Origin of the sequence: Dyadobacter sp. 3J3 (assembly GCF_009801115.1) — a bacterium.
GTDB lineage: Bacteria > Bacteroidota > Bacteroidia > Cytophagales > Spirosomataceae > Dyadobacter.
In genome coordinates, this window is record NZ_VTOL01000005.1 from 1 (window position 1) to 57,671 (window position 57,671).

At 39.3% G+C, this 57,671-nt stretch carries 55 protein-coding genes (1 of these 55 running past the window's edge); 24 read left to right on the plus strand and 31 right to left on the minus strand.

Annotated elements, in window-relative coordinates; genetic code table 11:
• Positions 1-124: 124 nt before the first annotated feature.
• From FZF08_RS11875 to recQ, 6 genes are all read right to left on the minus strand, one after another.
• A complete protein-coding gene (locus tag FZF08_RS11875; protein WP_159469023.1) occupies positions 125-754 on the minus strand; it encodes a DUF6973 domain-containing protein in 630 nt (209 codons plus the stop codon).
• A complete protein-coding gene (locus FZF08_RS32285) occupies positions 751-861 on the minus strand; it encodes a LuxR C-terminal-related transcriptional regulator (protein ID WP_159469025.1) in 111 nt (36 codons plus the stop codon). Before FZF08_RS32285 ends, FZF08_RS11875 begins: the two co-directional genes overlap by 4 nt.
• Positions 862-1,317: 456 nt before the next feature.
• Positions 1,318-2,514, minus strand: coding sequence for an anhydro-N-acetylmuramic acid kinase (locus FZF08_RS11885; RefSeq protein WP_159469027.1), 1,197 nt, complete (start codon positions 2,512-2,514; stop codon positions 1,318-1,320).
• 70 nt (positions 2,515-2,584) lie between these two features.
• Positions 2,585-3,781, minus strand: a complete 1,197-nt coding sequence (locus FZF08_RS11890; RefSeq protein WP_159469029.1) for a regulatory iron-sulfur-containing complex subunit RicT — start codon at positions 3,779-3,781, stop codon at positions 2,585-2,587.
• Positions 3,782-3,796: 15 nt separating this feature from the next.
• Positions 3,797-5,086 (minus strand): phosphoribosylamine--glycine ligase, encoded by a 1,290-nt coding sequence (gene purD, locus FZF08_RS11895; RefSeq protein ID WP_159469031.1) that lies wholly within the window; start codon positions 5,084-5,086, stop codon positions 3,797-3,799.
• A 63-nt stretch (positions 5,087-5,149) separates the two neighbouring features.
• On the minus strand, positions 5,150-7,357 hold the full coding sequence (recQ, locus tag FZF08_RS11900; RefSeq protein WP_159469033.1) for a DNA helicase RecQ: 2,208 nt from the start codon (positions 7,355-7,357) through the stop codon (positions 5,150-5,152).
• A 93-nt stretch (positions 7,358-7,450) separates the two neighbouring features.
• Between recQ and FZF08_RS11905 the strand changes: the two genes are divergently transcribed.
• Entirely contained in the window at positions 7,451-8,425 is a 975-nt protein-coding gene (locus tag FZF08_RS11905; protein WP_159469035.1) for an SIS domain-containing protein, read from the plus strand.
• Between the two features lie 89 nt (positions 8,426-8,514).
• On the opposite strand, the gene FZF08_RS11910 is transcribed toward FZF08_RS11905, so the two are convergent.
• The 7 genes from FZF08_RS11910 to rpmG all read right to left on the minus strand — a co-directional run bounded on the left by FZF08_RS11910 (position 8,515) and on the right by rpmG (position 13,414).
• Positions 8,515-8,991, minus strand: coding sequence for a DUF4293 domain-containing protein (locus FZF08_RS11910; RefSeq protein WP_159469037.1), 477 nt, complete (start codon positions 8,989-8,991; stop codon positions 8,515-8,517).
• 82 nt (positions 8,992-9,073) lie between these two features.
• Positions 9,074-10,384, minus strand: a complete 1,311-nt coding sequence (gene rimO / locus FZF08_RS11915; RefSeq protein ID WP_159469039.1) for a 30S ribosomal protein S12 methylthiotransferase RimO — start codon at positions 10,382-10,384, stop codon at positions 9,074-9,076.
• A 205-nt stretch (positions 10,385-10,589) separates the two neighbouring features.
• Positions 10,590-10,922, minus strand: coding sequence for a type II toxin-antitoxin system RelE/ParE family toxin (locus FZF08_RS11920; protein WP_159469041.1), 333 nt, complete (start codon positions 10,920-10,922; stop codon positions 10,590-10,592).
• 175 nt (positions 10,923-11,097) lie between these two features.
• A complete protein-coding gene (locus tag FZF08_RS11925; protein WP_159469043.1) occupies positions 11,098-11,757 on the minus strand; it encodes a hypothetical protein in 660 nt (219 codons plus the stop codon).
• A gap of 106 nt (positions 11,758-11,863) precedes the next feature.
• The gene (gene ftsY / locus FZF08_RS11930) at positions 11,864-12,823 is read right to left on the minus strand and encodes a signal recognition particle-docking protein FtsY (protein ID WP_159469045.1); all 960 of its coding nucleotides are present in this window, start codon (positions 12,821-12,823) and stop codon (positions 11,864-11,866) included.
• A 162-nt stretch (positions 12,824-12,985) separates the two neighbouring features.
• On the minus strand, positions 12,986-13,138 hold the full coding sequence (locus tag FZF08_RS11935; protein ID WP_159469047.1) for a DUF4295 domain-containing protein: 153 nt from the start codon (positions 13,136-13,138) through the stop codon (positions 12,986-12,988).
• Positions 13,139-13,231: 93 nt separating this feature from the next.
• Complete coding sequence (rpmG, locus tag FZF08_RS11940) at positions 13,232-13,414, minus strand: 50S ribosomal protein L33 (RefSeq protein WP_137341032.1); 183 nt, start codon at positions 13,412-13,414, stop codon at positions 13,232-13,234.
• A 289-nt stretch (positions 13,415-13,703) separates the two neighbouring features.
• On the opposite strand from rpmG, the gene FZF08_RS11945 reads away from it, so the two are divergent.
• From FZF08_RS11945 to FZF08_RS11955, 3 genes are all read left to right on the plus strand, one after another.
• Positions 13,704-14,222: a hypothetical protein gene (locus FZF08_RS11945; RefSeq protein WP_159469049.1), complete on the plus strand. Its 519-nt coding sequence runs from the start codon at positions 13,704-13,706 to the stop codon at positions 14,220-14,222.
• 92 nt (positions 14,223-14,314) lie between these two features.
• The gene (gene gatB / locus FZF08_RS11950; protein WP_159469051.1) at positions 14,315-15,808 is read left to right on the plus strand and encodes an Asp-tRNA(Asn)/Glu-tRNA(Gln) amidotransferase subunit GatB; all 1,494 of its coding nucleotides are present in this window, start codon (positions 14,315-14,317) and stop codon (positions 15,806-15,808) included.
• A gap of 37 nt (positions 15,809-15,845) precedes the next feature.
• Positions 15,846-16,997, plus strand: a complete 1,152-nt coding sequence (locus FZF08_RS11955) for a TlpA disulfide reductase family protein (RefSeq protein WP_159469053.1) — start codon at positions 15,846-15,848, stop codon at positions 16,995-16,997.
• A gap of 80 nt (positions 16,998-17,077) precedes the next feature.
• On the opposite strand, the gene FZF08_RS11960 is transcribed toward FZF08_RS11955, so the two are convergent.
• On the minus strand, positions 17,078-17,944 hold the full coding sequence (locus FZF08_RS11960; RefSeq protein ID WP_159469055.1) for an NAD-dependent dehydratase: 867 nt from the start codon (positions 17,942-17,944) through the stop codon (positions 17,078-17,080).
• On the opposite strand from FZF08_RS11960, the gene FZF08_RS11965 reads away from it, so the two are divergent.
• The gene (locus FZF08_RS11965; RefSeq protein WP_229216507.1) at positions 17,943-18,980 is read left to right on the plus strand and encodes a gliding motility protein; all 1,038 of its coding nucleotides are present in this window, start codon (positions 17,943-17,945) and stop codon (positions 18,978-18,980) included. The two genes, FZF08_RS11960 and FZF08_RS11965, sit on opposite strands and share 2 nt — an antisense overlap.
• Positions 18,981-19,028: 48 nt before the next feature.
• Entirely contained in the window at positions 19,029-20,114 is a 1,086-nt protein-coding gene (locus FZF08_RS11970; RefSeq protein ID WP_159469057.1) for a complex I subunit 1 family protein, read from the plus strand.
• A gap of 9 nt (positions 20,115-20,123) precedes the next feature.
• On the opposite strand, the gene FZF08_RS11975 is transcribed toward FZF08_RS11970, so the two are convergent.
• The 3 genes from FZF08_RS11975 to FZF08_RS11985 form a co-directional block, all read right to left on the minus strand.
• Positions 20,124-20,573: a DUF3299 domain-containing protein gene (locus FZF08_RS11975; RefSeq protein ID WP_159469059.1), complete on the minus strand. Its 450-nt coding sequence runs from the start codon at positions 20,571-20,573 to the stop codon at positions 20,124-20,126.
• A gap of 59 nt (positions 20,574-20,632) precedes the next feature.
• Positions 20,633-21,871 (minus strand): FtsX-like permease family protein, encoded by a 1,239-nt coding sequence (locus tag FZF08_RS11980; protein ID WP_159469061.1) that lies wholly within the window; start codon positions 21,869-21,871, stop codon positions 20,633-20,635.
• Positions 21,872-21,947: 76 nt separating this feature from the next.
• The gene (locus FZF08_RS11985; protein ID WP_159469063.1) at positions 21,948-22,574 is read right to left on the minus strand and encodes an ABC transporter ATP-binding protein; all 627 of its coding nucleotides are present in this window, start codon (positions 22,572-22,574) and stop codon (positions 21,948-21,950) included.
• Positions 22,575-22,839: 265 nt separating this feature from the next.
• On the opposite strand from FZF08_RS11985, the gene FZF08_RS11990 reads away from it, so the two are divergent.
• Genes FZF08_RS11990 through FZF08_RS12005 form a run of 4 tightly spaced genes read left to right on the plus strand, consistent with a single transcriptional unit; the run spans position 22,840 to position 26,005 of the window.
• A complete protein-coding gene (locus FZF08_RS11990; RefSeq protein WP_159469065.1) occupies positions 22,840-23,829 on the plus strand; it encodes a DUF6089 family protein in 990 nt (329 codons plus the stop codon).
• Between the two features lie 21 nt (positions 23,830-23,850).
• On the plus strand, positions 23,851-24,534 hold the full coding sequence (locus tag FZF08_RS11995) for a DUF6089 family protein (protein WP_200837070.1): 684 nt from the start codon (positions 23,851-23,853) through the stop codon (positions 24,532-24,534).
• A 5-nt stretch (positions 24,535-24,539) separates the two neighbouring features.
• Positions 24,540-25,082, plus strand: a complete 543-nt coding sequence (locus tag FZF08_RS12000) for a DUF2911 domain-containing protein (protein WP_159469067.1) — start codon at positions 24,540-24,542, stop codon at positions 25,080-25,082.
• Between the two features lie 26 nt (positions 25,083-25,108).
• The gene (locus tag FZF08_RS12005; RefSeq protein ID WP_159469069.1) at positions 25,109-26,005 is read left to right on the plus strand and encodes a serine protease; all 897 of its coding nucleotides are present in this window, start codon (positions 25,109-25,111) and stop codon (positions 26,003-26,005) included.
• A gap of 43 nt (positions 26,006-26,048) precedes the next feature.
• Here the strand turns inward: FZF08_RS12005 and FZF08_RS12010 are convergent, their stop codons facing one another.
• A complete protein-coding gene (locus tag FZF08_RS12010; protein ID WP_159469071.1) occupies positions 26,049-26,744 on the minus strand; it encodes a YjjG family noncanonical pyrimidine nucleotidase in 696 nt (231 codons plus the stop codon).
• 378 nt (positions 26,745-27,122) lie between these two features.
• On the opposite strand from FZF08_RS12010, the gene FZF08_RS12015 reads away from it, so the two are divergent.
• The 4 genes from FZF08_RS12015 to FZF08_RS12030 all read left to right on the plus strand — a co-directional run bounded on the left by FZF08_RS12015 (position 27,123) and on the right by FZF08_RS12030 (position 29,852).
• Positions 27,123-27,722, plus strand: coding sequence for an RNA polymerase sigma factor (locus FZF08_RS12015; protein WP_137341017.1), 600 nt, complete (start codon positions 27,123-27,125; stop codon positions 27,720-27,722).
• Positions 27,697-27,945, plus strand: coding sequence for a hypothetical protein (locus FZF08_RS12020; protein ID WP_159469073.1), 249 nt, complete (start codon positions 27,697-27,699; stop codon positions 27,943-27,945). Before FZF08_RS12015 ends, FZF08_RS12020 begins: the two co-directional genes overlap by 26 nt.
• A gap of 277 nt (positions 27,946-28,222) precedes the next feature.
• Positions 28,223-28,867: an endonuclease III gene (gene nth, locus FZF08_RS12025; protein ID WP_159469075.1), complete on the plus strand. Its 645-nt coding sequence runs from the start codon at positions 28,223-28,225 to the stop codon at positions 28,865-28,867.
• Positions 28,868-28,976: 109 nt separating this feature from the next.
• On the plus strand, positions 28,977-29,852 hold the full coding sequence (locus tag FZF08_RS12030) for an FKBP-type peptidyl-prolyl cis-trans isomerase (protein WP_159469077.1): 876 nt from the start codon (positions 28,977-28,979) through the stop codon (positions 29,850-29,852).
• A 56-nt stretch (positions 29,853-29,908) separates the two neighbouring features.
• Here the strand turns inward: FZF08_RS12030 and FZF08_RS12035 are convergent, their stop codons facing one another.
• Genes FZF08_RS12035 through FZF08_RS12050 form a run of 4 tightly spaced genes read right to left on the minus strand, consistent with a single transcriptional unit; the run spans position 29,909 to position 34,750 of the window.
• Positions 29,909-31,042, minus strand: coding sequence for a DegT/DnrJ/EryC1/StrS aminotransferase family protein (locus FZF08_RS12035; protein ID WP_159469079.1), 1,134 nt, complete (start codon positions 31,040-31,042; stop codon positions 29,909-29,911).
• Positions 31,039-31,638 (minus strand): acetyltransferase, encoded by a 600-nt coding sequence (locus FZF08_RS12040; protein ID WP_159469080.1) that lies wholly within the window; start codon positions 31,636-31,638, stop codon positions 31,039-31,041. The genes FZF08_RS12035 and FZF08_RS12040 overlap by 4 nt, the downstream gene beginning before the upstream one ends.
• Positions 31,639-31,665: 27 nt before the next feature.
• Positions 31,666-32,283, minus strand: coding sequence for a sugar transferase (locus tag FZF08_RS12045; protein ID WP_159469082.1), 618 nt, complete (start codon positions 32,281-32,283; stop codon positions 31,666-31,668).
• Between the two features lie 58 nt (positions 32,284-32,341).
• Complete coding sequence (locus FZF08_RS12050) at positions 32,342-34,750, minus strand: thiamine pyrophosphate-dependent enzyme (RefSeq protein ID WP_159469084.1); 2,409 nt, start codon at positions 34,748-34,750, stop codon at positions 32,342-32,344.
• A 207-nt stretch (positions 34,751-34,957) separates the two neighbouring features.
• Between FZF08_RS12050 and FZF08_RS12055 the strand changes: the two genes are divergently transcribed.
• Positions 34,958-35,356, plus strand: coding sequence for a DUF1573 domain-containing protein (locus FZF08_RS12055; protein ID WP_137341009.1), 399 nt, complete (start codon positions 34,958-34,960; stop codon positions 35,354-35,356).
• A gap of 156 nt (positions 35,357-35,512) precedes the next feature.
• Here the strand turns inward: FZF08_RS12055 and FZF08_RS12060 are convergent, their stop codons facing one another.
• Positions 35,513-38,416: a putative LPS assembly protein LptD gene (locus FZF08_RS12060; protein WP_159469086.1), complete on the minus strand. Its 2,904-nt coding sequence runs from the start codon at positions 38,414-38,416 to the stop codon at positions 35,513-35,515.
• A gap of 75 nt (positions 38,417-38,491) precedes the next feature.
• Between FZF08_RS12060 and FZF08_RS12065 the strand changes: the two genes are divergently transcribed.
• The 3 genes from FZF08_RS12065 (at position 38,492) to FZF08_RS12075 (ending at position 42,124) form a co-directional block, all read left to right on the plus strand.
• Positions 38,492-39,289: an N-acetylmuramoyl-L-alanine amidase gene (locus tag FZF08_RS12065; protein ID WP_159469088.1), complete on the plus strand. Its 798-nt coding sequence runs from the start codon at positions 38,492-38,494 to the stop codon at positions 39,287-39,289.
• A 112-nt stretch (positions 39,290-39,401) separates the two neighbouring features.
• A complete protein-coding gene (locus FZF08_RS12070; RefSeq protein ID WP_159469090.1) occupies positions 39,402-40,370 on the plus strand; it encodes an MlaD family protein in 969 nt (322 codons plus the stop codon).
• A 140-nt stretch (positions 40,371-40,510) separates the two neighbouring features.
• Complete coding sequence (locus tag FZF08_RS12075; protein ID WP_159469092.1) at positions 40,511-42,124, plus strand: acyl-CoA carboxylase subunit beta; 1,614 nt, start codon at positions 40,511-40,513, stop codon at positions 42,122-42,124.
• 96 nt (positions 42,125-42,220) lie between these two features.
• Here the strand turns inward: FZF08_RS12075 and FZF08_RS12080 are convergent, their stop codons facing one another.
• Together FZF08_RS12080 and FZF08_RS12085 are read right to left on the minus strand one after the other, a co-directional pair.
• Positions 42,221-42,508 (minus strand): hypothetical protein, encoded by a 288-nt coding sequence (locus FZF08_RS12080; RefSeq protein ID WP_159469094.1) that lies wholly within the window; start codon positions 42,506-42,508, stop codon positions 42,221-42,223.
• A 67-nt stretch (positions 42,509-42,575) separates the two neighbouring features.
• Positions 42,576-43,934, minus strand: coding sequence for a M24 family metallopeptidase (locus FZF08_RS12085; protein WP_159469096.1), 1,359 nt, complete (start codon positions 43,932-43,934; stop codon positions 42,576-42,578).
• 115 nt (positions 43,935-44,049) lie between these two features.
• Here FZF08_RS12085 and FZF08_RS12090 point away from each other — a divergent pair, with 115 nt between their 5' ends.
• Positions 44,050-45,999 (plus strand): SGNH/GDSL hydrolase family protein, encoded by a 1,950-nt coding sequence (locus FZF08_RS12090; RefSeq protein WP_159469098.1) that lies wholly within the window; start codon positions 44,050-44,052, stop codon positions 45,997-45,999.
• A gap of 55 nt (positions 46,000-46,054) precedes the next feature.
• Here the strand turns inward: FZF08_RS12090 and FZF08_RS12095 are convergent, their stop codons facing one another.
• From FZF08_RS12095 to FZF08_RS12105, 4 genes are all read right to left on the minus strand, one after another.
• Positions 46,055-46,291, minus strand: a complete 237-nt coding sequence (locus FZF08_RS12095) for a DUF4926 domain-containing protein (RefSeq protein WP_159469099.1) — start codon at positions 46,289-46,291, stop codon at positions 46,055-46,057.
• A gap of 53 nt (positions 46,292-46,344) precedes the next feature.
• Positions 46,345-46,716: a type II toxin-antitoxin system VapC family toxin gene (locus FZF08_RS12100; protein WP_159469101.1), complete on the minus strand. Its 372-nt coding sequence runs from the start codon at positions 46,714-46,716 to the stop codon at positions 46,345-46,347.
• On the minus strand, positions 46,706-46,879 hold the full coding sequence (locus FZF08_RS31560; RefSeq protein WP_200837071.1) for a hypothetical protein: 174 nt from the start codon (positions 46,877-46,879) through the stop codon (positions 46,706-46,708). Before FZF08_RS31560 ends, FZF08_RS12100 begins: the two co-directional genes overlap by 11 nt.
• Before the next feature lie 113 nt (positions 46,880-46,992).
• Entirely contained in the window at positions 46,993-47,904 is a 912-nt protein-coding gene (locus FZF08_RS12105; RefSeq protein WP_159469103.1) for a DUF1338 domain-containing protein, read from the minus strand.
• 284 nt (positions 47,905-48,188) lie between these two features.
• Between FZF08_RS12105 and FZF08_RS12110 the strand changes: the two genes are divergently transcribed.
• From FZF08_RS12110 to FZF08_RS12120, 3 genes are all read left to right on the plus strand, one after another.
• Positions 48,189-50,513: a PSD1 and planctomycete cytochrome C domain-containing protein gene (locus FZF08_RS12110; RefSeq protein ID WP_159469105.1), complete on the plus strand. Its 2,325-nt coding sequence runs from the start codon at positions 48,189-48,191 to the stop codon at positions 50,511-50,513.
• Between the two features lie 89 nt (positions 50,514-50,602).
• Positions 50,603-52,060 carry a DUF1501 domain-containing protein gene (locus FZF08_RS12115; RefSeq protein WP_159469108.1) on the plus strand — a complete coding sequence of 486 codons (1,458 nt, stop codon included), beginning with the start codon at positions 50,603-50,605 and terminating at the stop codon, positions 52,058-52,060.
• Positions 52,061-54,244, plus strand: coding sequence for a chitobiase/beta-hexosaminidase C-terminal domain-containing protein (locus tag FZF08_RS12120; RefSeq protein ID WP_159469110.1), 2,184 nt, complete (start codon positions 52,061-52,063; stop codon positions 54,242-54,244).
• A 165-nt stretch (positions 54,245-54,409) separates the two neighbouring features.
• Here the strand turns inward: FZF08_RS12120 and FZF08_RS12125 are convergent, their stop codons facing one another.
• Positions 54,410-55,150, minus strand: a complete 741-nt coding sequence (locus FZF08_RS12125; protein ID WP_159469112.1) for an MIP/aquaporin family protein — start codon at positions 55,148-55,150, stop codon at positions 54,410-54,412.
• A 160-nt stretch (positions 55,151-55,310) separates the two neighbouring features.
• Here FZF08_RS12125 and purB point away from each other — a divergent pair, with 160 nt between their 5' ends.
• Together purB and FZF08_RS12135 are read left to right on the plus strand one after the other, a co-directional pair.
• Positions 55,311-56,666, plus strand: coding sequence for an adenylosuccinate lyase (purB, locus tag FZF08_RS12130; RefSeq protein ID WP_159469114.1), 1,356 nt, complete (start codon positions 55,311-55,313; stop codon positions 56,664-56,666).
• A 160-nt stretch (positions 56,667-56,826) separates the two neighbouring features.
• The gene (locus FZF08_RS12135) at positions 56,827-57,405 is read left to right on the plus strand and encodes a Uma2 family endonuclease (RefSeq protein WP_159469116.1); all 579 of its coding nucleotides are present in this window, start codon (positions 56,827-56,829) and stop codon (positions 57,403-57,405) included.
• An 85-nt stretch (positions 57,406-57,490) separates the two neighbouring features.
• On the opposite strand, the gene FZF08_RS12140 is transcribed toward FZF08_RS12135, so the two are convergent.
• Positions 57,491-57,671, minus strand: partial view of an adenosylcobalamin-dependent ribonucleoside-diphosphate reductase gene (locus FZF08_RS12140; protein WP_159469118.1) — the 3' end only. The gene runs 2,372 nt beyond the window's last position; 181 of the gene's 2,553 nt are visible here — the last part of the coding sequence; its start codon lies off the right edge, out of view; it ends in the stop codon at positions 57,491-57,493.

Sequence of the window (57,671 nt, forward strand, 5' to 3'; positions counted from 1 at the left end):
GGCAACTTTATAACCAACCTGATATCAGGGTTGATTGCTTATTGTTTCTTTCCCAAAAAGCCTGCCATCAAATTTGAAACAAGTAATACAAATCAAATTACTCTATTTTAAAATCGAACTCAGGTTAATAGTTTTCGTCATTCGTGGCTTTGTTTGTTCTTTGTAAAGTGGGAGTATTTATATTGTTTATAACTGCCCTGTAAGCTCCTCCTTTGTCAACGAGCTTTTTTACAGCAGTTGCTATTTCAGATTCACTACAACTACATTCATTTCCAATATTAATCCCAATACCATTATTCGCTATATCCATCTGCTTGAAAAGATTTTCTGGTGTACCTAGCTCATGATTAGAAACTATTGTCCACGCGGTGGGGGAACCAAGATATTTTGTGTGTAGGGCTGCTGCCAAAACGTGTTTGAAAGCATTTTGATTAGTCCCATCTTTATCAGGAAGAAGTAATGGATTAATGATTTCTGATTTACTCGGATTAGCTTTACTATAATATAGTCTTGAAGTTGTCTCTGCATTTAAATAATTTACGAAAGCTTTCCCAGCTGCAGTCCAATTATTTTGAACCCATGTTTTCTCTGTTGGGGTTAAGTTATTAAACCATTGCGTAAAACCTGGCATATTAGTAATATCGCTAGGACCTCCGGACCAAGTGGTAGTAGGCATTGCTACATTAGAAACAGATATTGAGCAATTTTCATAATCAATATTGTCTACATTAAAGGTTATACTACTTAGATTCAACTAATTATTAATATCTCAGATATAGCAACAGAAGTGAATCCCTTAGCAATAAATTCTAAAATCTGCTTTTCCCTTTCCGTAAACAAATGAGTACAATTAATGCTCATATGAGACTTAAAAAAGAAAATTTGTCACAAATTATCTTCTATAACCTTTATAATGCAATCCATCTAGGAATCTAAAAGCTCCGAAGACCAGTACAAAACCCGGATGTGGATACTAGATTTTATAACCATTTTATGTTAACCAACGAAACACATAAAAAGGGGATGAATGCGTTTCAAGAAAGATTTCTGAAATAGTACAAGGAGAATGCAATCTTCTCACTTGTTTGCATTATTATTTAACGTTTTTTAGGATAACAAAAAATATTTGCCAAAATTAATATTTTAGAAAAAGTGCTATCCAAGCTTTCTGCAAGGGGGGCGGTACTTTAGATAGCATTTTTTGCTTTGGCCAAATTTTAGGTAGATATCATTCATATTAATGAAGGTGAGCAATAACCAAACCTATAAGTTTATTGATAGATACCAAAGTTGCTCTCTTTTCCAAGTAATAATTTTTCACCCCGGAAATGAAATCTTCCCCATCGTCACGCTAGGGACACCTTCACGCTCTCCAAAGGCAACTTCTCCACCCGCAACAGTTTCGTTAGCTAAAACGGCAAATAACACCGCTTCCTTCGCATCTCTGGATACGCCAAGGTCGTCGATAAGAGACAAATGACAGTTTGGTAATTGTTCATGAATCGCCGCCATCAGTACCGGATTATGCGCGCCGCCGCCACTTGCATAAATCTTATAGGTTTCATCAGGTTTGATCATGCGCAGAATAGCACTTGAAATAGTATCCGCACTAAATCGTGTCAACGTGGCAAGAATATCTTCCTGAGAAATTTCAGACAGATGATTTTTATAGATCAGATTATTGACAAAATCTCTATTGAAAACTTCCGGGCCTGTTGTTTTTGGAAACGGCGCCTCGAAAAATGAAAGAGATTTCATCGCATTCAATAAAATTTCATTCACAGAACCGCTGGCTGCAATAGCTCCGTTATCATCATAAGGAATGTTGAAAAACTGTCGGGCAAAAGCATCAATCAAAGTATTTCCCGGACCGGTATCGGTTGTAAAAATATCAGACGGATCTAAGGAACCGGGCAAATAAGTAAAATTGGCAATACCGCCCATATTCAGTAAAATTCTGTTTTCGCCTTTTTGGGAAAACAGAAAATAATCACCGTAAACGGCTAGTGGCGCACCTTCTCCGCCTGCCGCAATATGTTTTTGCCGAAAATCGCTAAGGGTAATAATATTGGTTGTTACAGAAATATGGTCTCCATCTCCAATTTGTAAAGTTGAATTTGGGAAACCGGGAAGATTATGCTGTTTTTTTGGCGCGTGAAAAACCGTTTGTCCATGACTTGCAATAAGATCGATTTCTTCCGCCGGAATATTCCATTTTTTCAAACATTCCAGAATCATACGACCATGTTCCAATCCGATTAATGGATTTAATACACACAAATGTTGAAAATCGATTTCCCGTTTTGCAAAAATCTCACGAATGTTGTCACGAAATTCTTCTGTGAAGGGAACGGTGGCAAATTGCTCAACTGCTAAAATTGTATCCGTTCCACTTCCCTGAATTTTGCAAAGTGCAACGTCAAGTCCGTCCAAAGATGTGCCGGACATAAGTCCTATGATGCGTCGCGAAGGCTGGTTGGCAATCTCCGCCAGACGAATGACATGATTTTTCAAGAATGTGTTGGGTTTGGTTTAAAAGAAAATGAGCTGCAAAATATCAATTTTACAGCTCATTTTTTTTATTTTATTGAGGACTTGTAGGTGTCGCCGCCTGCGGTGGCTTGGCTCCACGGTTTTTATTACCGCTCCTGTTTTTCTTCTTTTTCTTCTTTTTCTGTTCTTCGCTGTACTTGCGATCAAGATTAGCCAGATCACTGTTGAGTGACTGAGCACCTCTGTCAAGTTTTTTCTCAGGTTCCGGAGTCAGAATTTCAAGTGATTCTGGAATCACATTGTTCTTGTTCAGCTCCATGATCTCCAAAACTTTGTCGATCGCTACCGGGTACCAGTTTGTATCCTTTTCAAAACCGAACCACATGATCTTTTTGAAAATGTCGGTTTTTTGAAGCGTCGCTGTACCTTTTTTGGTTTTTAAAGGAACATCTACCGTTGGAATATCACGCAATGCATCGATATAAGTTTCCAACTCATAATTCAAACAGCATTTTAACCGTCCGCATTGTCCTGAAAGTTTTGCAGGATTCAGCGAAAGATTTTGATATCGTGCAGCCGATGTTGAGATATTCTTAAAATCCGTAAGCCAGGTTGAACAGCAAAGTTCACGTCCGCAAGAACCTAATCCGCCTAAACGGCTCGCTTCCTGACGAAGGCTGATCTGCCTCATTTCAATCCGAACCTTAAATTCAGAAGCCAGAGATTTGATCAATTCCCGAAAATCAACACGTTCCTCAGAAGAATAGTAAAAAGTAGTTTTGGTATTATCTGACTGAAATTCAACGTCAGATAATTTCATATTCAGTTTCATCTCACGGATAATTTCCCGTGTACGATAAAGCGTAGGCATTTCTCGTGCCATTGCCTGCGTGTGTTTGTCCAAATCTTTTTCGTTGGCAATCCGGTAAATAACATGAATGTCATCACTGATCGCAACGTTTTTACGCTTCATCTGAAGGCGTACAAGCTCGCCTTGTAAGGATATTGTTCCTACATGCTGGCCAGAGGCCATTTCACAAACAACATAGTCGCCAGTGAAAAAATCCAGTTGATTTATATTACGGAAATATTCTTTTCTTCCGCCTTTGAATTTAACTTCAACAACGTCAAACTTCTGGCTTGCAGGCACATCCATGTGGCTGAGCCAGTCGAAAACGTTCATTTTATTACATCCACCTGTACCACAGGTTCCATTACTTCCACATCCTGAGACGGCCGATCCTTCTTTAGTACCGCACCCGCCGGATGCACATGATCCACATCCCATAGTTCATCGTCTTCATCAAGAGTTATAACGAATTAAATCCATACCGATGTCGTGTCTGAAATATTTACCCTCAAACTGAATCGCTTGCGCGGCGCGCTGCGATTTACGGACTGCATTTTCAAGCGAATTTGCCATTCCGGTCAAAACCATCACGCGGCCTCCATTCGTCACGACTTCGGTATTTGCATTGAATGTAGTTCCTGCATGAAACAGAAATACATCCTCAAGCTTATCACTGCCGGAAATTACTTTCCCCTTTTCGTAATCTCCCGGGTATCCATCCGAAACAAGAACCGTTGTAACAGCCACTTGTGGAGAAATTGTCATTTCAATATCTTGTAAAGTACCTTTTGCTGTTGCAGCTAAAAGTATCAGGAAATCAGATTGAATACGAGGTAAAACCACTTCCGTTTCCGGATCGCCCATACGTGTATTGTACTCAATGACGAAAGGTTCACCTTTTATATTCATCAATCCGATAAATATAAATCCTACATATTTGATCCCTTCACTTTTCAAACCGTGCAGTGTAGGTTTCACAACTTTTTCTTCAACTTTTCTTAAAAAATTCGCATCAGCAAATGCTACGGGTGAAACGGCGCCCATTCCTCCGGTATTTAGCCCGGTATCATTTTCGCCGATTCTTTTGTAATCCTTCGCTTCTGGCAGAATTTTGTAATTTTCTCCGTCACAAAGTACAAATACTGAAAGTTCAATTCCTTTCAAGAATTGCTCAATTACGACTTTATTTCCTGCTGTTCCAAATTTGCCGTCAATCAGCATTTCTTTGAAAGCAATCTCAGCGTCCGCTTTCTTCTCAGCGATTATAACGCCTTTTCCTGCCGCAAGTCCATCCGCTTTGAGCACAATTGGCAAGGCGTGGTTCTCAATATATTCAAGACCACTTTCCAAAGTCTCCGCTGTAAATGTGCGGGAAGCTGCTGTTGGAATGTTATATTTTTGCATAAATGCCTTGGAGAAATCTTTACTTCCTTCCAATTGAGCACCTGCTGCATTAGGTCCGATAATCTTGATTTTGGCAAGATCAGCGCGTCCTTCAAAATAATCAACAATCCCATTCACCAGCGGTTCTTCGGGACCAACGATAACCAATTCTATGCTGTTTTCAAGAACAGCCGTTGCAACGGAATCAAAATCATTATAAGAAATTGGAATATTTGTCGCCACAGTGGCGGTACCGGCATTCCCCGGCGCTACAAACAAACTGTCACAAAGAGGGCTTTGGGCAATTTTCCAGGCAAAAGCGTGTTCACGTCCGCCTGATCCCAATATAAGTACATTCATAACCTGATAATAATAATTTTAACGAACAAATCTTCACAGGCAAAATCCTTGCCTACATATGGATTAATTCGCCAATTCTGATAAAAACTTAATTCGCACTAGTCTCAATTCTTCTTCGCTGACATCGTCACCTGAAAATTCGTCTAATGCTGCTGCGATATTATCTGTTTCAGCACTCATGAAATAATCATAAATATCCTGCTGACGTTCTTTATCAATCACCTGATTGATGTAGTAGTCAAGATTCAATTTTGTTCCTGAGTAACAGATATGTTCGACTTCTTCAATAATATCGCCCAGTGGCATATTTTTAACATCGGCAATTTCATCCAGACTTATTTTTCTATCAACCTGCTGAATGATAAAAATCTTGATCTTGGATTTGTTAACCGTTGATTTTATGACAACATCTTTCGCCGTTTCAATATCATTTTCTTCTACATATCTTGTAATAAGATCAATAAACTGACGTCCGAATTTCTGCACCTTACCCATTCCGACGCCATTAATCTGCGCCATTTCCTGTTGTGTGGTAGGATAAGTTGTTGCCATTTCTTCCAGAGACGGATCCTGGAAAATAACGTATGGAGGCAGATCTTTTTCTTTGGCAACTTTTTTACGAAGTGCCTTCAACATGCCTAAAAGCGCTTCATCATACGCATGTGCGCTTCCTCCTGATGCTGCATCGGCATCATCCTCCACTTTTACCTCTTCTTCTTCGAAGTTATGGTCTTTGTAAAGTGTTACCGGATAGGGGTCATTGATGTAATTAAGACCTTTTTCTCCAATTTTAAGTATGCCGTAGTTCTCAATATCTTTTTCAAGATAATTTAAAATAACCAGCTGGCGAATCGTTGAAATCCAGTATTCACGGGATTCATTGAGTTCAGTACCTTTCCCAAAAACGTCCAGTTTGTCATGTTCGTAACTACGGACGTATTGATTATCAGTTGCAGTAATCAGATCGGTAATATGTTCGCCATCAAAGCGTTGTTCGGTTAAATGAACCGCGCGAAGTACAAGTACCACTTCATCCTGAACTTTTCGTTTTTCAGTTGGTTTGACACAATTGTCGCAGAATCCACAATCCTTATCAAGATATTCACCAAAGTAGCTTAAAAGTTGTCTTCTCCGGCAAACGCCCAAAGTAGAATACGCAACCATTTCATTCAGCAAATGGCGTGCATTATCGCGTTCGGTAACGGTTTTGTCCTTATTGAATTTTTCCAGTTTCTGAATGTCATCATAGCTGTAAAACATCAAACAATTTCCTTCGAGACCATCACGTCCGGCCCTGCCCGTTTCCTGATAATAGCCTTCAAGCGATTTTGGCACATCGTAGTGAATCACAAAACGAACATCAGGCTTGTCAATGCCCATTCCAAAAGCAATCGTGGCAACAATTACGTCAACATCTTCATTCAGAAATGCATCCTGGTTTGCCATACGCGTATTACTATCCAGACCGGCGTGGTATGGCAGTGCTTTTACGTCGTTTACAGAAAGCAATTCAGCAATTTCTTCAACCGTTTTTCGGCTCAAACAATATACAATTCCCGATTTGCCCTTGTTGTTGCGGACATAGCGGATCAGTTGTTTTTTAGTATCTTTTTTAGCGCGGATCTCGTAATAAAGATTTTTCCGGTTGAAGGAAGACTTGAAAGTCTCGGCTTCTTCCATTTGTAAATTTTTACGGATATCCTGTTGAACTTTCGGCGTGGCAGTAGCAGTAAGCGCAATGATCGGAAGGTTACCGATATTTTCGATAATCCCGTAAATGCGGCGATATTCCGGACGGAAATCATGTCCCCATTCAGAAATACAATGTGCTTCGTCAATAGCGACAAAAGAAATTTTAACTCTTTTCAGAAATTCAAGATTTTCTTCTTTTGTCAAAGATTCCGGTGCGATGTAAAGAAGTTTTAAACTTCCGTCCAGGGCATCGTTTTTTACTCTCGTCATCTCCGCCTTCGTCAGCGTAGAATTAAGAAATTGTGCGTTTATCCCAAATGCTGTCAGCTGGTCAACCTGATTTTTCATAAGGGCAATAAGCGGAGATATAACGATTGTCATACCTTCCGTCACCAGTGCCGGCAACTGATAGCAAAGTGATTTTCCTGCTCCCGTTGGCATAATAACGAAAGTATTTTTGCCCAGCAGAATATTTTGAATTATAACTTCTTGCTCTCCCCGAAACTGACTGTAACCAAATATTTCTTTGAGTCTTTCTTTTAATGTGCCTAAAACGACATTATCAACCTGCTTTACCATACTTTGTCAACAAAATGGATATCCCAAAAGTCTCTATCTTTGTCTTTGATCTTAAAAATTAGAATTAGTTCTCAATAAAACTGTAATTCAGATTTGAAATTAATAAAAAATATTCAGTCCATCGCAAAGAATGTGATACTGCATGAAGCTATTGCTTTACAGAATCTTGTTGAAAGGATTGATGACGAATTTGAAAAATGCGTATATGCCATTTTAAATTCCGGTGGGCGGGTCGTTGTTTCGGGAATTGGTAAAAGTGCAATCATTGCACAGAAAATTGTGGCAACCCTGAATTCTACTGGTACTCCGGCATTATTTATGCACGCTGCGGACGCAATTCACGGAGATTTGGGTATGATCCAGGATAATGATGTGGTTTTGGTCATATCAAAAAGCGGTGATACGCCTGAAATAAAAGTTTTAGTTCCGCTTTTGAAACGTACCGGCGTTCCGATTATCGCGATGGTCAGTAATACCGATTCTTACCTTGCACAACATGCTCAATTTATTTTAAATGCCTATGCACCTAACGAAGCAGATTCGCACAATTTAGCACCAACAACCAGTACAACGGTCGCGATGGCGTTGGGTGACGCGCTGGCTATATCTTTGTTGGAAACGAGAGGGTTTACACGTCAGGATTTTGCCAAATATCATCCGGGCGGTGCACTTGGGAAAAGATTGTACCTGAAAGTGTGTGATATTTATCCAAACAATACACTTCCGATTGTTGATGAAAATGCCACGTTAAAACAGGTTATAATGGAAATTACCTCTAAAAGACTTGGTGTAACGGCGGTAAATAATGCCAAAGGAGAAATGGCAGGAATTATTACCGATGGCGATTTAAGACGTATGTTAAATCAGCATTCGGGTGAAGAACTATTACACTTGAAGGCTTGTGATATTATGACGGCATCACCGATTTGCGTCGATCCGGAAGATTTTGCCGTGAAGGCTTTGGAAATTATGCAATCAAAAAGCATAACACATGTGGTGGTGGTTGATGGAAATATCGTAAAAGGATTTGTTCATCTGCACGATTTGTTACGGGAAGGTTTGGTATAAAAAATAAAAATTAAGCATAAAAAGGGCTTGGAAATTGAAAGTTTTACTTTCGTTTTTCAAGCCCTTTTTACTAAAATATTTTCTGAAAATTATCTCAAACGGTTTGATTGCTGAACGGTTTTTTCATCCTTACGGATATAACGGTTGGCCATCACATTGGCAAGCATCGCCCCTACAAGGCCGTAAAATCCTATGGTATAATCACCTGGAATCTGCGGATCAAATAATTTGGCTGCTTTGTAAAAAGTTAAATAAATAACCAGACCAAGAAGCGTACTCATTAAAATTGAATTCACTGCGCATAAGGCAGACTGCAAAATCCGGTTACGGAATTTAATTAATGAAAAGGCAGCAACTCCTGCAATTACAATGGCAAGAACCAACAAATACGGAACTGAATCAATATTGGACTGAACCGGATTAATCTGATGTGTAAGTTTCAGTGCTGTTAAAGAAATCTGCTGATCTCCTGCGGCGGCTATTTTAGTCCAGAGCGGAAACGAAACAAAAATGCCCATTCCAATAATTGTAATGGCCAAAAAGATGGATTGAATGCGTTGCAACATGTTTTGTAATAATTATTATTTTGCGGATAAGTTGCAAAATTAGTAAAGACCCAGATTATGAAAAATTTATTTTAACGATTCGTTACACAACAACATCCCCATACAAATCAAACTCCTCAGCATTATTGATTTTTACATTAGCAAAATCACCAAGACGAACATACTGACTTGCCGGAACAAGAACTTCATTATCAACTTCCGGGGAATCAAATTCAGTACGGCCGATAAAGTATCCACCTTCCTTGCGATCGAAAAGAACTTTGTAGGTATTGCCGATTTTCTGCTGATTTAATTCATGAGAAATTCCCTGTTGCAATTCCATGATTGCATCGGCACGTTCCTGTTTGATTTCCGCAGGAATGTCATCAGGCATTGAGTAGGAATGCGTATTATCTTCATGAGAATATTGGAATGCTCCTAAACGGTCGAAACGCATTTTTTCAACAAACTCGTAGGTTTCATCAAAAAGTGCTTCGGTTTCTCCAGGGTGGCCAACGATCAGTGTCGTACGCAATGTAATTTCAGGAAGTTTTTCACGAATTGAATAAATCAAAGATTCCGTTTTCTCACGTGAAATTCCTCTGCGCATGGATTTCAAAATTTCTGAAGAACCTGACTGCAATGGCATATCCAGGTATTTACAAATATTGCTGCGTTCCTTCATCACATCCAGAACGTCCATTGGGAAACCTGCCGGATATGCATATTGTAATCTGATCCACTCAATACCTTCAACATCAGAAAGTTGAGCCATTAAATCAGAAAGATTTCTCTTTTTATAAATATCCAGACCGTAGTAAGTAAGATCCTGAGCGATCAGGATTAATTCTTTGGTACCGCGTTTAGCCAATGACTTTGCTTCTTTTACCAATTCATCAATCGGACGGGAAACGTGGCTTCCGCGCATAATGGGAATAGCACAAAAACTGCAAGGTCTGTCGCAGCCTTCGGCAATTTTCATGTAAGCGTAATGTGTTGGTGTAGTCAGAAGACGTTCACCTACAAGTTCATGTTTATAATCTGCTTTTAGTGTTTTAAGCAAACGTGGAAGCTCATTGGTGCCAAACCAGGCATCTACGGTAGGTATTTCAATGGAAAGTTCATCTTTGTAGCGGTGCGACAAACAGCCTGTTACATACACTTTATCCACAATTCCGGCTGCTTTTGCATCTGCATAACGAAGAATTGTGTTGATCGATTCTTCCTTTGCATTGTCAATAAAACCGCAGGTATTGATCACTACAATCTGGGAATTATCCTTTTTTGATTCATGCGTTACATCGAATCCGTTTCCCTTTAACTGGGTATATAAAACTTCGGAGTCAACCAGGTTTTTTGAGCAACCAAGCGTGACAATATTTACTTTGTTTGTACGTATTCCTTTGGTTTTCATAGGATGTAGCTAATGGCGTCAAGCTTTTAGCTATTAATTTTTATTGAATAGTAATTCATCACACAACCGGAAGTCAGAAAGTTTCCTTTGAAGTAGTTGATAATGAACGGTCAAACGGGGTGCAAAGTTCGTGAAAATTTGAATAGCAATTTCTATCGGGCGATAGAATAGTTTAATTCTCTAAATTTTATTGATTCTGAAGATGTTATAATTTAATTTTTCGGGTGGCTTTTATTTTGGAAATACTTCTGCTGGCATGAATAATATTCAAAACTTCGATTCTAATTAAGGTAATTTTATAAATCACCAAATAGCTACCAAAACGAATATTTCTATACTTTTTTGACTTTGTTGCTAAGTACCGGCATTCTGGATGTTGTAAGTATTCTTTGCACAAAGATTGAATTTGCAGATTTAATTCATCAAGAAAAGTGCTTGCAGAAGCAAATGAAAAGGTCTCAATTCCATAAATAAATATTTCTTCAAGGCTGAGCAGAGACTGCTCGCTAATTACTACTTCGAGTATTTCGTCTTCCAATTGTGTATACGTTCTGATGCCTGCTTCACAGTATAAAACGGGCCTTTTTCAGCCGCTTTAATCATACTCTTAAATTCATCTTCGTTCATGGCTGGACCTTGAACTACAAGACTATTTTTTGAAGTTTTTAATTTACCCATGATCAAAGATAAAAATTAAGTCTGTTTGAAACAAATTACTTTTCGATAAGGTTTGATTCAACCAATGACTCATGTTTTATTACTGGAAATCGTTTTTCGGTCCATAGAAAAGGGATTTTCTTAAAGTATTCCTGTATAGCCCAGGTTCCCGGTGTACGATCAGTGAGAATAAAAGAATCTCCATTTATAAGTGAATAGATAGAATACCCAAATCGTACCCTACCACCACTACTTATTGTTTCAATATTTTTAATATCGCCTTCTTTTATTAAATAAGTTTTTTCCGGGAAATCAATTTCTACGGTTTTTTCATCCGGATGATATGTGATTCGAATGTTTTTGGTGTATTTCCAGTAATTCAAATCAAGATATGAATAGCCAATAAATGGGGAAATTAGAATAAAAGAAATAAATATAAGAGCAACTGAAATCCGCCAGTCATATAAATAAACTGAGCTTGAAAAAGTACTGGGAACTTTACTAAGGCAATATAAACCGGAAAGGCCAAAATAGTAAAACAAAAGATTTTCGAATCTGGTAAAATATTGAAATACAGTGATCTGGTATGAACGGGAGATTTTTAACGCAGAATGCTTTCCAATAGTATCATCTGTATATCTTAATAGGCTCCAGATTGCCCATCCGAAGATTCCAAAAATGAAGGCAAATAGTAAAAATGAATCGTTCTTATCCATAGTCAAAAGCGATACTTAATGAACAATAGTTCAAAATACCACTTTCCGGGTTATGGAAAAATCAAAAAGTTAATGATATGTCACCAGTAATGATGAACGGCAGAAATCAAATCTTTTTAAACAAAGAATCAACAAATTCACTCCGATCAAATACCTGTAAATCTTCCATTTTTTCTCCTACACCAATGTATTTGATCGGGATTTTGAATTCATCAGAAATACCAATAACTACGCCGCCTTTTGCAGTTCCATCAAGTTTTGTTATTGCCAATGCAGAGATTTCAGCAACTTTTGTGAATTCACGCGCCTGAATGACGGCATTTTGCCCGGTGCTTCCGTCGAGTACAAGAAGTACTTCGTGTGGTGCATCGGGAATAATTTTCTGCATAACGCGCTTGATTTTCGAAAGCTCGTTCATCAGATTAACCTTTGTGTGTAATCTTCCAGCAGTGTCGATAATGATCACATCGGCATTGATTTCTATACCACGTTTCAAAGCGTCATAAGCAACCGCTGACGGATCTGTGTTCATGCCGTGGTCAATCACAGGAACATCAACACGTTTTCCCCAAAGTTTTAATTGTTCAACAGCCGCAGCACGGAAAGTATCCGCAGCACCTAAAACAACTTTATGTCCACGGGAGTGGAACTGGTGCGCAAGTTTTCCAATCGTTGTCGTTTTTCCAACTCCATTTACACCAACAACCATAATCACGTAGGGTTTTGGCAAATGTTCGGTTTCAAAACTATCGGTAACATCAACAGATTTATTTTCTGTAAGAAGGGATGCGATTTCTTCCCGTAAAATAATATCAAGTTCAGCCGTAGTTGCATACTTATCTCTTGCAACACGTTCCTCGATACGCTTGATGATTTTTACAGTTGTTTCAACACCTACATCAGAGCTGACAAGAATATCTTCAAGTTCGTCAAGTACTTCTTCGTCGATTGTCGTTTTACCAACGATGGCACGCGAGAGTTTGCCAAAAAAACTATCTTTGGTTTTTTCGAGACCTTTGTCTAATGTCTCTTTTTTTTCTTTTGAAAAAAACCCAAATAAAGCCATAGTCTGATGTATAGGTTAAAATCTAATTTTGTTAGTATGCCAAAAGTATCATATTACTTCTGCATGAATGTTTTTACAACCCAAAAGTAAAACAAAAAAGTCCCTCTAGGGACTTTTCGGGCAATCTAATTAAAACCTTGCAAACATAAGGGAAAAATCACCTTAGTTTTTAAGGGCACCTTGTACGCCATCGATAGGCACCATTTCTTCTTTGAAGGTCCAGGCTCCTGTTTTTGGAGACTTAACGGCTTTAATCACTTTGGCAAATGATTTACCGCCTTCTTTTTTCAGGGTAGCAACTACTTTCTTTGCCATGTCTGTATATAGTTAATATGTTATTGTATATATTAAATGCTATTGTAATTACGACATATCGCTCACTTTTCAGTCAGCAAACATTGAAAGTAATTACTTAATCTCTTTGTGAAGAGTATAACGTCTTAGGAAAGAATTGAATTTTTTCAATTCCATACGGCCTGGCGTATTTTTCCGATTTTTTGTCGTTATGTAACGTGACATTCCTGGTACACCCGTAGTCTTCTGCTCGGTGCATTCCAATATAACCTGTACTCTATTACCTTTCTTAGCCATTACTTTACATCGTTTTACAAATAGGACTGCAAAAGTAAGAAGATTTCATATTATTTAAAAAACATATTTCAAATAAAATTTAGATAAATAATAAATTTCAAGAATTTATATAGGCTATTTTTGTGTTAAATATCTGATAATAAGTTTTTTATGTGCAATATTAAATTTACTGTATGAGAGGATTTATAATATACAATAGGGAAATCTAAGACAAACTTGCTTTCTTCGTGTAGTGATTAATCGTGAAATTCGATAATCTGGCGGAATTACTTTAAATATGTTTAAAAAAATGGCACTTAAAAAATTTACTTCTCTGGCAACAGTTGCCATAGCTGCCTCAATCTGGATAGGCTGTTCTTCCGCGGAAGACAAAGCCAAATACGATACGTTTTATGGTACGGGCAGCAAAGCTCGTGAAGCAACTGCAATTACAGTTCTTCAGGCGGAAAAAAGAGATACACCTGAACCTGCAAAAACGGCAGCGGCTCCTGCGACACCTGCTGTAAAATCTGACACGGCCATGGCTGCGCCTGCTGCTGAAGAAAAACCAAAACGCAAGCCAGTACCTGCTGATGTATCAGCATTGCTGAACAAACATGCATGTTTGGCATGTCACAATCCTTACGACAAAATCATTGGCCCTCCGTATGCGGAAGTAGCCAAAAAGAAATATACAGTGGATCAGATTATAGAACTGGTTCATGCTCCAAAACCTGAACATTGGCCTGGTTTCCCTCCAATGGCTCCAATGGCGCATGTTCCAAAAGCAGATATTGCTGTGATTGCAGGTTGGATAAACTCGTTATAAGTTGATTTGACGCAGTTTATTATAGAAAAAACGGGTCGTTCATATGGTGGACGACCCGTTTTTGTATCTTTGCCAAAGAATTTTTAACCAATATGACTGAAAGCATACTCAATCCAACGGAGCTGACCGAAGACCTTATTGCCACCTACGAAACGGTAATTGGTCTTGAAGTGCATTGCCAGCTATTAACAGAATCGAAATTATTCGCTCAGGACCTGAACCGTTTTGGTGCTGAACCGAATACCAATATAGGGCCATTAACACTGGCGTTGCCGGGAACTTTGCCCAAACTGAATAAAAAAGCAGTGGAATATGCCGTTCGTATGGGACTTGCTTTAGGCTGTTCCATTAGCAGACGTACTATTTTTGATAGAAAAAATTATTTCTATCCGGATCTTCCAAAAGGATATCAGATTTCCCAGGATAAAAAACCAATCTGTGAAAACGGAGGGATTACGATTTCTGTAAAAGGAAATGATGGAAAGTTATATGAAAAATATATTCGTTTTCATCATATTCATTTGGAAGAAGATGCCGGGAAATCTGTTCATGATGGAAGCGATACAGATACCTTGCTGGATTATAACCGCGCAGGAACTCCGTTGGTAGAAATGGTTTCGGAACCGGATTTGAGATCGGCGGAAGAAACAGGCGCTTTTGTTACTGAAATTCGCCGTCTGGTACGTTATCTGGATATCAGCGACGGAAATATGGAAGAAGGATCGCTTCGTTGTGATGTTAATGTTTCGCTTCGTAAAAAAGGTGAAACGAAACTGGGAACGAAGGTTGAGGTTAAAAACATGAACTCAATCCGGAATATGATGCGTGCTATCAATTTTGAAACACGCAGACAAATTTCAATGCTTGAAAATGGTGAAACCATTCAGCAGGAAACACGGATGTTTGACGTTGATAGCGGAAAAACATATGGTATGCGTGTGAAGGAAACGATGAATGATTATCGTTATTTCCCGGATCCGGATCTAAGTCCTGTTGTTATTTCTGAGCAATGGTTAAGCGATATTACGGACGCAATGCCAGCTTTACCGCAAGCATTGCGTGAGAAATTTACAAAGGTTTACGGTGTTCCTGTCTACGATGCGCTGGTGCTGACGGATACAAAGGAAATGGCTGAATATTTTGAAGCTGTTTGTGCAAAGACATCTGCTTACAAAGCGGCATCAAACTGGCTGATGGGTTCTGTGAAATCTTATGTCAACGAGCATGACGGTAATATTGAATCTTTCCCGATTTCAGCACAGATTTTGGCTGAATTGATCGAGCTGACGGAAACCAATGTGATCAGTAATTCTATTGCGACACAAAAAATATTTCCGATTCTTTTAAATGAACCTAAACGTTCACCAAAAGAGATCGCTACAACAAATAACTGGCTGCAAAACAGCAATACAAATGAGCTGGAATCGTTGGTAGATGAGGTCATTGCATCGATGCCAGATAAGGTTGCGGCTTACCGGAAAGGTAAAAAAGGTCTGTTGGGATTGTTCGTGGGTGAAATCATGAAAAAATCAAACGGAGCCGCGGATCCTAAAATGGTTAATCAGTTGCTGGCCGAAAAATTGTAATCAATACTTTACATTGGAGAATATTGCAAAGGAAATTATGAAGAAACGCATTAAAACAGGCTTTTTTATTTTAGGATTGGCCTTAACGGGTGTCTCCGTAATGGCCCAGATAACTCCTAAAACTTTTACAATTAACGGTAAAGTTAAAAATGGTTCAGCAGGTGAAAAGGTCTTGTTAAGTCAGTCGCTGGTAACCGGAACGGCTATAAAACTGGATTCGGCCAAAATGTCTGCTGATGGATCTTTTACAATTAAAGGATTGGAAAAAGATGGTGGCAGTTTTTACTTGCTGAATATCGCTGATCGCCAGAAAATAGTTTTGCTTTCGGAAGGTGGTGAAACGTTCAATATAGTAGCAGACGGATTTGACAAAGACAGCAAAGGAAATCCTGGCAAAGTAGAAATTACAGGTTCAAAAAACATGGATTATTACGCCAAACTGGTGGATATAAACCGCAGTATGGGTGCAAAAGTTGCTGTCTGGAATGACGAATATGCCAAGGCAGAAGCAAAAAAGGACACTAAGAAAATTCAGGAAATCCAGAAAGCATATCAAGGTGCGGAGCAGGAACAGGTAACTAAAATCAAGGCATTGATTCCGGAAATGGGAACATCGCTGGTGGCTATTTTTGCAGCAAATAACTTTTTAAATCCTGAAACCGATCTTCCTATTTTGCAGGAAGTGGCCAAAAAATTTGAAAGTGTGAAACCTACGCCAAAACTGGCAGAAGCATTTATTGGCCAGATTAAGCGGATCAAAGGTATTTCTGTTGGCGATGAAGCACCGGATTTTACACTGAATGATCCGGAAGGAAAACCGGTTGCACTTTCTTCCCTGCGCGGAAAATTTGTTTTAATTGATTTCTGGGCTTCCTGGTGTGGCCCATGTCGTATGGAAAACCCGAATGTGGTTCGTATGTATGACAAATTTAAAAGCAAAGGTTTTGACATTTACGGTGTTTCACTAGACAAAGAAGCTAATGCCTGGAAAGCTGCAATTAAAAAAGATAACTTAACCTGGATACACGGATCAGATCTTAAATTCTGGAATTCGGTAGTAGCGCAGACCTATGGTGTAAGTGCAATTCCACAGACTTATTTATTGGATAAAGAAGGAAAAGTTATTGCAAAAAATCTTCGCGGACCAGCTTTGGAAGCTAAGTTAACGGAGCTTTTGGGTATGCAATAATTGATTTAAAACTTTGGTTATAAAAAATCCGTGGGACTTCTCTCACGGATTTTTTATTAAAAAAGAGTTTAATCGCTTACTTATTCTTCATAATAAAACAACAAAGGATCGGGGAATTTGAAATCGTATTCATAAAATGAATTCAATTTTTCTGCTGATATCATTTTAAAATCGGTTTGAATATTTTGTTCCGCGAACGTTGGAGCCTCCCAACCAAATTGAGCGCAGGATTTGATATAAATTTCTTTTCTGGTTGGATGCAATGGAGCAACAATATTGAAAGTTTCGTTGGCTATGCCCTTTTCTAAGATGGAAATAATGATTCCGACAGAATCATCCCGGTGGATGTAATTGACAGGTATAGAGCCTGTTGTTAATTCTTTTTGGCCTTTAATATATTTTCCAGGAATACGATTATAGCCTAGTAATCCACCATGACGCAAAATCGAAACTTGTCTGTCTCCACGGAGATTTATCAATAGATTTTCAGCTTCCACCATAGCCGGAGAAGGAGATTGTTCCGGTGAAACGACATCACTTTCTATAACAATTCGGTTCAAATCAGGATATATACTGGTCGAACTGACGTATAAAATCTCTATAATCGGAGCGTTTTTTATGTGATCAATTACGGACTGAATTTGTCTTGGATGAAAATCAGCTTCGTTTTTTGATAATTTTGGAGGAATTGAAATAATTAAAGTATCACAATCAAAAAAGGATTTAATCTCAACCTCATTTCCGGAAATTTCCGGATCTAATTTTAACAAAAAGCCCTCAATTCCTGATTGCTTAAATTTTTCAATTTTATCCGCAGAAGTTGTGCTCCCTTTTACTTGTGATGAAATATCATCCGTTAGCAAACGTTGAGCTAAGGGAAAGCCCAGCCAGCCGCAACCTAAGATGCTTATCCGTTTTTTTTCTATTTTTGTATTTTGATCAATCATGATAATTCGTTTCTTCCGAATGTTTTATATACGCACTTTAATCGTTGTCAGCTGCCTTGCATTAGGGTTTTCCTCTTGTAAAACAGATACTAAAAAAGAATCAGTGTCCGATTCCGGTGCGTTGCAAGTTACGGTACACACTGAAAATTTGGATGAACAATTATTCGCTTGTAAATCAGTAAACGACGTCCAAAGTTTTCTGGACAAGCATCCGTATTTATCCGACTGGTATTTCACCGATGCACCCGTAGCCAAAGCCGAATTGCCGGCTCATCTTTTTCAGATTTTGCAAAATAAAGATTTTAGGGCATTCAAAGTACAGCTGGATTCAATCATTGGCGATAGAAATGTTTCTGTTATCAATCCATTGAAAGAAGCTTTTGGACAAATCGCTAAATTTTATCCCAATTTTAAAGCGCCGGAAGTAAAATTCATGGTAACCGGTTTTGCAGGAAATGATCTGTATATTTCTGATTCGCTGATTGTTATCGGACTGGATTATTTCGGCGGGCCAAAAGCGATGTATCGACCGGATGTGTATGATTATCAATTAAAGCGTTATCAAAAGGAATACATCGTTCCTTCAATTATTTTTTTCATGTCAAATAAATATAACCATATCAACGCCTCCGACCGGACGCTTTTGGCTGATATGATCGGTTATGGAAAAGGATATGAATTTGTGAAACAGGTTATACCCAATGCTCCGGATAGCCTGATTTTGGGATATTCGGAAGAAAGTTTGACAAGAACTTATAACAGTCAGGAGGCGATATGGTCGTTTTTTGTGTCGAATAAATTATTGTACGAAAATACAGATCTTAAAAAACAGAAATTCATTGGAGAACGTCCCTTCACCACTGAAATCGGTAATGAAGTCCCGGGTGGAATCGGGCGCTGGATTGGCTGGCGGATCGTAAGCCGGTACATGGCTGAAAATCCAAATGTAACATTACCCGAACTCATGAAAAACGACAATGCAGCCAATCTGCTGCAAGCTTCAGGTTATAAAGGTCAAAAGGATGAGGAAGAGTAACAATTTTGTTTATTTTTGCCGATACATCTTACAACTTTCAACTATTTAATGCCCATTACTCTTTTTATTTTCCTGGCAATTGTTCCCGGCTTCGTTGTTGTCGGGGTATATCTTGAACGTAAAGTTTCCGCTTTTATTCAGGATAGGATGGGGCCTATGGAAGTTGGGAAATGGGGTTTATTACAGCTTTTTGCAGATCTTTTAAAGTTACTTCAAAAAGAAGATATTGTACCGAAAGCAGCGGATCGCAGACTTTTTCTAATTGCGCCAATTGTAATTTTTGCCTCTGTTTTCACAGGTTTTGCAGTAGTTCCATTAGCTCCTGGTCTTGCGGGGTCAGGTGCAGCTGTTGGTGTTTTTTTCTTACTGACTATTGTTTCTGTGGATGTCATTGGCCTATTAATGGCTGGTTGGGGATCCAATAATAAATTCGCTTTGTATGGCGCCATGCGCGCAGTGGCACAAATTATTTCCTACGAAGTTCCATTAGGATTGTCTGTTCTTTGTGTTGTAATGTTGTCTCAAACACTCGATTTGCAGATAATCAGTTTTCAGCAAGGGATTTATTCCGGAGAAACCGTTTATCTTTTTGGTATGAGAAGATTTGGTATTGATGTGACATCGGTTGGTGGATTCTTGTCCTGGAATATTATCCGGAATCCATTTCTTCTTCTTGCCTATGTAGTATATTTTATTGCTTCCTTGGCAGAATGTAACCGTGCTCCTTTTGATTTACCAGAAGGCGAATCAGAATTGGTAGCCGGTTTTCATACAGAATATTCAGGTATGCGCTGGGCTTTATTCATGTTATCTGAATATGGTATGATGCTGCTTGTTTCGCTTCTGGGTGCGATTCTTTTTCTGGGCAGCTGGAACACGCCATTTCCAAATATTGGTCCAATAAAACTGGCCGACTGGACCAGCGGTGAACCAGGAACTTGGTTTGGTTATTTAACCGGAGCTTTCTGGTTATTAGGAAAAGCGCTTATGGGAATTCTCGTACAAATGTGGGCGCGCTGGACACTTCCACGTCTACGAGTGGATCAATTGATGTACTTAGGCTGGAAAGTTTTAACTCCGGTGGGATTGGTTCTTTTCTTTATTTCCGGAGTCTGGAGGTTGTTGGGGATTTAAATTTTCCTGTTAATCAACTATTTCAGCACCGTCCAGAATGTAATTCATCTGATAAATATCGTCGGCATTTAATTTCAAGGTTCCCTGAAAAGTCAAACGCTCATCGGTCTTGAATTTTCTTGTCCCTTTTTTAAAGTTTAAAGTCATAACCGTTTCTGGTCCGGCTCCTCCGCAGAAGAAACAGGCGCTAAAAGGGAATGCGGAAAGAACATACAAATTAGCATCAAGATCAACGGGAAGAATGTATCCCGTTATCGTCACAGGCTGATTTTTTAATTTCTGAACACTCGGGCCAAAAGTCGGATGCAGCATGTAAATTGATTCTTCGGCATACCATTTTTTCTTGAAGGTTACATCACGCAAAGTTTCCCAGGTCAGTTTTGCCGGAGCAGAAGCGGGTGTAAATGCAAATAAAGAGCTAAGTAGCAGTGCCAGCGCTATGAAACGTACAGATTTCATATTATATAATTTTTTAGTACAAAAAAGGATTCAGGTAGTAAACAAAAATACAATTAATATCATTCCTCTGCCAATGTTCGGGATATATTCAGTCGGTAAATACCAAGGGAAGGTAATGCTGCGGCAAATAATCCAAGAATTAGCGCACCAGCCAATAAATAGAGCTCTTCGGGTAATAAATTAAATTCCCGAATAGAATAATGAAAATCCTGCTCCGCTGCTCTGCTAAAAAGCCATAAGCCAACCCGGCTTAAAATTACTCCGGAAAGATAGCCCGTAACTGCTAAAATCAAACCTTCCAGCAAAAGCATAAAAAACAATTTCGTCCTGGTTGCTCCCATTGAAAGCATGAGAGCCATCTCATATTTCCGTTCTTTAAGAGAATTATATAGTGAAATAAAAACACTCACACCCGCTATCACAATAATAACCAGTGCAAGAGCTCTCAACGTATCAATCCCAACGCCCAGAAGTGAAAATAACCTGTTGATCTCAATGCTCGGCAAAGCTGCCTGCATAGAAGTATTTTGATTGATCTGTCGCGGAATTGTAATTAATCCCATTGGATTACGAAACTGAATTAATGCGCTGGTAACCTGTTTTTCTGCTTCGTGATGAGATTCATCCATTTCTTCTTCGTGAGCAGGATGATTTTCCTTATTATCCGCAGCCGGAGTTTCAGCATGTTCATGAATTTCCCAGACACTTTCCAGATTTGTCAAAACCAGTTGATCAACCACAGAACCGGTTGGCTCAAAAATGCCGGTAACTTTGTATTTTTTATCATTATGCGCATCACCATCTGAATCCAAACCATGTGAACTGGCAAAAGTATCACCGATTTTGAGCTCTGAGTTTTTGGCAACTTTGCTTCCCAGCGTCACGTCCATTGGTTTGCTGAACAACGCACCCTCTTTTATTTTAGCCTGAAAATGTTCGACGTATTTGGATGTTGTACCTACGATCCGGAAACCACGATAATTATCCCCCATTGATAACGGTATAATGGTTTTGATAAATGGATTTCTTTTTAGCGCGTTAACCTCGCTCAGCGGAATATTGCCGGTTGGAGAATCAATCTGATAAATACTTGAAAGTATAAGCTGCAAAGGACTTCCTTTGGCCCCTACCACCATGTCAATGCCTCTGATATTTCTTCTGAATTGTTCGTCGAGCTGTTTGTTTAAAAGCAGCAACAATGAAATCATTCCAATTCCCAGCGTCAGCAGTAAGGCGCTCAAAAAACTGTTTAATTTTTTTTCTTTAAGATTGGCAATACTTATTTTAAAGAGATTCATTCTGATCGTATTTCTATAAGTTAAAGTTTACATTTGACGTAAACTCATAAAGTCATTTCGGAATTGGATATGCCAATTATAAAAAAACCTGATTTGGGAATTCATCTTTAAGCCGCTGGTCATGCGTTACCACCACAAGGCTTGCACCGATCAGCGAAGATTGTTTTTTGAGAAGTTCTATTACTTTCTGACAATTATTATCATCAAGGCTGGATGTTGGTTCATCCGCCAGGATCACATTTGGATTGTTCATCAGTGCTCTCGCAATACTTACGCGCTGCTGTTCTCCCTGACTTAGCTGGGTTGTTTTTTTATTGAGGTGATCAGCAAAACCCAGTTGCTCAGCCAGGTAAGTCGCTTTTTCTTTATCCTGTTTATTTCCTGCAAGATAGTTTGACAATAAAATATTGTCCAGCACAGATAAAGCACTCACAAAATGAGCGCGCTGATAAATTATTCCCAGATTTTTTGCCCTGATATTCGTTCTTTCGCTTGAAGATAAGCCAGACAATGTGTGACCGGATATCTGTATATTGCCGGCATCAGGTTGCAATAAAAGTGCAAGCAAATGTAGGAAAGTCGTTTTACCCCTGCCCGATTGTCCAAGAATAAGCAATGCTTCTTTATCGTTACAAGCTATATCTGGAAAACTAAATTGCTTTTGTGGTGAGTAGGAGAACGTGAGGTTTTTACTGGTAATCATCGCGCAGATCTTATTTCAATTATACAATAATAGTAAATTTACGATTTCTGGTTGAGAAAGGGCATAATATAAATGGTATTCAGAGTTACTTTTGTGACTTTTAGCTGTACTCTATTCAGGTTAAGATCTTCGGTTTAATTTAATTTCTATATGCCTTACAAATAAAATTTAGAGAAATACGTTCAAAAGGAGATATATCCTTAGGAAAACCGACAACTGTTCTATTTTTGCAAAAAATTGATCTAAAATGGTTAAAAATTTTAAAATGAGACCGATAAGCAAAAAGCTGTTATTTTTTTTAGTGCTTGGATTATTGGTTGTTACTTACAACGCTAAGGCACAGGTAAGACGCGGTACTTTTATTCCTTACTCGACCGTGGGATTTGGGGTTGGAACCTCAAATTATTATGGAGATATGGCTTCTTACACAACACCATTGAGATCAACCTTTGGTATGATGCGATGGAGTGTAACAGGAAATTATACAAGACATTTTACACCAAGATTGGCTGCAAGGGCTTCTTTTACTTATGCAAGAATTGTTGGGGATGATTATAAAATGAACAAGAAGGATCCGACAAATTTACGGTTTCCCCGAAATCTAAGTTTCCGGAATGATCTGAAAGAATTTGCAGTTGAAGGTATCTACAAGTTAACTCCGGATAACAGAAGTTACGATCGCAGACCTCAGTTTAGCGCTTATTTGTTTGGAGGAGTTGCTGTTGTCGCTCATAATCCAAAGGCATTAGATGCTCCCAATGGTAATTGGGTGAAACTTCAATCCTTGGGTACAGAAGGTCAGGGACGTCCGGGTTATGCCAAGCCTTATTCTCTTATCCAGTTTGCTATACCAGTTGGAATTGGTGTCAGATATAAAATTAATGACAGGTTTGACGTTGGGGCTGAGCTGGGTTTTAGAAAAACGTTTACTGATTATCTGGATGACGTTGCAGGAAATTATGCTGATCCTGCTGTTTTTGCGGATAATCCATTGGCTTTGCAAATGGCTAATCGATCAGGGGAAGTCCTTACAGCCAGAAAAGGAATTGACAGAACAGCAGGATTAAAGAAATACACGCAGGCTATTTATAACTCAGGGGAAGCAGACCCATTCCAGGTTTTAAAAGATAATAATTATGGTTCAGCGGGATCGCCTCGTGGTAATAGCCCGACACTTAAAGATAATTATCTGATAGGAACAATTCATATCAATTATGTGCTTCCTACACAGATCAAATGCCCTCCATTGAAATAAACAGATCAATAATTAAATACATTGAAACAGTTGCGTGTAAGATTTTTGCTGATACTTCTCTTATTCACCAGTTCAGTTTTTACGGGATTTGAAACGATAGCCCAAAAAATTGAAATTGGTGGGGGTTTAGGCGTTTTTAATTATAAAGGTGATATTTCACCATCATTTAAATTGCGGTTTGTGAAACCGGCGGGAAGTTTATTTTTCAGGTATAATCCTAATCATGCATTATCGCTTAGGGCGGAGGTGGCCGCAGGTCTGGTTGGTGCTTCTGATCAAAACAGCAAGGATCCGTTTCAAAAGGCAAGAAACATGTCTTTTCGATCAAGGATAACCGAGGTGAGTACGGTGGCAGAATACAACTTTCTTGATTATCAGGAAAAACGGTATGCTGTAAATTGGACGCCTTATGTTTTTGGAGGTATTGGATATTCGAAATTTAAACCTGACGTTGTTACCGACAATTATAAAACCAACACGTTTGTCATCCCTTATGGTGTCGGAATTAAATATCAGATCAAGCGCCCATGGAATATTGGCCTCGAATATGGAACCCGAAAAACGTATAGCGATTACATCGACAATCTTGGTGGAGATCCAAAAAATAATGACAAGCTTCAGCAGGGCGACCCGTCCAGAAAGGATACCTACTATTACATCCGGCTGTCTGTGAGCTATACCTTTTACCGAATTATTTGCCCCTAACTCCTATGAAAAAAACTCTCCTGATCCTCTCTTTAATTTTTGTTCTTTTAATTATCGGCTATTTTGGTTTTAAAAAATATACCAAATCGTCCAGTCCCGCCGCTATCGCCGAATTTCATAAAAATGGAATTGATATTGACTTAAATTACAGCCAGCCTTCAAAGAAAAAAAGATTTATTTTTGGCAGGGAACAGGATAAAGCACTGGTTCCTTACGGAAAAGTATGGAGAACCGGAGCAAATGAAGCTACTGTAATTAACATTGGTAAGGGAATTTTGTTTGCCGGGAAGCCTGTAAAACCAGGTAAATATTCGATCTGGACAATCCCCGGTCAATCTGAGTGGACCGTAATTCTGAACAGCGAAACGGGTCAGTGGGGTACTAATTATAACGATGGTCAGGATTTCCTGAAGGCAAATGTTCCAATCAGAATTAACAGGAAAGTCGAAGAATTATTTAAAATTTACTTTGAAGAACAGCCTTCTGGCGTGAACATGATTTTAAGCTGGGATCAAACGGAAGCGATTATTCCAATCCAACTTCAGTAAATTCCTAACCTCTCCTTATAATTATTATGTTTGTTGAAGCCATTGAAAGGGTCGACCAGTTCACCCGTCCTATCCATTTTATCGCGCGTTATTACGGAGGAAGTGATATTATCCCGGGAACAGGAACTTTGTTTTTTATCAATGAAGATGGTTTTGCGATCACATGCCGTCACATTGCCAGACAAATCCTTTATGCCAATCAGATTTACGAAAATTACCTTAAATTCAAAGGTGAGTTAAGGCGATTCGAACGCGATCCCGGATTTGATACCCAAAAGCAATTTCTGGAAGGCAAGTATAAAATTAATTCTGAAACGCCGATCAGAATTCTTTCCAATTTTATAAATTGTGTGAATGCTTATAGAAGTCTGACAATCAATCTGCACCCGACACAAGATCTTGCCGTAATTCAGTTCAGGGACTATGACACCAAATTTTATCAGGGGCATGCCGCATTTTTGAAAGATACCAAAGGCGTAAAACAAGGAAAATATCTTTGCAGGTTGGGTTATCCTTTTCCTGAATTCACAAATTATCAGTTGAATAAAAGTACGAATGATATTGAGTGGATCCGGGAAGGTCGCGTGAATACACCAAGCTTTCCTATAGACGGTATTATAACCAGACACATAGGAGAAGGCAATAACATAGTCGGAATAGAAATGAGTACTCCAGGACTTCGTGGACAGAGCGGCGGTCCTCTTTTTGATCGGAATGGAACTATTTATGGTATGCAGAGCGCGACGCGACACCTTCATCTGGGATTTGATCAGGTCAACCGCGAAGTGATCACTGACGGGCAAAGAAAACGAGTCTCAAATTTCCCGTTTCTTAATGTTGGCCAATGCGTTCACGTGGATGTAATCAAAAATTATCTTCGCGAATTAAAAATATCTTTTTATGAAGAAGACGACGTAAAATAGTTTCTCTGATTACATCAGTAATTACTACTGTTTTTATCGAAATTTAAAAAATCAGCTTTAACTCTTCCAGGCGGCGGATGTCATAGGTTGGTGAGTCGTTAAAGGAAAGGCCGGCGGGATTAAGATAAACCGTATCCAGGCCAAATTGTTTTGCGCCCATCACATCGGCAATCCAGTTGTCCCCTATCATGATACTTTCTTCTGGTGTGGCATTCGCCATTTCCAGTGCATAGGCAAAGATCTTCGGATCAGGCTTTTTTGCACTGGCATTTTCAAAAGTTATCACGTTTTTGAAAAAGTGGGAAATACCTGAACTGGAAATTTTCTTCGCCTGAATGTCATTAAATCCATTTGTGACGATATGAACGGCATAACCTTTGTCCGTAACGTAATTGAGAATATCCAGCGCACCTTCCAGTAGATGTTTCTTTTGAGGAAGTGTATTAAGATAAATTTCTCCAATTTCCACATGATTTGCCGGACACACTACTCCAAGTTCGTCAAAAACCATTTTGAAACGATTTTCGCGTATATAGGCATGGTGCAAAGTCCCGCGGTCAAAAGCATCCCAAAGCTCCGTGTTTATTCTTAAAAAGGATTCGATAAAAAGCTCCATGGATGAAACTCCATGTTGTTTCAGGTCAGAATTATAATAAATTTCTTCAAGGGATTCGGAAGAATTCTTTTCAAAATCCCATAAAGTATGGTCAAGGTCAAAAAAAAGATGCTGATATTTCATGCTTCAAAATTATTGTTTGTTTTCAAATAAGACATTAAAATTTCGTCCGGAAATTTTAATAAAATTATTCCCGTTTCGATCCAAAGTCCTATAATTTATCGTATATTATTTGATAAGTTCTATTATTTGAACTAATAGGTATAGACGTAAGCGAATTGTGGTAAAAGCGGGCACTTATGTTATTTACTTGTTAATATGTGTTAATTAGAATTAAATTAGAAAAAAAAGGAGTGCAAACATTTGCAAATCAATTGCCAAATCTATTTCTTTGATTAATATAATTCGAAAAGTACCAGAATCACATCATTTTCACACTTACTAAAGAAAGGAGAAACAATATAGACGAACTGCTCTACGTTAACTAAATCGAATAGTAAAATGGAGAAAGTCCAAGTTAGCGACAGTGAGTTGGTAACATTGTATATTCGTGGTAATGAGAAAGCATTTGAAAAGCTTGTTCAGCGCCATAAGTCAAGAATTTACACGACTATTTACCTGATTGTCAAGGACCAATATGTAGCCGAGGATTTATTACAGGACACATTTATAAAGGCAGTTGACACTATTAAGTCAGGCAGATATAATGACGAAGGTAAATTTTTGCCATGGATTATACGGATCGCACACAACCTAGCCATTGATTATTTCAGACGCGATAAACGCTACCCCAATGTAGTGTTCGAAGATGGAAGCAGCGTATTTAATACACTGGATTTCGCGGAGGATTCCGTTGAATCAATCCAGATTCGGCAAGAGACGCACGAGCAGTTGAGGGAGATGATCCAACGACTGCCGGATGTACAAAAGCAGGTTCTGATCATGCGCCATTACGAGGACATGAGTTTTCAGGAAATTGCTGATGCCACAGGTGTGAGTATTAATACGGCATTGGGAAGGATGCGTTACGCGTTGATAAATTTGCGCAAGCAATTCAGCCAACGTACCCCGCAATATGACAAAAACTTTTACCTACGATGATGTTATCAGGTATTTATATGCCGAAACAACTCTAAATGAAAATGACCAGATCGTTGAGGCGCTTGCGCTCGACGACGATTTAATGAATTTTTATCTGGATTCTTTGGAGATCAAGGAGCAGATGAACAAAATTGTCCGGACACCTTCGGATCGTTCTGTCCAGAAAATCATTCATTATTCACGGCAACAAACAGCAAAACAATCTAGGGCACTTTCTTGCTAGAAAGTTCAATAGGTTGTTTTTTGTTTTCAGGACAGTTTGGTATCAATATCAGACTGTCCTGGAATTTCGCTTTCCTTTTTCGAAAAGGAAACGATATGATGTTGTGCACTGTTTTTAAATACCTGCCTGATTATCCAAATTTCATTCGTAATTCCGATTGAAGTTTAACATTTCCTATTTTAAATAAATAAGGCATTCAGTCCATAATTATTAATTTTGTCAACGGCCGGATTATTTCTGTCGTAATAGATAATTATCATCATGTTTGGTCAGTTTTATGAATAGGAAAGAGCGCTTTCAATCATTTTTAGCATATTTTACAACAAATTTTCCCGAACCTGAAACTGAGCTCCATTACGGTAATCCTTATGAATTGCTGGTTGCTGTTATTTTGTCTGCGCAATGCACAGATAAACGTATCAATCAGGTAACTCCTGCTTTATTTGATCGTTTCCCCGATCCTGAATCACTGGCTGCTTCTAATTCGGATGAGGTATTTACATACATCCGATCAGTTTCCTATCCGAATAATAAAAGCAAACATCTGGTTGGAATGGCAAGAATGCTGGTCGATAAATTCGGATCAGAAATTCCAGCCTCCATTCCTGAACTTCAGGAACTTCCCGGCGTAGGCAGAAAGACTGCCAATGTGATTGCTTCTGTCATTTTTAATCAGCCGGCAATGGCGGTTGATACACATGTTTTTCGGGTTTCGCGGCGGTTGGGATTGGTTCCTTCCACGGCTAACACACCGCTTGCTGTTGAAAAAGGATTGATGCGGCATATTCCGACCGCACTCGTTCCAAAAGCACATCACTGGCTTATTTTACATGGACGTTATATTTGTCTGGCCCGAACGCCTAAATGTAATATTTGCCCGCTGACTTCATTTTGCCTGTATTATGAGAAGTTGAAAATTTAAAATATTTTAATAAGTCTTCCAACCTTTTGGGTTTCGATAATGTCTGAACAGAAGAGGATTGAAAAGTATAAATGAATAACCTATTTTGAAAAACATTAAAAGGAACGAAATGAAGCGTAAAATTTTAACACTAGGCGTGATGTTGGCCGGGGTTGTGGGGATGATTTCTTGTAACAAAGGGATTGAATATGACGATGAAGCAAAGGCAGTCGAAAATCAGCAATCAATAGAAAAATATCTGGCCGACAGTTCTATCACAGCTACGAAGGATTCATCCGGCATGTATTACGTTTTGAGAAGAGCAAATCCTGCGGGTGCTAAGCCAGTTGCGCAGGATGGTATCAGACTTAATTTCAACGCTTATACTTTGGATGGAAAGAAGGTTGCTTCTTCCGAAAATACAGATAAAGTTCCTTTTGTGCGTCCGTACAATCTTGGATTTTTATTGGGAGGAATGGAGCGTGCCCTTAACATCCTTCGTGTTGGGGAATCCGCAACGTTGTTTATGCCGTTTTATCTGGCATTTGGATCATACGCATCCGACGATGTTCCAGCTTATTCAGTAATTAAAATGAATATTGAAGTCGTTAGCAGCCGTTCGGAAGTGAAGCAAATTGATGATTTTGTAGTTGCAAACAAACTGACAATTTCGGAGAAGACCACGGACAATCTTGTAATTGTGAGAACAAATACTGCAATAGGAGATACTTTGGGTATTGGGAAAACAGTTACTGTATCATATAAAGCGAAGCTGTTGACGGGTGCTATATTTGATAATGGCGCTACGCCTCTCTCAGTCACAACGGGTAGTGGAAAATATATTCCTGGTTTTGATCGAGCTATTCGCAAATTGCGTAGAGGAGAAAAAGCTACTATTTTAATTCCATCTGCATTAGGTTACGGTAAAACTGGTGTTCAGTCTTCATCAGGTATTTATCTTGTTTATCCTTATTCACCACTTTGGTTTGATGTCGAGGTTTTGTAAATAAGTATTGAAATTAATAAAAAGCCTTCTGCCAATAATTTGGCGGAAGGCTTTTTTTATGATTTATGAAATACTGCTTTTATATTGTTACAAATAACGGAAAGATCATTTTCTGTTAAGTTCGATCCAGATGGCAGACAAAGCCCTTGTTCAAAAAGCTTTTCAGCAACATTTCCGCCAAAATATGGAACATCTTTAAAAACAGGCTGCAAATGTAATGGTTTCCACAAAGGCCGCGATTCGATATTTTTTGCTTCCAAATGCAGACGGATTCTATCAGGATTTATTCCTTCTGCCAATTTCGGATCGATTATAATACACGTCAGCCAGCGATTAGAAACAAAACCGGGAGGTTCATTTTGGAATGAAATACGCGGTAATTTCCTCAATTCTTTTGTATAAAAATCAAAATTAGCCTGTCTGCTTTTCACGCGCTCATCAAGTACTTCAAGCTGAGCTCTTCCGATTCCTGCACAAATATTACTGAGACGATAATTATACCCGATTTCAGAATGTTGATAATGCGGAGCTTCATCTTTTGCTTGTGACGCCAGAAACTTTGCTTTTTTTATTAAAGAGAGATCATCAGAAAGTAAGGCACCACCACCCGAAGTAGTAATGATTTTATTTCCGTTAAAAGATATAATGCTGATTTTTCCAAACGAGCCTAACTTTTTCCCTTGATAAGAAGATCCCAAAGCTTCCGCGGCATCTTCAATAAACGGAATTTCATATTTTTCACAGAGAGAAAAAATCTCGTTCAATTGCATTGGCATTCCGTAAATGTGAACGCCAATGATCGCTTTCGGTTTTTTGCCTATTTTGATATAATAGATTATAGCTTCTTCTAATACATCAGGACAGAGATTCCAGGTCGAATTTTCACTGTCAATAAAAACCGGCGTTGCTTTGAGATAAACGATCGGATTAGCACTCGCAGCAAATGTAAAAGTTGGGCAAATAACGATATCACCTTGACCTACACCTGCCATAATTAATGCAAGATGTATAGCCGCCGTACCCGAAGAAAGTGCTACTGAATGATCAATGCCAACATAATTTGCAAGTTTCTGTTCAAAAGCATCGACATTTGGCCCAAGTGGTGCAATCCAGTTTGACTCAAATGCTTCGCGTATATATTTCAATTCATTTCCGCTCATATGTGGCGGAGAAAGCCAGATTTTTTTCATATTTGGTGAGAAATTATCCTGGCTGGATTTCCTCTTACAATTGCTCCGTCCGGAATATTACTGGTAACAACGCTTCCAGCGGCGACAAAACAATTTTTTCCAATTTTTAAACCAGGCGCAATAATACTTCCAACGCCAACCAATGTGTTTTCTCCAACACAAACATTTCCGGACAGAATAACGCCGGGTGCGAGATGTACGAAATCCCCAATTACACAGTCATGATCTACGGAAACGCCGGTATTAATAATTACATGTTCTCCAATTGTAGCATCGGCCTGGATAACTGCATGATGCAAAACAACGGTTCCTTCACCGATCTTTACACTTTTGTCAACAGAGCATGAAGGGTGAATGGTTATTCCAAAAGCATGTTTAACCTGATCTGCAAGCATTCTTCTGACTGAATTATCACCAATTGCGATAATCAGTTTTTGATCGGGCAAAGTTTTAGAATTGTAAAATCCTGCAACTGAAACTCCATGAATTTCTTTCCTAACGGGATTGTCATCGAAGATCGAATCAATGGTATTTTGATTCGCCAGAATACAGGAAATTATGACTTTGGCATGTCCACCGGCACCGTAAATAAGCATTTTGAAAAGTGTGTGTTATTTGAAAAATTAATTAATCAAAGAAGAAGATCCTGTAAATTCCTCCATTATTTTATTGGAATAAAAATCATGTTTTTTACGAAAAATCAGGTTTTGAATTGTTGTTATAATTATTTGTAAGTCTAACAAAAGTGATGGATTATCAACATAATATAAGTCATATTTAAATTTCTCTTGCCAACTGATTTCATTCCGTCCATTAACTTGCGCCCAGCCGGTAATTCCGGGTTTTACATCATGACGGCGAAGTTGATTTTGATCGTATCTTGATAAATATTCTATCAGTAACGGTCTCGGTCCTACTAAACTCATATCGCCTTTCAATACATTCCAAAGTTGCGGGATTTCGTCCAGGGAGGTGCGACGGAGCAATTTTCCAATGCTTGTTATTCTATCCTGATCAGGTAATTCATCGATACTTGAATCGTTTAGATCAAGCATCGTTTTGAATTTTATAATCACAAAAATCTTGCAAAATAAACCTGGCCGCGATTGGAAAAAGAAAGGTTTGCCTTTATTGACCAAACATAAAATCAATATAAGAAAAACAAAAAGCGGCGACAGGATTATTAATCCCGCCGCCGCTGATATGATATCAAAAAATCTTTTGCCAAATCTTTCGTACATGTCTTCATTTATTAAAATCAACTAATAAATTTCAGACAGGCAACTTAAAATCAATCTGCTAATACAAAGCAGGAAAATGAGTCGGATCGGTTTCCTGCATAATTTTGTAAGCTACTTCGATTACATCATCCATGTTAGGTTTGGTGAAATAATCTCCATCAGAACCATAAGGAGGACGATGCGGTTTCGCTGATATTGTAACAGGTGAAGAATCAAGCCAGCGATACGCATTTTGCGTTTCCAAAACTTGCTGCATCATGAAAGCCGAAGCACTTCCCGGCACATCTTCATCTGCAAAAATCACCCTGTTCGTTTTCTTGATTGATTCCAAAATCCGGTGATCCACATCAAAGGGTAATAATGTCTGCACATCAATCACCTCGACTTCAATACCCAGATTATGTAATTGCGTTGCTGCCTCCATAACTATACGGCACATGGAGCCATAAGTAACGATGGTGACATCTTTCCCTTCTTTCAGGATTTCCGGCTGGCCAAGCGGAATGCAGATTTCTCCGATATTATCGGGCAGTAACTCCTTTTGGCGATAAGCGTTAAGTGGTTCAACAACAAGAGCCGGATCGTCACCTTTTATCAAAGTATTGTATATACCTGCAGCCTGCGTGAAATTTCTTGGAACGGCAATATGCATACCACGGACACTGCTGAGCATAGTACCCATAGGAGAACCTGAATGCCAGATTCCTTCAAGGCGATGCCCACGCGTACGAATAATTAATGGTGCTTTTTGTCCTCCGGCTGTTCTGTAACGAAGACTTGCAAGGTCATCCGTAAGTGTTGCCAAAGCATAATATATATAATCAAAGTACTGGATCTCAACGATTGGGCGTAAGCCTCTCATGGCCATTCCAATTCCCTGGCCAATAATCGTCGTTTCACGGATTCCGGTATCGGTAATTCTTATTTCTCCATACTTTTCCTGTAATCCGGCCAAACCCTGATTTACGTCACCGATCATACCCACATCTTCACCAATAGCCACTACACGTGGATCCTGGGCAAATAACGCATTGAAGTAGGACCGAATAACTTCACGGCCATCAACCGTTATACTTTCATCAGAAAATACCGGATTCACCGGCTCGACTAACAAAGGAGATTCATTAGATTCGCTGTATAGCTGGGAATTGTAGCGGACTGCATTTTCTTTCAGTGTATTTTGAAGCCATTCCTGCAAAAGTACGCGGGAAGGCGTGTTTTCATTCCGAATAAGCCGCAGCGCTTTGCGAACACTAACCGCATTATCACGTCGTACGGGATAATATGTTTTGCTTAGTTCCGTGGCAATAGCCGACAACTCTTCTGAGAAAATACTTTCTTTTGCCGTTTTCTGAAGCAATTCTATAGTTTCAAGATGCTCCGTGTCGAGATCTTTGCGATATGCTTTCCAGGCGCGGTTTCGGGCATCTCTCGCTGTTTCTTTTGCGTCGGCCTCAATGCGTTCGAGCTCTTCATCGGTTGCATAACCATTATTTAAAATCCAGCCACGAAATCTCAGGTTACAATCGCGGTCATTTTCCCATTGGAGTCGCTGTTTGGATTTATATCTTTCATGCGATCCTGATGATGAATGTCCTTGTGGCTGTGTGAGTTCAGTAACGTGGACCAGAACGGGTATCTGTTCATTCCTGCAAAGATCAGCAGCTCTTTTGTACGTTTCAATAAGCGCCGGATAATCCCAGCCGTTCACTGTTATGATTTCCAGGCCTGCTTCTTCATCATTACGTTGTAATCCGCCAAGTGCTTTTGAAATACTTGATTTGGTAGTCTGATATTCAACCGGAACGGAAATTCCGTATCCATCATCCCAAACAGACATTAGCAGTGGAATTTGTAAAACACCGGCTGCATTCATCGCCTCCCAAAACATGCCTTGTGAGGTGGACGCGTCACCGATTGTTGCAAAAACAATCTCGTTTCCTTTTTTTGAAAAAGTGTCTAAATATTGGATTTCCTTATTTTTCCTGTAAAGTTTAGAAGCATAGGCTAAACCAACCGCACGGGGAATCTGGCCGGCTGTCGGGGAAATATCGCATACTGAATTGTATAATTTTGTTTGGTCCAGCCATTTTCCGTTTTCATCCAGCCATCGGGTTGAAAAGTGTCCGTTCATAGAACGGCCGCCCGTATGTGGCTCATTTTCCAGATCTGCATGGGCATACATTTGTGCAAAAAATTGCTGCCATGTTAAATTCCCGAGCGATGCTTCGATGGTTTGATCCCTGTAATAGCCTGAGCGAAAATCACCTAGCTTGAATGCCCGCGCCAGAGCAATCTGCGCTACTTCTTTCCCATCCCCAAAAATTCCGAATTTGGACCGGCCTCCCATGGTATCTTTTCTCCCCAATAAGCTGACTTGCCGACTTTCACAAGCCAGGCGATAATCGTCTGTTATATTTTCTTTATTCAAAACACTGGAACCGGTCAAACTATCATTTAAAAGCATAAGCAAACGTTACGGGTTGAAACCGTAGTTAAGTTACATTTTTTTATAATGCAGGCCAAAATTATACAGGAAAATAATAATCATAACAACGAATCATAATAAGTTTAAAAGCATTGTTAACATAAGTTAATGTTTACTAAATTTCGTTTTTAAACTTTAATCTTGTTATTTAAATCAGTTTTACACAAAAACGTTACCACTACAACTATGAAAGTATTCTTTTCCGCGTTGGTTTTACTAGTTGGTTTAACCACGGTTAGTTTTGCACAAAAAGGTGTTTTGAAATTCAAAGAAGAAACACACAAGTTTGGTAAAGTTCCTCAGGGAACACCTGTTACAAATGAATTTGTTTTCACAAACACAGGTACTGATCCTGTTGTGATTTCAAACGTAACTGTTTCATGCGGATGTACAACTCCTGTATGGTCAAAAGCACCTGTATTGCCAGGAAAAACGGGTATCATCAAAGCAACATTTAACGCTGCTGCTGCTGGTTCTTTCAACAAGCCTGTAACTGTTTTCAGTAACACAGAAGGCGGATCTATTACTTTATATCTTAACGGAGAAGTTGTTGCAAAAGAAGCAGCAAAAGCTTCCTCGAAGTAATTTTTCTCAAAAAACATTATGTGAAAGCCGGCCCAAAAGGTCGGCTTTTCTGTTTATAGTTAAAGCAAAAAATGATCAATTATTTGTTTTAGCCATGTGAATGAAAATGCTCACCAACCCAAGCTATAAGCTAATAGCCACAAGCTAAAAGCTCGATCAGTATGCCGCCCTATCCTGGAAGGACCGTCTTCTGGTCAGTTTCAAATCCTGGAGAATACTTGATTTAACTTTCAATATAAAGTTATAATTACTTACACGTGAAGCACTTCCCGCGAAAGGTGTCCAGCTGAAACTCATGTCCCAACAATGCAGATCACGATAAAGTGTCAAGGTGGTAATGGTAGGTTTGAAAGCAGTAAAGTCAAAACCGGTTGTTACGCTAATTTTGAAATTGGTTGATAAGCTCAAATCACCCGTTGCATTAATTGCCTGAATTAACATAGCATTCGATAAACCAGGTTTGGTTAATCCAAAGTTATAATTCAGTGTTAAATTCCAGGGCACATTAAAATCGACATACATATCTGCATTTCGTCGGATGAATTCCCGCTGCTCTTCGGTGACGTTAGCGTCAGGTAAGCCAGTTGTTGTTGCGGCCGGTTTGGTTTTATCAGATTTTTTTGGAGAAAAACTGGTTCCCAGGGTAAATCCAAGATTTTGTAAATTTGCTAATCCTTGTCCCTTGCTAAGTGCATATTCGTTTACCCGTATTCCCGTTTTATTAGTCTTGTAAACCGGATCTGCGATATAAGCATAAGGGTCCAGGTTGGCGTTAAAGTTCAGGTTTAAATTCTTCCCAACACGCGCGTTGGCATTAACCGTAATATTGGACAAATTCAAGGAATCAGCCATTAAATTATAACTACCTCCAAAACTTAAATTGTCCAGTAAGGATACTTTGGTAAACTGTGCCGCCGCGGTATCACTTTTGGATTTAAGCTTCATCTCAAAAGAGTTATTCAAACTGAACGAGATAACACTGGTTGCTTTTCCATTGCTTACGCCGGTACCAATACCATTATATCGGGATAATTTCTTTGTTTCACCCAGTTCATTGATCTGCACGGTTTGATAAAAACCGTAATTGTCGCCTGTAAAATCAGGTGTATAAGTATAGGATAAAGTAGGGATAACGGTATGCCGGATTGCTTCAAGCCGTTTTCCGCGGACAAAAAATGTCCCATAAAAGCGTGTGTTTATTCCGGCTCCGAAGTTATAGGAATACTGATTTCCTATTTTATTCAGGGTATCAATATGAACCGTGTTTCCTCCCTTAAAAGTGTATTGATATTGTTTGGTATAAATCTGGCCAGACAAAGACATGCTAGGCGTTAAATTGATAAACCGGAAAATTTTAAAGTTTGGAAGCGAAATCGGAATGCTGTAAGTACCGGTAAACTGAGCATCTTTGGCGAATTCCGGTAAATTTGAAATATTGAAAGGTAACGTCAGCGGGATTATTGCTCCTGTTGAATCAACTGTTCTTCTGATTTTATTATCAACTTTGAAACCAAGACGGGTATAGGAAGTATCAATTAAAGTGATTGAATTGGTGAGTGTATAATTTCCGCTAAAATCCATTCCCAAACGGAAACTGTCGTACCATCTAGAACGTCCGCCATTTAATGCAAATGGAGCGATCTGGTTTACTCCAAAACTGAAATCAGAAGAAATATTGGTTTTCCCACCTACTTTCTTGTTGGTATTAAGTACTCTCTGTCCGAAATTTTGATTTACACGTAAACTGGCAGCAGCCCTTAGATACTGTCCCATTGTCCTGTTATACTGAACGGATGAACTTGCGACGTTGGCTGTATATTTGGATACATTTGTTTCCTGCAGCGAGTTATAATTATTACTGGCAATATTGACGTTGGCAGAAAAGGTCGAGTTGCCCCGCGGTTTTGGCGCATGTGACCAAACCAGATTAAAATCGGATGTTCCGCCAAGGCCCAGTTGATTTTGGACCTCGTCACTGGATCTGTTTTTATTGTATCGTAAAGAGAAATTACCAGAATATTGGTAACGCTTTGAATAGGTTGTGGCAAGGCCTAAACCCCAGCTTCCTGTCGAATAAATCTGCCCGGTAACCGAGGCATTGATATATTCACTGATGGCAAAATAATATCCACCATCACGCAGATAAAATCCCCGTCCGTTTGGCTCCTGACCGTAAGTTGGGAAAATAATACCTGAAGTCCCGGCTTCTTTCTTTTTTGGAAATGGGAAAAACCCGAATGGAATAACAATAGGCAAGGGAACATCGGCAATGACCAGGTTGAAAGGCCCGGAAATAACCTGTTTCTTATTCACCATTTTGATTTTCGGTGCGTTGATGTAATAGTGCGGATGCGTCAGATTACAGGTTGTATAAATCGATTTCTGAATGTAGAAATTCCCTTCTGTATCTTTTTTTACCCTGTCGCCACGCACGTTCCCATCCCCTTGCTGGGTTACAATTCCCCTGATAATGGCTTTTTTGGATTTAAAATTATAACGGATTTCTTTCGTGTTATAAGTCTCTGGCCCGTCCTGGAAAATGGGTTCACCTATCGTTTTTTGGGAAGTTGAATCGTAAGTTCCATGCGCAAGTACTTCGTTAGTTACCCAGTTCAGACGGATATAATTTGCTTTTAGATTAATAGTGCCATAATTTACCTCCGCGTTCCCGTACAGGTGAACCTGTTTTAAAACCACATCCATAATGGTTGAATCTTCCGCAGTATATTTAACAACATTTTGCAGATCATCAGGATTTGATAAAGAATCAGCAGCAAGAGAATCGGCAATGGCCATTTTGGCCTTGATGATGGCTGAATCCGCAAGCGTGGAATCTCTTAAAGGAAGTGTATCTGTTTTGACAATTTTTCCATCCTGAGTTTTGGAAATAGCAGATTTGTCTGTCACCGAAGGCACAGAATTTTTGATTTTGGCTTTCGACGTAAGAATATCTTTCCCAGATTTCTTTGTGCTTTGCTTCACACATGCCATCGTGCCTAACAGAAGAAACGCAACAAGTCCCAGCGATATAATAATCGCCTTTTTTTTCAGTTCTAACAAAAGGAGTATTTTTGCATAACGAATGTCAAAATTAGCAGAGAAACTCCTAAAGAATAACGCCGTAACTAAAAAATAATGTTAAAAGTTCTTAAAATCGTAATCGCAGCGAGTTGTTTGTCTCTTAGTTTGGCCTTCGCTTTTCGGACAGCCCCCGCTTCATATAGTTTGCAAAGTAAGGTAAATGTTGTGGTAATTGATGCCGGTCATGGCGGTCATGATATCGGAACAAGAGGAAAAAAGGCCAGAGAATCCAATGTTGCACTAAAAATTGCACTAGCACTTGGACATAAAATCAAGGAAGATTCTCCGGATGTAAGAGTACTTTACACCCGTGATACGGACGAGTTTATTGAACTTGGCGAGCGTTCTGCTTTCGCTAACAGGAATAATGCAGATCTTTTTATATCCATACACTGCAACTCTACGCCCAATTCTCACAGCGTTAGAGGAACTGAGACGTACGTGATGGGGTTACACAAGACGAATGGTAACCTTGAAGTTGCAAAGCGTGAGAACTCGGTAATTCTTAAAGAAACGAATTACAAGCAAAAATATAAGGGTTTTGATCCGGATTCTCCTTTGGCGGCTATTATGCTGGCTAACTACCAAAGCGCATTTATTTCGAGTAGCCTGCGTTTTGCGGGACATGTTGAAAAAAAATTCCGTTCAGTTTCTGACCGTGACAGCCGGGGTGTTAAGCAGGCAGGGTTTCTGGTATTGTGGAGAACAACAATGCCCAGTGTGCTGATTGAAACCGGATTTTTATCCACACCAGAAGAAGAAGAATATTTAAATTCCGAAGATGGCCAGGACGAAGTTGCAGAATCGATTCTTCAGGCATTCAAGGTTTATAAAAAACAAATGGATAATTAAATTTGTCAAAAGGGTTTTTTGTTGATCAGTTGTCATTCATCAATACGAAATGATTTGTAAACATTTATTATTTTAAGCTTTTGACGAAAGTTGAAAGCCAATTACTAACTTCATGAAGCTAACAAAAGAGGTAAAGGTCGGGTTAATGGCGGTTATGGCGATGGTCTTATTATATTTTGGCTTCAATATCCTCAAAGGCTCAGACGTATTTTCCAGGACCTATAAGTACTATGTTATTTACGATAATATTGATGGGTTAACTGCTTCCAATCCGGTACTACTGAATGGTTTAAGTGTTGGGCGGGTGCAGGAAATCAAATTGTTGCAAAATCAGCAAAACCGTCTTCTGGTGTCACTGGATATTCAGAAAGGAATTATTTTACCAAAGGGAACGGCTGCATTATTAGCTGATGGCGGATTGCTGGGCGGAAAAGTGATCCACTTGTCTATGGGAACTTCTTCAGTAAATTTGCATGATAATGACACTTTGCTTGGGAAAAAGGAATCGGGTATTTCTGCGGTTTTACAGGAAAAGGCACTGCCGCTGATTACACATGCGGATTCTTTAATCCAAAATCTTGCAGCTGTTGCGGATGGATTTAAGGAGACCGGGAAAATTTTGAACCAAATGTTGAAAAACTATGATCAGACTGGAAATGCGGTGCAGGGATTAGTTACCGAAAATCGGAAAAATCTCTTGGTTATGACTTCCAATCTTAACAAATTGTCAGAGTCATTGGTGGAAACGGAAAAAGGATTGAAACCAATTTTAGCCAAAACGGGATCTTTTGCAGATTCTCTTCAGGCGCTGAGATTAGGTGCAACCGTTCAAAGTGCAAATCAGACAATATCAGAATTAAGACATATATTAGCTGAGGTTGAATCAGGAAAAGGAACAGCCGGAAAACTGATAAAAGATGAAACGCTTTATAACAACCTGAACAGCACCATTGTCAGTCTTAATAAACTGATGACGAATTTCAGGGAATATCCGAAACGGTATGTGCATTTATCGGTTTTTGGTAAAAAAGATAAAGGGCCGTCAGAATCACCGTTGGATACGACGACGAAAATCAAATAGCAGTTTCAAGTTAAGGTTCAAATATAGAGAAAGTCGTTTGCTGTAAGCAGACGACTTTTTTGCTTTTGATAGTAAAGGTTCCAATAAATTTCTACCTTGAATTTGAAATAATTATTGTTTCAAACACATTTCATCAGGCTATGGCAAATCAGGAAAACACACGGCAGCTCATTGAAAATCTTAATGAGCGATATGAAAAGGTAAAATTAGGCGGGGGACTGAAGAAGATTGAAAGTCATCATAAAAAAGGGAAATTAACTGCAAGAGAGCGAATAGATTATTTGATCGACACAGATTCTTACTTTTTAGAAATTGGTGCTTTTGCAGGGGATGGCATGTACTCAGAGGATGGCGGCTGCCCATCAGGAGGCGTTGTGGCCGGTATCGGAAACATTGCCGGAAAGCAATGTGTGATTGTTGCAAATGACGCAACGGTTAAGGCCGGTGCCTGGTTTCCGATAACCGCCAAGAAAAATTTACGGGCACAGGAAATCTCCATGGAAAACCTGTTGCCGATTATTTATCTGGTCGATAGCGCAGGAGTTTATCTCCCTATGCAAGCAGAAGTTTTTGCGGACAAAGAACATTTCGGAAGGATTTTTCGGAATAATGCTAAAATGTCCGCGATGGGTATTGTTCAGATTTCCGCGATCATGGGAAGTTGTGTGGCGGGTGGAGCTTATTTGCCCATTATGTCCGATGAAGCGATGATCGTGGAAGGAACAGGATCGGTTTTTCTGGCCGGGCCCTATCTTGTAAAATCTTCTGTGGGAGAAGATGTCGATGCCGAAACTTTGGGGGGAGCTGCGATGCATTGCGAAATTTCCGGTGTCACGGACAACAAATACCCGGATGATAAAACTTGCCTGGATGCTATCAAAAGGCATATTGATAAAATCGGACAATCAGCTATCGCGGGTTTTGATCGGAAAATAGCCATAACGCCTGCTCGTTTCCCTGAGGAAATTTATGATATTCTTCCGGTAGACAGGTTGAAGCCTTATGACATGAAACAGATTCTGGAATGCATTGTTGATGCTTCTGAACTTGATGAATATAAACCTGATTATGGGAAAACCATTGTTTGTACTTATGCAAGAATTGATGGCTGGGCAGTTGGAATTGTTGCCAATCAGCGAAAAATGGTAAAATCCGGAAAAGGAGAAATGCAGATGGGCGGTGTTATTTATGGCGAATCGGCGGACAAAGCCGCAAGGTTTATCATGAATTGTAACCAAAAGAAAATTCCACTGGTTTTTTTTCAGGATGTTACCGGTTTTATGGTGGGAAGTCGTGCGGAGCAGGGTGGGATTATTAAGGATGGGGCAAAAATGGTGAATGCAGTTGCCAATTCCGTGGTGCCAAAATTTACTTTTATTGTGGGTAATTCATACGGTGCCGGAAATTATGCCATGTGTGGAAAAGCGTATGATCCCAGATTAATTTATTCATGGCCAACAGCACAAATGGCGGTAATGAGTGGTACAACAGCTGCAAAAACATTAGTTCAGATTCAAACTGCAACGTTAAAATCGCAAGGAAAAGAAATTACTCCGGAAGCTGAACAGGAATTGTTAAATGAGATAACGGATCGATATAATGAAGAATTATCACCCTATTATGCCGCAGCCAGACTTTGGGTTGATGGAATAATTGATCCGGTGGAAACTAGAAAAATTATTTCTGTCGGTATTGAAGCGGCAAATCATGCACCGATTAAAGAGGTATTTAATGTAGGTGTTATACAGGTATAAGTAGAGAGTTTGAATTTTTTGGACAAAAAGAGAAGCCAACATTTAAAGTTGGCTTCTCTTTTTTAATTTCACTAAGGATATCTTTTAACTATTATTTTATGATTCTCTGATTTCAAGAAGCATATCATCAGTAATTTTATTTTTTTCTTTAAAGTCTGAAACCTTCTCTGTAAATGAAAGGTGCAAAGCTTCGATATTTTCAAGGTTTTTATATGCGCCGTCATAAATTTCATTCAGCGATGCTTCAAGACCTTCAGCATTGACATTCATATTTTCAGTCTCAACCTGACCTATTTTCTTAATAACGGCAGTTTCGCTGTTTTTCAAATCTTCGATTTCACGAAGAATCTTTTCCATCGCTTTATACTTTTCAATATTCTCCATAAGTTTCAAGTTGTTGTTTAATTATGATATTGTTAAAATATCGTACCAACCTGAAAAGTGAGAATTTTTATTTTCCAACGTTGCCCAGCAATCTTGGAATCACAAAAATTTCTTTTTGACGTCCGTTAATGAATCGAAAACCGGTTTTGTCAAAATATCCGTCTTCTTCCAACATGATCCGGATTGTCTTCTTCCATTCGTCGATTTTTACTGCCGCATTTAATTCAATGGAATAGGCGGTATTTTCATATAAAGGATAATCTCCCGGACCTTTCACCCCTTTTTGCTGATCCCACAAACCGATAGTCGGGCCAGCGGCGTGGCCATGTGATCCAATCGGATGGGTATAGATTGATCCGTTTATACCTTCTTTTTCAGCCTGAGCAAGTGCGTCCAAGAGAATTTGATTTCCGGTTTTTCCGGATTTGAACTGAGAAACCAGAATATCCTGAAGGCGATTTCCGGTAGAAAATGCTTTTTTCAAATAGTCCGGTACTTCGGTTTCATTTGGTTTAAGAATATAAGCGTGCTGCTGCTGATCCGTATTCAGTCGCAGATACGTTATTCCAAAATCACAATGAAGCAAATCTCCTGGCAAAATCACCTGATTGCCCGGACGTTTTGAAAATGTTCTTAAATGATCAAATTTCTGGTCATCGGCGCGCTGGATATCAATGGTTGGATGAAACCAGGTTTCCAATCCTAAATCGGTAACACGTTGTCTCAAAAACCACACAACATCATCAATGGTCGTTATTCCCGGCTGAATGACCTTTTCAGAAAAAGCTTCTTCAATAATTTCATGTGAGATCCGGGCGATCATCGGATATATGACCATTTCTTTTTCCGTTCTGGTTTCCAGCCATCCAACCGCCAGTTTTTCAGCTGAAACTATTTTTGAATGAAAATCTTTTGGAAGTTTTTGAAGAAATTCTTCATGTTCGTTATAAGTCAGACCGTCAGCATGTCCGTAGTTTTTAGAAAAGTTAAGTGCAATTTTTTTTGGATTTTTTTCCTTAATCACTTTTGCCAGCGCATCCCATTGATCCGGATTTGAACTTATATCCCACTCACCTTTCAACAATGTTCCCACGTCATATCTGGCAATCGCCAATTTATCAAGCGGTTTTCCTGCTCCCGGATCGAAAAATACCATCACAGTCCTTCTTCTGGCCGAAAGCCAGGTACTTGGAAGCATGGTTTTCATGACCGGATCTTCATTGTATTCTCTCGAAATAATAACCCACATATCAATACCTTCCCGCCGCATCAGGGTCGGAAGCAAATTTTCAATCCGGTCTTCCAGAATATCGTCGACAGCCATAGCACGTTCCCGTTCGGTTAGAATTATTGGTACAGACTGAGAAAAAGTGTTTTTTGAAAAGAAAAAAAGAAAAAGTAACAGAACAGGAGAAATCCGGGACATTGGCAGTAAAGAAGTTAGGTAGATAATAGAACAATATAATGATTGTTGACTGGAAAAAATAAATAAGGTTTGCGCTTATATGTTAGAGATAAGCCATTCCTGTCTTTGTACTATTATGAAAACGATAAAATATCTTTCCTGCGCTCTTTGCATTCTTATCCTTTTTAGTTTTTCCGGCAATCTATTGGCACAAGCTGATGAGCAAACTTCGGTTTGGAAAGGATTTGATAAGGTTGAATTTTCATTCCAAAATACAAAAGCCTGGTATGTAAAACCAAAGCAGGCACTTTCCGGAAATCCGTGGGTTTGGCGCGCACATTTCCCAACGTGGCATACGGAAATGGACAGCATTTTGCTGACCCGGGGATTTCATATCGCTTATGTCAATACCAATGATCTTTTCGCTCATCCGAAAGCGATGCAGATTTGGGATGCTTTTTACGATTATCTGGTGAAGCAAAAACAATTTGCACCAAAAGTTGCGCTGGAAGGTGTCAGTCGCGGAGGTTTGTATGTGTACGGCTGGGCTAAAAGAAATCCTGATAAAGTGAGTTGTATTTACGCCGAAGCACCAGTTTGTGATCCAAAAAGCTGGCCGGGCGGAAAGGGTAAAGGACAAGGTTCGCCAAAGGATTGGGCAAGTTGGCTGGAATTGAATAAACAGACCGAGGAAACTGCCAAAACTTTTGATGATATTCCATTGAACGATCTGGCCGGTTTAGCATCTTTCAAAGTGCCAATTTTGCATGTAATCGGATTGAATGACAAAATTGTTCCGCCAGCAGAAAACTCGGATATTTTAATTGCCAATTATATCAAACTGGGCGGTCCTGCCACAGTTATTCCGATGACACTCGGAGAGCAGGCTTTGGAAGGGCACCATTTTACAATCGAACATCCGGAAACGCTGGCGAATTTTATCTATGACAATAGTGTCCCCGTTTTAAAGCCACTTTCACATACTCCATATATCGAAGTAAATCGTGGATTAGCTAATGCCTATGAAAAATTCCAGACAACGAAGAAAGGAACCGTAGCATTTTTGGGCGGTTCGATAACGCATAACCCCGGGTGGCGGAATAAAACAGCAAAGTATCTTCAGGAGCATTTTCCTGATACCGACTTTACATTTATTGCAGCAGGAATTCCATCTTTGGGAAGTACTCCTCATGCTTTTCGTTTTCAGCGTGATGTTTTGGAAAAAGGTACGCCTGATTTACTTTTTCTTGAAGCGGCGGTTAATGACAGAGGAAATGGTTTCAGTGAAAAAGCGCAGATAAAAGGCCTGGAAGGAATAATTCGCCAGATGTATGCAAAAAATCCAAAAGCAAATGTGGTATTAATGGCTTTTGCCGAACCTGCTAAAAACGCTGAATACGATGCAGGAAAAGAACCTATTGAAGTAAATGTACATCAGAGAATTGCAAAATATTACGGAGCGGCTTATGTCAATCTGGCCCGGGAGGTTTATGACAGAATAAAAGCCGGAGAATTTTCATGGAAATATGATTTTAAAGATCTGCATCCGTCACCTTACGGACAGGAAGTTTATTTTCAGACTATCAAAGAATTATTGAAATTGAATCCTGATCCTGCAACTGCGGGAATTGTAAAATTGCCCAATCCTATCGATAAATTTTCTTATGAAAAAGCAAGTTATCATCCAGTAGCAGAAGCAAAAAATCTAAATGGATTTAAGATTGACCCTGATTGGAAACCCATTGATAAAGTTTCAACGCGACCGGGTTTTGTAGATGTTCCGATGCTTGTAGGAGAAACTGCAAACGCTTCTTTTGAATTTGATTTCAAAGGGCGTGCAGTAGGAATTGCAATTATTTCCGGGCCGGACGCTGGAAAACTTTCCTATTCCATTGATGGAAAAAAAACGCAGACAATGGATTTATTCACGCAATGGAGTACGCAATTACATTTACCCTGGTATTTGATGTTGGCAGACGAATTGTCTTCGGGAAAACATAGTTTGAAATTAAATATTACTCAGGATAAGAATGAGAAGAGTATTGGGAATGCTTGTCGGGTGGTTTATTTTTTGGTGAATGAGTGATGAAAACTTTCTCTTTTCCACTTTTAATAGAAACGGGTTATAGATTTCTACCAGATCATTCTGTTACCAACTCGCGAACGTGAGGAATTTCTCTATGCGAAATTTTTCTAATTTGGGGTGCAAGCAACGTTTCAACTGCAACAGTCTTGCCATCAACAGTTAGGAATTCAACTTCATAACCTTCTCCGTCATTGTAAACCATAACAACATTTCCTATGTCCCCTTTTTTTAAACCGGATTGAGGCAGATCATCATTCAAAATGATTTTATCGAATTCCTTTATGTTTTCCATAAATTTCTTCATTTGGGATAAGCTTTTCAAGCTAAATTGATGACTATCAATATTTAAAAGTCAAGTAAAACCAAATCCAAGTCGGGGACATTAGCAAACCCTTTGTCAAAAGTTACAAACTCAATTTTGAGGAATTGAGCGGTTGCCGCGATGATGGCATCGGGAAGTTTGATTCGATAGGATTGTTTTAGTAGAATAGCGCGTTCCTTAATGCCGCTAGTAAGTTCCAATACCGAGCAATCATTCAAAAGAAGTTTAAAATATTCTTTTTCAGCCTTTGTAATTTTATAAAAACCCAGCAATTCAATCTCTGTAATTGCGGAAACAAATATTTCTTTTCCCTGCAAGTGCGGTTCTATCCCTGTTTTCCCTTCGGCCAAATTTATAAATACATTCGTATCTGCCAGAATTTTTTTACCATTCATCCCTTACTTGTTTTTGATAAGTAAGACCGTCTAAACCTCTTTTAAGTTTCCCCGCATATTTCTTTGCATCAAAACCTTTCCTAGTTGCTCGGTCCTCTTCAATTGCTTTCATCGCGTCTTTAATTGCTGAAGGCGGCGCATCTTTTTTGATCACTACAACCATGATTATTTCGTTTACTATTTTTCAATCGATTTAACTTACTACTAAATTACGCATTCGCTTTTGATTAGCAATACGTTAGAGGCCCGTACCACAACTTTGAATAAAATAGTTAGTTACTTCCCAGTCTGCGTCGTGTAAGTGCTCTCAAAAATCTTATCCGCATTGGCTGCTTCAAATCCATCCCGTCGATTTTTTCTAGTAATTTGATCCGCTGACAAATTTGCAAACTCAGGTAAAACCTTTCTTTCAGCAAATTCTACATAAGAACCTGAAATTTTATACGTTTCTCCACCTGCAAATTCCGCTTCGATCATCTGCGCTACTGTAGCGCTTTGTATTAAACCACCATCCGGACTGGTTTTTATTTTTCCTCCAGAGGTATTAAGCAAAATTCCATGTTTTTCAAGAAACACATTGAAATCTGCAACCGTGTTATAACCTTCCGGTAAATTATGCACGCTGATCGTGAAATGGTTCAGATAATAACGGTTGTAAATCACCCAGGCCGCATATTCGCTTTCTTTTAGCAATGTCACGTAATCACTTAAAGAAGGCGTGCGCCAAAGCGGCGTATGCAAAAAAGCATCAACAGCTACACCATTATTTAAATCGAGCTTGTCAACCGGATCGCCGAGGACTTCGTCGGTGTAACTTTTAATAATGCGCTGACTTTCTTCTGAAAGATCGCCTACCATAAGTTCACTTACAAAAATCCGTGGGTCGGTTTCTCTTGGCGGCATATACCACCAGGCGTCCAGTTTTTTTCCTTCAAAGAAATAAGAATCCTTTTTTTTATAACCATAATGAAGAAATATTTTCTCAAAAGATTGGATGCCAAGCTGTGGAACGCCCATCGTCCGGAAAGCGATATGATCATTTTCAATATCCTTTTCACTACCAATAATTCCTTCTGAAATCATTGCATTCAATATCTTTTTTACGTCCGGAACGCGCTCGTGATAGCGATGCATCAACCCACCTAAAACTGTATCAAGTGTATCTGTTGTTGAATTTGAAACTGACATATAAATTTAATTTGAGGTCAGAAATATAATAATCTGAAATTATAGGTATTATTTGGGTAAATTGAAGTATTACTGAATGATTATTCTGTCAGTTAAAATTCAACATGCCTTTTTAATATAAACGATTATAGAAAAAGATTTTTATAGTATGTTCATACATATTAAGTAGATTTCGGCGTTTTATTAAAATAATTTAAAATATTTAGAGTATAATCATACCGTTGATTATTTTCTTCAGTAAAACATTTTTGAAAAGTTTATAACCCTAATAACGAAATAAATTAATGAAGAAGCGACTCTTCTTTTTGGCCGGTATGCTTTTTACGATCGTGATTGGTATTATATCATGTTTCCAAAAGAATGGCGTGGCCGGAAAGAAATCTTCGGATGAAATTGTAAGCTATAATTTTAACATCCGGCCTATTTTGTCCGACAAATGTTTTGCATGTCACGGGCCTGATGCGAATAAAAGAGAGGCTGGATTGCGTCTGGATATGGCAGAAAGCGCTTATGCCAAGTTAAAAGACGGAAAAGGAGCTGTGGCGATTTTTCCTGGAAAACCGGAGCAATCGGAAGTATATAGGAGAATAACTTCTCTCGATCCGGAAATGCAGATGCCAACACCGGAATCGCATTTGGGATTATTATCCGAAACTGAAATTGCTACTGTAAAACGATGGATAGAGCAAGGCGGTAAATACGAAAAACATTGGGCGTTCAGTGCGCCGGTTTTACCGAAAATACCGGAAGTTGATAAAAAAGACTGGCCAAAAAACGAGATCGATTATTTCGCTCTTGCCAAAATGGAAAGTATGGGTATCACGCCGAATGAAGAGGCAGATAAAAGTCATTTGTTGAAAAGAGTTGCCCTGGATTTGACAGGCTTACCTCCTTCCATTGAACTTCAAAATAAATTTGCTGCTGATAATAGTGCAAATGCCTACGAAAAAGTAGTCGACGAATTGCTCAGCCAAAAAACCTATGGTGAAAAAATGGCTTTGCATTGGCTTGATGTTGCGCGTTATGCTGATTCTTACGGGTATCAGGATGATGAAATCCGTACGCAATGGCCGTGGCGCGATTGGGTGATTAATGCTTTCAATAAAAATCTTTCCTATGATAAATTCCTTACCTGGCAAATTGCAGGCGATATGCTTCCGAATGCTGGTAAAGAACAAATCCTGGCAACCGCGTTTTTCAGAAATCACAAATACACGGAAGAGGGCGGTGTGATTCCGGAAGAATATCGGATTGAATATAATATTGACAAAACGAAAACCTACGGGATGGGAATTCTCGGTCTTTCGGTAGAATGCGCCCAGTGCCATGATCATAAATACGATCCCATTTCGCAGGAGGATTATTACCGGCTTTTTGCCTTTTTTAATAATACAAAAGAAGTAGGTTATGAAGGAGATGTTTCTCAGTCGAAGCCAGCCAAAAATCCGATCATGAGTATTTCGGATGATGAGGCAAAGAAGATTTTAACTTTTATCAACCGCCCTGATACCAGCCGATTAATGGTTTCTGTTATGGGAGAAAGGGACACGTTACGAGCGACACACATTCTGAATCGCGGAGTTTATGACGCTCCGGGAAAAGTCGTCAGCGCTTCGGGACTACCTTCTGTTATGAAGTTTGACACAACAAAAATTCCTCAAAACAGATTGGGGTTGGCAAGCTGGACAACGAGCAAACAAAATCCGTTAACAGCCAGAGTTTTTGTAAATCAGATATGGCAGGAGCTTTTTGGAAGAGGAATTGTAAAAAGTACCGGAGACTTTGGAATGCAGGGAGAATTGCCTACACATCCGGCGCTGCTTGACTGGATGGCTGCGGATTTCATGAATCATGGCTGGGATATCAAACGATTGGTAAGAGAAATCGTCACCTCCAGCACCTACAAACAATCCGCAAAGCTGACGAAAGAAAAAGAAAAGCTAGATCCTGATAACATTTATTTGTCGCGTGGGCCTCGTTACCGTTTACCGGCAGAATCCGTGCGGGATATGGTTTTAGCGAGTAGTGGATTGTTAAACTCAAAAATTGGCGGACCTAGTGTGAAACCTTATCAACCAAAAGGTTTATGGGAATCCGCGACTTCCGGCCGTGGGCAATTGGCAAAATATAATCAGGATCATAATGACGCGCTTTACCGTCGGGGAATGTACACGTTTATCAAACTTACCGTTCCACCGCCTTCTATGATTATTTTTGATGCCAGTAACCGGGATCATTGTGAGGTGAAACGTTCGAAAACAAATACTCCCTTACAGGCTTTGGTGATGTTAAATGATCCGGCAGTTTTGGAAGCATCAAGAGTTTTGGCAGAAAGGATTTCGTTAAAATCTTTAACACCTGAACAAAAAATAACGGAATCGTTTCAACGGATTGTTTGTCGGAAACCTTCAGATAAAGAGGTCAAATTATTAACTGAATATTATAAAGATGAGTTTTCTGTGATTGGAAAAAATAAAAATCAGGCACATAAAATTTTGAATGTGGGCGAGTATCCGCATGAAGTGAAGGTGAAAGAGAATGAGGCAGCGGCGCTGATGCGGGTGATTAACACGCTGTACAATATGGAAGAGACGATCACGAAAACTTAAATTTAACCGCAATGGGCGCAATTGAAAGAAATCGCCCTTGCGTCCATTGCGAAACATATAGCGCCTATTGCGGTTAGAAAAGACTTGATATGGAAAAACCGATTTTTGATTTTGGTTTAAATACGAACCGTAGGCATTTTTTATCCAAACTCAGTTTGGGTTTAGGAAGTGCTGCCTTGGGTTCCCTGCTGATACCTGATATGTTCAAAAGTGGAGGCGAAAGCGATGTGAATGACTTAATGGCCGGATTGCCCCACTTTGCCCCCAAAGCAAAACGGGTGATATACCTTTTTCAAAACGGTGCGCCGTCCCAGCTGGATTTGTTTGATTACAAACCGATGCTGAATAAAATGCATGGTCAGGATTTGCCGGCATCGATTCGTGCCGGGCAGCGGCTGACCGGTATGACAGCCAATCAGGCAAAATTTCCGCTTGCAGGTTCTGTTTTTAATTTTGCTCAATACGGAAAATCAGGCGCCTGGATGAGCGAATTATTGCCGCACATGTCCAAAATTGTAGATGATCTTTGTATCATAAAATCGCTCAATACTGAAGCCATAAATCACGATCCGGCTTTGACATTTTTCCAAACCGGCGCCCAGGTTGGAAACCGACCGAGTATGGGTTCCTGGTTGAGTTATGGTCTGGGAAGTGAAAATCAGAATTTACCTGGATTTTGCGTGCTTTTGTCGCGTGGAAAGGGAAATGGACAAGGCGTTTATTCCAAATTGTGGACCAATGGATTTCTGGATTCTGTACATCAGGGCGTGCAATTCAGCAGCGGCGAAAATCCGGTACTTTATCTGAATGATCCCGATGGAATGAACCGCGAAGAAAGGAGAAAAATGCTGGATAAACTTTCACAACTAAACCAAAATACATTCGATGAGTTCGCGGATCCGGAAGTGACGGCGAAAATTCAGCAATATGAAATGGCTTTTCGTATGCAGACCGCTGTGCCTGAAATCACAGATATGAGTAAAGAGCCGGAGTCTATCGTCAAAATGTATGGACCGGAATGTCTGGTGCCCGGCACTTATGCAGCAAATTGTCTTTTGGCAAGAAAATTGTCTGAACAAGGTGTTCGCTTTATTCAACTTTATCATCAGGGTTGGGATAGTCACGGTGGTTTGCCGAATGAAATTAAAGGCCAGTGTATGGATGTTGATCAATCTTCTGCCGCGCTTATTACAGACTTAAAACAACGTGGATTACTGGATGAAACACTGGTAATCTGGGGAGGAGAATTTGGCCGTACGAATTATTGTCAGGGTACTCTGACAAAAGACAATTACGGCCGAGATCATCATCCGAGAGCTTTCACAGTCTGGATGGCTGGTGGCGGTGTAAAACCAGGAATTGTCTATGGAGAAACGGATGAATTTGGTTATAACATTGTAAAAGACCCTGTGCATGTGCATGATTTTCATGCAACAATATTGAATCAGCTAGGTTTAGATCACGAAAAATTAGTTTTTAAACATCAGGGACGCCGTTACAGACTTACTGATGTCGCTGGCAAATTGGTAAAAGGAATTATTGCTTAAATGGAGTCAGCATCACAACCGAATGGTCGTTCTTTTTCTGATTGGAAAGGATGGATTTACAATTTTGCCTTCTTTTTGAACGGCCTTTTAATTTTCCTTTTGGTATTTGAAAACCGTTTTGTAGTACCAGTGTGGATGCAATCTTTGGGGCGTATACACCCTTTGGTTCTGCATTTTCCTTTGGTGGTTTTAATGCTTTATTCGTTCTGGATTCTTGTTGTTGAAAAGAAAGAATCGAGTAAATGGAATGAAAATCTGGCCGATACTCTTTTATTGATTGGAATTGTAACTGCGGCGATTGCAGCCTTTTCTGGTTTTGTACTATCACAAGAAGAGGGTTATGAAAAAGATGCTATTTTTTGGCATAAATGGCTTGGAATAGTAATATCGATTGCGAGTCTACTTTGGTATAGCTTTCAAAAATATTTACCTCCCTGGAAAATCCCTGCAAAAATTATTTCTGTTTCGCTGCTGATCATGCTTTTGATTGGCGGTCATTTGGGTGGAAATATTACGCATGGCGAAGATTTTTTAACGGCTCCTATGCAGCTTGCCGTTGTTGAAAACGATAAAGTAACGTTCGAAGAAGCAAACGTTTATACTGATCTGGTTGAGCCGATTTTGGAGCAAAAATGTATTTCCTGCCATAATGCCCAGAAATCCAAAGGCAATTTACAAATGCAAACCAAAGAATTGTTTGCAAAGGGTGGTAAGGAAGGGACTCCCTGGGATACCACAAAAGCTGATCTTGGAGTTTTATTAACACGTGTTCATTTGCCTTTAGACAATAAAAAGCACATGCCTCCGAGAGGAAAGGCGCCCTTAACCGATGAAGAAATTGCCATGTTGGAAGCATGGATAAAAGAGGGATCGAGATTTGACCTGATGGTAAAATCAGTCAGTCCCCAGAACCCGATTTACAGTTATGCACAAAATGTTTTGGCTGGTTCTGAGGTTGAGGAAAAATATGATTTCAGTGCGGCAAGCCAGGATAAGATTAAGGAATTAAATTCAACCTATCGTTTGATAAAATCCGTTGCCGCGGAATCTCCCGCTTTGGCAGTGAATTTTTATAACCGGGCAAATTTCAAAAGTGAAGATATTGCCGCATTAGCTCCTATAAAGGAGCAGATTATTGAAATGGACCTGAGTAAAATGCCGGTAAAGGATGAAGATTTGAAAACAATTTCTCAATTCACCGAATTGCGAAAACTGATTTTAAATTTTACAGATATCACCGGCTCAACATTGCCGGAATTGAAAAAATTGACAAAACTTAAAAATTTGTCTCTGAGTGGTACAAAAGTAAAATTGCCGCAAATTCAGGCCCTTTCGGAAATTCCGGCTTTGAAAAATGTCTTTGTCTGGAATACAGATCTGACAAAGCAGGAAATGTCTACTTTGAGAAAGTCTTCTAAAATCAGTTATGAAACAGGCTTTGCAGGTGACACCGTGGTACTGAATCTGAATCCTCCAATTGTCGAAAATGAAGATCCAATTCTTACCGGAAATACTTTAATTCGTATGAAGCATCAGATTCCCGGAACAGTAATCCGGTATTCGCTGGATGGAAAGGAACCGGATAGTACGACTTCGATGGTTTACAGTAAACCTTTTCCGGTAGCTCAAAACACAAAACTAATCGCAAAAGCCTTCAAAAAAGGGTGGTATGGAAGTAAGCCGGTTGAGAAATTTTTCTTTAAATCTACCTATCATCCGGATAGTGTAAGGCTGATTACGAAAGCGGATTTGAAATATCCTGCCCAGGGAAATAAAACCTTGAATGACGGTATTAAGAGTGACAATTCGACTTCCAGCGGAAAATGGCTGGGATATCGGGATCAGGATTTGCAGACTTATTTATATTTCAAAAAACCTGTCGAAGCGCAAAGTGTCACCATTAGTATGCTTCGTAATGTAGGAGGTTATATTTTTCCACCGACCCGGATTGAAGTTTGGGGTGGCACGAATGAAAAACAAATGAAATTGCTTAAAGTGCTGACACCAAAAATGCCAGATAAAACGACCTCGAACTCAGAAAACCTCGTATTTGATTTCGATTTTCCTTCACAAGAAATCAGCTGTTTGAAAGTAGTTGCAAAACCTCTGGCGAAGCTTCCGGAATGGCATCCGGGAAAAGGTCAAAAGGCCTGGATATTTGTAGATGAAGTATTTATAAATTAGAAATTCCCGTACGATCCCGGATAATAAAGTTCCGAGCGGTACGGGAATGGGTCTTTTGAATTACTTTACTTCGCCAGTCTTAAGACTATTTCAGAATTGCCTTTTTGGATTCCATAACCAAAAGAACAATTAGTCCTCTCCGCTATTGTTAATAAGAATAGTCCCTTAGAATGAAAACATACGTAATATAACGGCTCCCACTATGGCTCCAACAATAGGCCCTGCAATTGGGACCCAGGCGTATCCCCACTCAGATGATCCTTTTTTGGGAATAGGTAAAATGGCATGAGCAATTCTTGGCCCTAAATCTCTGACCGGATTTATGGCATATCCTGTTGTACCACCCAGGGATAATCCAATACTCCAAACCAGCATACCAACTAAATAAGGCGCAATTCCCGAAGGAATGGGTCCTCGCTGTACATCCGAAGTTCCTGAAAATCCAATGGCAGCAATGCCGACAATTAAAACGATAGTGGCAATAAATTCACTTAAAAAGTTAGCTCCTGGCGATTTGATCGCGGGATTTGTTGAAAAACAAGCCAGTTTGCTGCCTGGATCATCGGTCGCTTTCCAGTGAGGCAGATATTGAAAATATACAAGTATAGCTCCTAAAAAAGCACCGATTAATTGCGCCATGATAAAACTAAAAACATTGCTGTAATCACTTTTTAGAACAGCAAAGGCAATAGTCACAGCCGGATTTAAATGAGCACCGGGACTTCCAAATGCATTGGCAACAAACACCCCAAAAATCACTGCAAAAGCCCAGCCTGCGGTAATCACAATCCAACCTCCATTTTCACCTTTTGTCTGCTTCAAAACGACATTGGCCACCACGCCGTTTCCTAATAAAATGACCATCATGGTACCTACTAATTCTCCGATAAAAGGGGTTTGCTGCATAAGGGTAAAATAAGGGATATGTATTCGTAAGCAAATATGTAAATAGTATTAAAATAACCTAGACAAATGCTAAAAAGAATATTTCATGGCCATTATACCAGTTTGTCCTCGTGAATTCTTTTAACTTTGTAATAAAATTTATCTTTCTGCATTGTAAATCATGTCATTAAATCAACTTACGGCTATCTCGCCGGTCGACGGTCGCTATTATAAGCAAGTATCTGAGCTTTCTTCCTATTTTTCTGAATATGCCCTAATTTATTACAGAGTCTATGTTGAGGTGGAATATTTTATCGCACTTTGCGAAATCCCGCTTCCTCAGCTGTCAGAATTTGACAAGAAACTTTATTCTTCTTTACGTAAGATTTACGAAGATTTTAATGAAGAAGATGCGCTGCATATCAAGGATATCGAAAAAGAAACAAATCATGATGTAAAGGCAGTTGAATATTTTATCAAAGAAGAATTCGAAAAACTGGGCATTGAGGCATACTCGGAATTTATCCATTTTGGTCTTACTTCTCAGGATATTAATAATACTGCCATTCCTCTTTCGTTAAAAGACGCTTTGGAAAGAACGATAAAACCGTTGTTCCGACAGGTTCTTTTTGTGCTTAAAAGAATGTCTATCGAATGGAGAAATATTCCTATGCTAGCGTTTACGCATGGACAACCCGCTTCTCCTACACGTGTGGGAAAAGAATTTCTGGTGTTTGTTGAAAGATTGGAGCGTCAGCTTGAAATGCTGGATACAGTGCCGCATTCAGCAAAATTTGGGGGTGCAACAGGTAATTTTAACGCGCATCACGTGGCTTATCCAAAACAAGACTGGATGGCTTTCGGAAATCATTTTGTAGATGGATTGGGCTTGAAACGTAGCCGCCATACAACACAAATTGAGCATTACGATAACCTGGCTGCGATTTTTGATAACCTGAAAAGAGTTAACACAATTCTTACAGATCTTAACCGGGATATGTGGACTTACATTTCCATGGGTTATTTCAAACAAAAAATTAAAGCTGGTGAAGTAGGTTCATCCGCGATGCCGCATAAGGTCAATCCGATCGATTTTGAAAACTCGGAAGGAAACCTTGGACTAGCTTCTGCGTTGTTCGAGCATTTTGCACAGAAGCTACCTATTTCACGTTTACAGAGAGATTTAACGGATTCAACCGTTCTTCGTAACATTGGTGTTCCTCTTGCACATCAGGCGATTGCGCTTAATTCTTTGATCAAAGGATTGGGAAAATTAGAGCTTAATGAAGACATGCTGAAAGCTGAACTGGAAGATAACTGGGCGGTAGTTTCCGAAGCAATCCAGACAATTCTTCGTCGTGAAGCATATCCGAAACCATATGAGGCGTTGAAATCGTTAACACGTACCAATGCAAAAATCACGCATGAGTCAATTTCAAATTTTATTGAAACGCTGGATGTAGCTGAAAGTATTCGTGAAGAGCTGAGACAAATTACTCCGTTTAATTATTTGGGGGTTGTTGAGGAGACGAAGTAGTTGAGGATATTATTTTGGAAGGAATTAAAGAAGTCAACATTGGTTATGCCCGGTGTTGACTTCTTTTGTTTCAGATAATATTATTTGCGAAGACTGAATGATCATTAATCAACTATTCATTTGTAACATCTTTCCTTTATTTTTATAAAAAAAGATTCCTATGCGGTTAGTAATCAACGTTCCTCAAATGGATGTATTTTCGGATGAACAGCTCTATGCTTTTTGTAAGGCTAATCCGAAATTACGTATTGAACGAAATGAAAAAGGTCAGATTATCATTATGCCACCTAGCGGAATTGAAACAAGTTTTCGAAATGGTGATTTGCTGACTGAAATTAACCTTTGGAACCGTAAAACGCGTTTAGGTCGCGTATCAGATTCGAATGGTGGTTACACATTGCCTGATTCTTCTATGCGCGCACCGGATGTGGCGTGGATATCAAATGAGCAATTGGCATTATTATCGTTATCCGACCTTAAAAAATTTGCACACGTATGTCCTGATTTTATTGTCGAGCTTATGTCAGAATCGGATGAATTGGCAGATTTGAAAGAGAAAATGGTTAAATGGATTGAGAATGGCGTACGCCTCGGCTGGCTGATCGATCCGAGAAAAAAACGAACCTACATTTACAGGGCGGGAAGTGGTATTGATTATGAGGTTGTTTCTTTTGGTGAGAAACTTTTCGGTGGCGAAGTGCTTCCAGGACTGGAATTGAAACTTTCGGATATTTTCTGATCAGAATTTTAAGATATAACAAAAGAAGCCAACCAACATCAGGTTGACTTCATTGATTTACAGCGCATTATAATTTGTTAAATTCTTATCCACATTTTGAAGAACCGCAATCCTTGCAAGTCAGACAGCCTTCCTGATAAAGTAAATTCGTAGAATTACAATTCTGGCATTTCTGCTTTTTAACCTCCGTCCCATCCGGAACATAACGTTTCAACGCACGGGCAACACCATTTTTCCAGGTATTGATTGATTCATCCAGTTGTAAA

Coding starts and splice junctions, on each gene's coding strand:
- FZF08_RS12110 (WP_159469105.1), top strand. CDS start 48,189: ATGAAGAAGCGACTCTTCTTTTTGGCCGGTATGCTTTTTACGATCGTG.
- gatB (WP_159469051.1), top strand. CDS start 14,315: ATGACTGAAAGCATACTCAATCCAACGGAGCTGACCGAAGACCTTATT.
- FZF08_RS12075 (WP_159469092.1), top strand. CDS start 40,511: ATGGCAAATCAGGAAAACACACGGCAGCTCATTGAAAATCTTAATGAG.
- FZF08_RS12000 (WP_159469067.1), top strand. CDS start 24,540: ATGAAAAAAACTCTCCTGATCCTCTCTTTAATTTTTGTTCTTTTAATT.
- FZF08_RS12040 (WP_159469080.1), bottom strand. CDS start 31,638: ATGCTTATTTACGGTGCCGGTGGACATGCCAAAGTCATAATTTCCTGT.
- FZF08_RS12120 (WP_159469110.1), top strand. CDS start 52,061: ATGGAGTCAGCATCACAACCGAATGGTCGTTCTTTTTCTGATTGGAAA.
- FZF08_RS12070 (WP_159469090.1), top strand. CDS start 39,402: ATGAAGCTAACAAAAGAGGTAAAGGTCGGGTTAATGGCGGTTATGGCG.
- FZF08_RS12055 (WP_137341009.1), top strand. CDS start 34,958: ATGAAAGTATTCTTTTCCGCGTTGGTTTTACTAGTTGGTTTAACCACG.
- FZF08_RS12095 (WP_159469099.1), bottom strand. CDS start 46,291: ATGGAAAACATAAAGGAATTCGATAAAATCATTTTGAATGATGATCTG.
- FZF08_RS12080 (WP_159469094.1), bottom strand. CDS start 42,508: ATGGAGAATATTGAAAAGTATAAAGCGATGGAAAAGATTCTTCGTGAA.
- ftsY (WP_159469045.1), bottom strand. CDS start 12,823: ATGGCTTTATTTGGGTTTTTTTCAAAAGAAAAAAAAGAGACATTAGAC.
- FZF08_RS12105 (WP_159469103.1), bottom strand. CDS start 47,904: ATGTCAGTTTCAAATTCAACAACAGATACACTTGATACAGTTTTAGGT.
- FZF08_RS11970 (WP_159469057.1), top strand. CDS start 19,029: ATGCCCATTACTCTTTTTATTTTCCTGGCAATTGTTCCCGGCTTCGTT.
- FZF08_RS11890 (WP_159469029.1), bottom strand. CDS start 3,781: ATGGGATGTGGATCATGTGCATCCGGCGGGTGCGGTACTAAAGAAGGA.
- FZF08_RS32285 (WP_159469025.1), bottom strand. CDS start 861: ATGAGCATTAATTGTACTCATTTGTTTACGGAAAGGGAAAAGCAGATT.
- FZF08_RS12090 (WP_159469098.1), top strand. CDS start 44,050: ATGAAAACGATAAAATATCTTTCCTGCGCTCTTTGCATTCTTATCCTT.
- purB (WP_159469114.1), top strand. CDS start 55,311: ATGTCATTAAATCAACTTACGGCTATCTCGCCGGTCGACGGTCGCTAT.
- rimO (WP_159469039.1), bottom strand. CDS start 10,384: ATGAAAACCAAAGGAATACGTACAAACAAAGTAAATATTGTCACGCTT.
- FZF08_RS12125 (WP_159469112.1), bottom strand. CDS start 55,150: ATGCAGCAAACCCCTTTTATCGGAGAATTAGTAGGTACCATGATGGTC.
- FZF08_RS11960 (WP_159469055.1), bottom strand. CDS start 17,944: ATGATTGATCAAAATACAAAAATAGAAAAAAAACGGATAAGCATCTTA.
- FZF08_RS12100 (WP_159469101.1), bottom strand. CDS start 46,716: ATGAATGGTAAAAAAATTCTGGCAGATACGAATGTATTTATAAATTTG.
- FZF08_RS11975 (WP_159469059.1), bottom strand. CDS start 20,573: ATGAAATCTGTACGTTTCATAGCGCTGGCACTGCTACTTAGCTCTTTA.
- nth (WP_159469075.1), top strand. CDS start 28,223: ATGAATAGGAAAGAGCGCTTTCAATCATTTTTAGCATATTTTACAACA.
- FZF08_RS12010 (WP_159469071.1), bottom strand. CDS start 26,744: ATGAAATATCAGCATCTTTTTTTTGACCTTGACCATACTTTATGGGAT.
- FZF08_RS12115 (WP_159469108.1), top strand. CDS start 50,603: ATGGAAAAACCGATTTTTGATTTTGGTTTAAATACGAACCGTAGGCAT.
- FZF08_RS11990 (WP_159469065.1), top strand. CDS start 22,840: ATGAGACCGATAAGCAAAAAGCTGTTATTTTTTTTAGTGCTTGGATTA.
- FZF08_RS11925 (WP_159469043.1), bottom strand. CDS start 11,757: ATGGATAAGAACGATTCATTTTTACTATTTGCCTTCATTTTTGGAATC.
- recQ (WP_159469033.1), bottom strand. CDS start 7,357: ATGGTAAAGCAGGTTGATAATGTCGTTTTAGGCACATTAAAAGAAAGA.
- FZF08_RS11955 (WP_159469053.1), top strand. CDS start 15,846: ATGAAGAAACGCATTAAAACAGGCTTTTTTATTTTAGGATTGGCCTTA.
- FZF08_RS12085 (WP_159469096.1), bottom strand. CDS start 43,934: ATGTCCCGGATTTCTCCTGTTCTGTTACTTTTTCTTTTTTTCTTTTCA.
- FZF08_RS12045 (WP_159469082.1), bottom strand. CDS start 32,283: ATGTACGAAAGATTTGGCAAAAGATTTTTTGATATCATATCAGCGGCG.
- FZF08_RS12020 (WP_159469073.1), top strand. CDS start 27,697: ATGACAAAAACTTTTACCTACGATGATGTTATCAGGTATTTATATGCC.
- FZF08_RS31560 (WP_200837071.1), bottom strand. CDS start 46,879: ATGGTTGTAGTGATCAAAAAAGATGCGCCGCCTTCAGCAATTAAAGAC.
- FZF08_RS12050 (WP_159469084.1), bottom strand. CDS start 34,750: ATGCTTTTAAATGATAGTTTGACCGGTTCCAGTGTTTTGAATAAAGAA.
- FZF08_RS11965 (WP_229216507.1), top strand. CDS start 17,943: ATGATAATTCGTTTCTTCCGAATGTTTTATATACGCACTTTAATCGTT.
- FZF08_RS12035 (WP_159469079.1), bottom strand. CDS start 31,042: ATGAAAAAAATCTGGCTTTCTCCGCCACATATGAGCGGAAATGAATTG.
- FZF08_RS12005 (WP_159469069.1), top strand. CDS start 25,109: ATGTTTGTTGAAGCCATTGAAAGGGTCGACCAGTTCACCCGTCCTATC.
- FZF08_RS11980 (WP_159469061.1), bottom strand. CDS start 21,871: ATGAATCTCTTTAAAATAAGTATTGCCAATCTTAAAGAAAAAAAATTA.
- FZF08_RS11935 (WP_159469047.1), bottom strand. CDS start 13,138: ATGGCAAAGAAAGTAGTTGCTACCCTGAAAAAAGAAGGCGGTAAATCA.
- FZF08_RS11910 (WP_159469037.1), bottom strand. CDS start 8,991: ATGTTGCAACGCATTCAATCCATCTTTTTGGCCATTACAATTATTGGA.
- FZF08_RS12030 (WP_159469077.1), top strand. CDS start 28,977: ATGAAGCGTAAAATTTTAACACTAGGCGTGATGTTGGCCGGGGTTGTG.
- FZF08_RS12015 (WP_137341017.1), top strand. CDS start 27,123: ATGGAGAAAGTCCAAGTTAGCGACAGTGAGTTGGTAACATTGTATATT.
- FZF08_RS12135 (WP_159469116.1), top strand. CDS start 56,827: ATGCGGTTAGTAATCAACGTTCCTCAAATGGATGTATTTTCGGATGAA.
- rpmG (WP_137341032.1), bottom strand. CDS start 13,414: ATGGCTAAGAAAGGTAATAGAGTACAGGTTATATTGGAATGCACCGAG.
- FZF08_RS11985 (WP_159469063.1), bottom strand. CDS start 22,574: ATGATTACCAGTAAAAACCTCACGTTCTCCTACTCACCACAAAAGCAA.
- FZF08_RS12065 (WP_159469088.1), top strand. CDS start 38,492: ATGTTAAAAGTTCTTAAAATCGTAATCGCAGCGAGTTGTTTGTCTCTT.
- FZF08_RS11945 (WP_159469049.1), top strand. CDS start 13,704: ATGGCACTTAAAAAATTTACTTCTCTGGCAACAGTTGCCATAGCTGCC.
- purD (WP_159469031.1), bottom strand. CDS start 5,086: ATGAATGTACTTATATTGGGATCAGGCGGACGTGAACACGCTTTTGCC.